The following is a 57,029-nucleotide window of genomic DNA, read 5'->3' as shown; positions in this document are numbered from 1 at the left end:
ACCCCGAGCTCGAGGTGCCGCTGCCGTCGGGGTTCCCGTCGGGCAACCGGAGGAAGGTGAGCACGATCTGCGGAGCGCTCCGCAGGGTCGCCTGGGTGAGCGTGTGCCCGGCGACGACGGTCGTGCTGGTCGACCAGCTGTTCTCGACCCCGGCCATCGACGCGTAGGCGGCCTCGATCCCGGTCTCGCGCCCGCGGGAGTAGCTCGTGCCCCGTCCCGCGTCGCCGGAGGTCACGAACACCGTCGCCACGCATGTGCCGGCGGCGATGTCGGCCTGCACGGCCGGGTTGATGAAGAACAGGTCGTCGTCGGGGTGGGCGACGACGTCGACAGTGCACCCGGACGCCGCAGCGGCCGGCGTGACCGACCCGGCGACGGCCAACCCGCCGACGAGCGCGAACGCGACCACCGCGGCGAGCCGACGGCCAGCCCGCTGGGCCGAGGCCCCGCGTGTCCTGACCCCGAGGGTCGTCATCCTCGCCAACCGACGCACGTGTTCCTCCATCACCTACTGCCCCGCTCGGGGCGTGACGGAAGGTAGCGGGCGAACGGAGCAGAGTGCATCGCTTGCCACCTGAACTGGTGATACGGAGGTGTCTCTTCTGCATGCGTTCGAGTGGCGTCACGGTGCGTGGTCGTTCGGCGTCGTGGGGGTCGGTCGGCGGCGACCGAGGTCGCGGGTGGAGACCCGGACGGCGGCCAGCAGCCCGACCGCGGCGAGGCCCTCCCCGCACTCCTCCACCCAGGTGGCCAGATCGGCGACCACGGAGCCCAGCGGAGCCAGCACCACGGTGACGGCGGCGAGGCCGACGCTGGCCAGGGCGTACAGGCCGAGCCAGGTGACGACGACCGTCCGGGTCTCCCGGCGCACCCACCGGCCGGCGACCAGCACCGTCAGCAGCCCGACCAGGCTGGTCACCACGAAGAGCAGCTGGATGTCGATGCCCGGCAGCAGACCCGCGAGCCGGCCCTCGACCAGGGAGTGCAGGGAGGTCTGCTTGGCGACGGTGAGGGCGGCGCACCCGGCGCCGAGGACCGCCCACCACACGGCAGCTCCCCCGTGGCCGGCTCGGCGGAACCCGCGCAGGCAGCCCAGCGCGGCGACGGCGAGCAGTCCGGTGATCAGTGCGCGCGGGACCGACCCCAGCGCGTCCATGTCCCACCGGAGCGCCCAGGAGCCGGCGACCTCGCTGCAGGAGCCGACCGCGCAGGCGCGACGGACGACCAGCCCGGTCGTCTCGGCCAGGAGCACCGCACCGGCCAGGACCGTGACCACCCGCGTGGGTGGCCGCACCGGCGCGACCAGCGAGGCGAGCAGCAGCTCCCGGGTCTGCGCCCAGGTTCGCCCGCCCGGATCGCCGGCCCGACGACCTGCACCGGTGATCGGCGCGGTGGGGGCGATCGGGGACGGCTCGGGGTGCACCAGGTGGGTCTCGACCTCCCCGGACCGCCGGTTGAGCACCCGCCGGCACACCTCACCCGTCCGGGCGACCGCCCGGGACGTCGGCGACACCTCCTGCCCGACCCGGCCGTAGGTTCATCGACGACCACGACAGGGGACCCCATGGACCACGATCTCCAGCCCGACGAACTGGACGATGAGCTGCCCGACGAGCAGCCGCCCCGGCGGCCACGCCGCCGGGTGCTGCGACGCGCGCTCCTGGGCCTCGGGGTGCTCACCGCGGTGCTCGCCCTGCTCGTCGCCGGGGGCGCCTGGTACGTGACCGACCGCTACGCCGGCAACGTCGCCCGCGTGTCCGACGTCTTCGACGGTCTGGACGAGTCGTCCCGGCCCGCCGAGGCCACCCCCGTCACCGCGACGACGGCGGCTCCGGTGACGTTCCTGCTCGTCGGGTCGGACACCCGGGCCGACATCGTGGCCGGCGAGCTGCCCGACGCCCGGTCCGACGCGATCATGGTCGCCCGGCTCTCCGGCGACCGCCAGCACGTGCAGGTCATCTCGATCCCCCGCGACTCGTGGGTGGACATCCCCGGCTACGGCATGAACAAGATCAACGCCGCCTACGCCTACGGCGGCCCCACCCTGCTGATCCAGACCGTCGAGGCCGTGACCGGCGTGCGCATCGACCACTACGCCGCGATCAGCTTCGACGAGCTCATCTCCATGACCGACGCGTTGGGCGGGGTCGACGTCGACGTCGCCACGACCACGTCCAACGGTCCGTACACGTTCACCGCCGGCCCCAACCACCTGGACGGCGACATGGCCCGCTGGTACGTGGGCCAGCGCTACGACCTGCCCGGCGGCGACTTCGACCGGGTCAAGCGCCAGCAGAACTACCTGCGCTCCATGTTCGGCAAGCTGTTCGCCGCCGGCACGTTCACCAGCCTGGACCAGATCGACACCGTGCTGACCGCGGTCACCGGCTCCATCGCGGTCGACGACACCCTCAGCACGACCGACCTCCTGCAGCTGGTGCTGTCCGCCCGGGGCATCACCCCGGACGGCATCGACTTCTTCACCGCGCCCGTGCTGGGCACCGGCACCGAGGGGGCGGCCAGCGTGGTCTACCTCGACGACGTGACCGGGGCCCGCATGTGGGGCTACCTGCAGACCGACTCCCTCGGCCAGAACGCCGACGAGTTCACCGACGAGGCGCTGGGTGACGTCGTCAACTGACCGCGGCACCGCTCCGGCGCCCGCCGACCTGCCGGTGGACCGGCTCTCGATCGCCTGGGTGGTCGCCGGGGGCGAGGGCTACGGCGTCGCCCGCAGCGTGGTGAACCTGATGACCGAGGTCCGCGGGCTCGGGGCCACCGTCACCTGCCTCAGCGCCCGGGCCGGCGAGACCTCCGAGGAGGTGGCCGCAGCGGGGTTGCCGCTGACGGTGCTGGACCTGCCCGACCCGCCCTACATATCCCGCCGCGGGCCCGGGGCGCTCCGGGACGCCGTCCGGTTGCTGGCGTGGATGGTCTCCTTCGTCCGGGTCGCCCGCCGGCACCCGGCCCTGGCCGGGGTGACGCACCTGCACGTGGTGTCCCCCGCCCTGGTGCCGGCCGGGGCGATCACCGCCCGGTTGCTCGGGGCGACCTGCGTGTGGGAGCTGACCCGCCCGGTCCGGGACAGCGCGCCCGCCCGGCTGGCCTACCGCCTGCTGGCCCGGGTGCTGGACGTGCACGTGCTGGCCAACAGCCGGTCGACGCTGTCCTCCCTCGGCGTGCACGGCGGCCGTCCCGCGGCCGACGTGATGCACCTGTCGGCCGCCGACGTCTTCGCCACCGTGCCCGACCTCGTCGACGCACCGCTGCGCGCGGTATGCATCGCCCGGATCGCCGAAGACAAGGCGCAGGACCTCCTGGTGGAGGCACTGGCTGACCCCCGGTTGGCCGACCTCGCGCTCGACCTGGTCGGCGGCTCCCACGACCCGGTGTTCCAGGACCGGGTCCGGGCGCTGGTCGCCACGAGCCCGGCCCGCGACCGGATCCGGCTGCTGCCGGCCAGCGACCACCCGGAGACGTTCCTCGCCACCGCCTCCCTGGCCATCTGCGTCAACCGCGGGGTGGAGTCGTTCGGGCTCAGCGTGGTCGAGGCGATGCGCGCCGGGCGGCCGGTGGTCGCGACCAGCAGCGGCGGGCCGTCGGAGACGGTCGTGGACGGCGAGACCGGCTGGCTGATGGACACCCTCGACACCGCCGCGCTGGCCGACCAGCTGGCGACGGTCCTGGACCAGCGACCCGCCTGGGCGCAGATGGGTCGCGCCGCGCGCCGACGGGCCGAGGATCGCTTCAGCCCCGCGGGGCAGGCCCGGCGCTACCTGCAGCTGCTGGCCCGGCCGTGAGGCAATGGGTGGCCAGCCGGCTGCAGAACCCGGTCGTCGCCCTGCTGGCGAAGGCCGCGGGCTGGAACGCGGTCTCCCAGCTGGTCACCAAGGTCGCCATGGTGGTGTTCACCGTCGTGGCCAGCCGCGTGCTGGGCGTCAGCGAGCTCGGGTTCCTGTTCACCCTGCAGGGCGCGATGCTCCTGGTGGCGGCCGCGGCCGACGCCGGCACCAGCACCTACATCCAGCAGCAGCTCGCCGGGCGCGAGAGCGGCTCGGCGGCCGTGGCCTCGCTGGTGACCCTGCGGCTGTGGCTGGCCGGGGGCGTGGCCGTGGGGTGGGTCGTGGTGGCCCAGCTGCTGTGGGACCTCTCGGTGGCCGAGGTCGTGCTGGTCGCGCTGGGCGGGCTGGCCTTCTCCGCCTCGCTGTTCGTCCAGGCCGTGCTGGGCTACCTGCACGAGTTCCGGGTGGTCAGCGAGGCCCTGTTCGCCGGCCGCCTGGTGCTGTGCGTGGCCGCACCGCTGGCCTTCGTGCTGGACGGCGCGGTGCTCGTGCCGTTCCTCCTGGGCGGCCTGGCCGGGGCCGAGGTCGTGACCCTGCTGTACTCGCTGTGGCGGGTCCGCACCCGGCTGGACGGCGTCCGGACCGCGTTCGCGAACCGGCCCGGTGACCGGCGGGCGCGGATGCTGCTGGCGATCCGGGCGTCGGCGCCGCACACCCTCAACAGTCTGATCAACGTGGTGGTCAACCGGGCCGACGCCCTGCTGGTCACCGTGTTCGCCGGGCTGACCGTGGCCGGTCTCTACGCCCCGGCGTCGCAGCTGCAGAACGCGCTCGGCGGGGTGCTGGTGCTGCTGGCCGCGGGGGTCATCCCGGCGGCCCGGCTCGGTGCCACCCGCGAGAAGGGCATCGACAACTCCCGCCGCGCTGCGCTGCTGTCTTCCGGCATGGGCCTGGGGCTGCTGCTCGCCGCCGCGCTGGTGCTGTCGGTCAGCGCGGGGTGGTGGGCCCCGCTGTTCTTCGGCGAGCGGATCGGGGCGGACCCGATCGCTTTCCAGATCCTGCTGTTCTCCCTGCCGATCGCGGCCGCCGGGGTGCCGCTGCAGGCCCTCGCCGTCGCGCGGGGACAGGCCTACGGGCTGACCGCCGTCCAGTTCCTGGCGCTCACCGTCTGCGTACTGGCGCACTGGCAGCTCGACGCCCGATTCGGCGCGGCAGGCGCTGCCTGGGCCTCGCTGAGCCGTGAGCCGGTGCTCCTGCTGGGCAGCCTGCTGCTGCTCCGCCGGGGTGACCGTCGCACCGCCCGGGTGGACCCCGCGGTCACGACGCCGGCCTGACCGGGCCTAGCTGTACTGACCGGAGAGGTTGTTCAGGCGGGTGATGGGCGGTCGGGATCCGGTCGCGGTGTGGGGCCGGTGATGGTTGTACTCGTGTAGCCAGGCCGGTAGTGCCTTACGGCGTGCGGTCTCGGTGGTGAACATCCGGCCGTAGGCCCAGCCGTCGGCGAGGGTGCGGTGGAAGCGTTCGATCTTGCCGTTGGTCTGCGGGCGGTAGGGCCGGGTGCGCTTGGGGGTGATGCCCAGCTCGGCGCAGGCCTCGCGCCATGCGTGCGAGCGGTAGGCCGACCCGTTGTCGCTCAAGACCCGTTGCACGGGGACCCCGCGGGCGGCGAACCAGGCGGTGGCGTTGCGCAGGACGGCGATGGCGGTGGCCGCTGTTTCGTCGTCGTGGATCTCGGCGTAGGCCACGCGGGAATGGTCGTCGATGACGGTGTGCACGAACGCGGTGCCCATCTTCGGGTTGTGGTGCGCGTTCTTCGGCTTGCCCGGGGTGGCGGCGCGGTGCTTGTCGCCTTGTGGGCGGCCGACGTAGCGGTGACCGCCGCCGTCGGGGATGTTGCCCAGCTTCTTCACATCGACGTGGATCAGTGAGCCGGGGTGGTCGTGTTCGTAGCGGCGGATCGGCTCGCCGGTGGCGCGGTCGACGTGGGAAAGCCGGTTGAGCCGGCAGCGCACCAGCACCGCGTGCACGGTGGAAGCCGCCAGCCCCAGCCGGCCGGCGATCTGAACCGGGCCCAGGCGCTTCTTCCACCGCAGGTGCACGATCTTGCGGACCACCGGCGCCGGGGTGCGGCGCGGGCAGTGGTGCGGTCGTGAGCTGCGGTCTTCCATCGCCGCGGGCCCGCCCACCAGGTAGCGGTCGGCCCACTTGCGGGCCGTGGGTGCCGACACGTTGAACACCGTGGCCGCGTAGGCCGGCGTCCAGCCCTGCTCGACCACCGCCCGAGCCAGTCGCAGTCGGTGCTTGGGGGTCAAAGCGGCGTTAGCGTGGGTCACGAGGACCTCCGGAGTCCGGGGAATGGGTGCCTTCAGCAGCTCCACTCCACGTCCGGAGGTCCTCCCTCCACAAGATCCTCAGTCAGATCGAGTGGTCACACGCCCGAGAACAACGTCTCTGGTCAGTACACCTAGCGGGAGACCGTCACCGGGATCCGGCAGAGGGAGTGGCTGTCGTCCTCGCCCTCGCTGATGGCGAGGTACAGGTAGGAATCCCGCCCGGTGACCTGGTCGTTGGGCGCCCCGGGGCTGAGCAGGGTGCCGTAGGCCACGAAGGCCGCGCCGGCGACCGAGGGCGCGTCCAGGCCGAGGAACTGCACTGCCTCGGCCCAGTCGGTGAGCGTCGTCGAGTGGGTCCACCAGAAGCCGTCAGCGGTCTGGAACACCAGCAGGTACCGCTCGAGGTGGGTGTTCCAGCTCAGCGACGGCCCGCCGGCCACGACGGTCACGTCACCGTCGCCGGGGCGGGTGACGACGGCGGTGCTGGCCCCGCCGTCGCCGGGCGTGGAGAAGGCACCGTCGTGCCACTTCTGCCAGGCCGCCGGGTCGTCGACCGCGTCGAGCGGGGCCCGCGCCAGGTGCAGCTCGTCCGGGGTAGCCAGGTTCCAGTCGATGTAGAGCACGTAGACGTACCCGCCGGCCACCAGTGCGCACAGCGATCCGGCGCCGACGACGTCGCGGGGTGCCGGCTGGTCGTCCCGGGGCACCTGTCCGGTGATGACGGCGCCCCGGCGCTGCCAGGTGAGCCCGCCGTCGGACGACCAGGCAAGGCCGATCGTGGCGTAGTAGGGGGAACCGTCGTTCGTGACTCCGGCGAAGGTGTGGTTCTCCCCGTGGTAGACCAGCCAGAGCCCGCTGCCGTCGGCCGCTGGGAAGACCGATCCGGGGCCGCAGTAGTCGCTGTCGAGGGCTTCCGTGCCGCCCACCGGCGCCAGGACGGCGACCGCGTCCCGGCCGTCGAGCTCGGCGGGCCGGAACCGGACCAGGTCGGGGCTGTCCACGGCCACGGTGCTCCCACCACCACCGGAGACCAGCCCACTGGCGAGCCACACCCGGTAGCCGTTGTCCGTCGCGACGTAGGTGGTGTGCCCGTCCGGGAAGTTCACCATGCCGTAGTCGCCCTCGGCGAGCAGCTGCTCCCGCTCGTCACCGGCGCGCAGACCGGGCCCGGACGGGGCCGGGGTGGACACCGGGCCGGCGGATGGGTCCCGGGTGCACGCGGCGAGCACGGCGGCCAGACCGGTCGCGGCGGCGGAGGCCAGCAGGGCCCGGCGGGTCAGCACCGGCCCAGTATCCCTGGTTGCAGCCGGACGCGGCGCCGACGCGGTGGTCAGCCGGCGCGGCGGCCCAACGCCCGGTAGGACCAGCCCGCGGCCTCCCACACGTCGCGGTCCAGCGCCTGCCGCCCGTCCAGCACGGCCTTGCGCGCCACGACCCGGCCGAAGGCGACCGGGTCGAGCTCGCGGAACTGCTTCCACTCGGTGAGCACCAGGACGGCGTCGGCGCGCTCGGCGGCCTCCTCGGCGGAGTCCACCACGTCCAACTGCGGCCAGGACCGGCGGATGTTGTCCCCGGCCGCCGGGTCGGTGACCCGCACGGTGGCGCCCTGCAGCTGGAGCTGGGCGGCGACGTTGAGCGCCGGGGAGTCGCGGATGTCGTCGGAGTCGGGCTTGAACGCCGCCCCCAGGACGGCGATCCGCTTGCCCAGCAGCGAACCGTCGCAGACCTCGCGGGCCAGCTCGACCATCCGGATCCGGCGGCGCATGTTGATGTTGTCGACCTCGCGCAGGAAGGTCAGCGCCTGGTCGGCGCCCAGCTCCCCGGCCCGGGCCATGAACGCGCGGATGTCCTTGGGCAGGCAGCCGCCGCCGAAGCCGAGGCCGGCGTTGAGGAACTTGCGGCCGATCCGGTCGTCGTAGCCGATCGCGTCGGCCAGCTGCTTCACGTCGGCACCGGTGGCCTCGCACAGCTCGGCCATCGCGTTGATGAAGGAGATCTTGGTGGCCAGGAACGAGTTCGCCGCGGTCTTGACCATCTCTGCGGTGGCGTAGTCGGTGACCACCTGGGGCGTGCCGTCGGCCTCGATCGAGGCGTAGACCTCGTCCAGCAGCGCCCGGGCGGTGTCGCCGTCGGCGCCGGCGGGCAGGCCGTAGACCAGCCGGTCGGGGTGCAGGGTGTCCTGGACGGCGAAGCCCTCGCGCAGGAACTCCGGGTTCCAGGCCAGCAGCGCACCGGGCGCCTTGCCGGTCACCAGCTCGGCCAGCCGCGCCGCCGTCCCGACCGGGACGGTGGACTTGCCGACGACCAGCTCGCCGGGGGCCAGCACCTCGATCAGCGACTCGGTCGCCGACTCCACGTAGCGCAGGTCGGCGGCGTACTCGCCGCGCTTCTGCGGCGTGCCGACGCAGACGAAGTGCACCTTCGAGCCGGCGGCCTGCGCCATGTCCGGGGAGAACCGCAACCGCCCCGAGGCCAGCGAGGACTGCAGCAGCTCCTCGAAGCCGGGCTCGTGGAAGGGCACCCGGCCGGCCGCGAGCAGCTCGACCTTGGCGGTGTCGGTGTCGATGCCGACGACGTCGTGGCCGAGCTGCGCCATCGAGGCGGCGTGCACGGCACCGAGGTAGCCGCAGCCGATCACCGAGAGCTTCATGGGACCCCTGTCGTCGTCGGACGCCAACGGGTCCATCCTGTCAGGCCGCGGTGCGCGTCCTCGGCGTCGGGACGGCGCGGGCCAGCAGCGCGGCCGTGGTCGGCGAGACGGTGCACCGGCCCTGCCCGGGGAACGCGGCGCAGACGCCGGCCAGCGGGGCGAGCAGGGCCGGGATGAGGGTGACGACGGTGGTGTCCATGGTCCTGGGGTTCTCGGCAGGACCGACCAGGAGGTGGAGCCGAATCACCCGTTGGCACCCCGCTGCGGAGCTCCCGACTGCGCGCCGCACGGCATGTACGCAGGTGTGCCGGCAGCGGGACATCGACCCGGTGCTGCTCGACCGCGCTCCGGCCTGCTGAGGCGCTGGGCTCAGACCTCGATCGGGGTGGGCACCTCGACCTGGTCGGCGGGCACCGTCCAGTCGCGCCGGGCGTCCGCCACCCGGACGGCGCCGCCGACGAGCAGGGCCAGGAGCAGTCCCCCCAGGACCCAGGCGGCCAACAGCGCGATGATCACGAGGAGACCATCGGTCGTGCGCGGCCGGAGCTGAAGACCCCGGATGGGCGGTCTCCATTTCACCCGGTGACGGTCAGTAGGCCCCGGAGCCCCGCAGCACGGCGCCGACGGTCTTCCACAGGATCATGAAGTCGAAGGTCAGCGACCAGTTCTCCACGTACCGCACGTCGATGCGCACCGAGTCGTCCCACGAGAGGTCCGAGCGGCCGCTGATCTGCCACAGGCCGGTGATGCCGGGCTTGACCAGGAAGCGGCGGTGCATGTCGAAGCCGTACCGCTCGACCTCGGTGGGCAACGGCGGGCGCGGGCCGACCAGCGACATGTGGCCGCGGAGCACGTTCAGCAGCTGGGGCAGCTCGTCGAGGGAGTACCGGCGCAGCACCTTGCCCACCCGGGTGACCCGGGCGTCGGTCTTCTGCTTGAACAGCACGCCGTTGCCGTCGTTGCCCCCGGCCAGGTGGTCGACCATCGCGTCGGCACCGGCGACCATCGAGCGGAACTTGAGCATGGAGAACGTCTGGCCGTCGCGGCCGACCCGCTCCTGCCGGTAGAACACGCCGCCGCGGCTGGTCAGCCCGACGGCGGCCGCGACACCCAGCAGCACCGGCAGCAGGGCGAGCAGGGCGAGCGCCGACACCGTCTTGTCGACGGTGTCCTTGGCGACCCGGCGAATGCCGCGCAGCTCGGGGCGCTCCATGTGCAGCAGCGGCAGGCCGCAGACGGGGCGGATGCGCACCCGCGGTCCGACGATCTCGGTGACCGCCGGGGCGAGCAGCAGCTCGGCGTTGGTCTTCTCCAGGTCCCAGCCGAGCCGGCGCAGCCGCGGCCCGTCGAGCTCGGGCGAGGGCAGGACGGCGACGGTGTCCACCTCGAACCGCTCGACCACGGCGACGACGTCGTCCAGGCCGCCGAGCACCGGGATGCCGTCGAACAGGCTCTGCGCCGGCAGGTGCTGGCCGCCGGGCAGGAGGCAGCCCACGACGGAGTACCCGTGGTACTTCTCGCGCTCGATCTGGCGCTTGAGGGCGCCGACGCCGTTGCGGTGCCCGACCAGCACGGCGGTCTGCAGGAACAGGCCGCGGCCCCGGGCGCGGTGCAGCCGGGCCCGGAGGACGTAGCGGGTGAGCAGCGTGGCCACGGTCGCCAGCGGCAGCGCCACGACCACGAAGCCACGGGCCAGGTCGAGCTTGAGCGCCCAGGAGACGGTGCCGACGGCGGCGAGCATGAGCATCGCGGCGAAGAAGACCCGGCGGAACTCCTCGGCGCCGATCCAGAGGAAGCGCTGCTCGTAGCTGCGGGCGACCAGCATGGCGCCGACCCAGGCCAGCGGGAGCGCGGCGACGATCCAGAAGGGCACGTGGCCGGGGTCCAGCGATGCCGGGCCGAACCGCACGGCCCAGCCGACGAGGGCCGACACCAGGGCGCAGAGCACGTCGGCGAGCACGATCTTGCGCACGTAGGTGGACTGCCACGAGCGGCGGGCCTCGGTGCCGGGGCCGCGCAGCCGGGTGGTGGCGAACAACCGGCGCCGATCGGTGGCCGGGGCGAGGGCGGGCAGGTCGTCCCGCGTGTCGAGCATGGCCACCGTGCGCACCCCCGTGCGGTACCGCTCGGGGCGGACCGCCCAGAGCTGAGAAGACTTCCGCCAGGAACCCCGTCGTCCACTCGGCTGGGTGAAAACCTAGCGGGGCACGGGTGCTACGCGGAAGGACCTCGGACACCCGAACGGGTGAATCGGCCCACGTCGATTCCGCAACTGTGACGTGCGGTGACGGACAAGCAGGATCCGATTACCCGCTGCGGTCGGGCGACGCCGGCAGCACGCCCGTGATGCCCTGCAGCACGGGGAAGAGGGCGTCGGCGATGTCGTGGCCGACGGCGGTGTGCACCTCCGACGGACGTCGGTAGGGGTCGGGGACGTCGGTGGCCCCGCTGCTCCCCCGCCACTCGTTGCGCCGCCGGGCCAGCGCGGCGACGAGCTGCACGCCGCGCTCGTGCACCGAGTCGGCGGTCGGCAGGTCCTCCGGCGGCAGCAGCTCGAGGACGGCGGCCGCCTCCCGCAGGGTGAAGGTGCGGCGCAGGGCCCGCGGGGCGCGCTCGAGCACGACCGCGCGGTGGCTGCGCTCGAGGGCGAGCACGAGATCGGCGTGGTCGGTGAGCGCCGGGCTGAAGGAGCGGGCACGGAACCCCTCGGCGGACCCACCGAGCTCGGCGAGCACCGCGGCGGCCTCGCCGTCCATCGCCCGGCCCACCAGGGCACCGATGCCCGCGCTCTCCGCGGTGAGCTCGGAGGTGCCCACCTCGGCGGCGAAGGCCGTGGTGAGCCGCTCGGCCAGCGGGGACCGGCAGATGTTCCCGGTGCACACGAACAGCAGGTGCACGGGGTCAGCCCCGCCGGGACCAGGCGACCACGCCGACGACGAGCAGCAGCACGACCAGCGGGACGGCGACGGCCAGCCAGACCGAGACAACCAGGAGCAGACCGGCCAGCACCACGGTCAGCACGGCGATCAGCACGACCATCAGCGCCACCGCGACCCAGCCGAGCCCGGTGAGCACAGGTCGCCCCTCGCGCGCCGGGTCGGCCGCGGCTCGGGCCACGGCGCCACCGGAGACCGCCCGCCGGAAGCCGCAGACCTTGCAGCGCTCGTAGACCTTCTCGTGCGCGTCCCAGAACGGGTTGACCTTGGCCAGGCCGGTGCGTGCGTCCCGCGAGCGCATCAGCCGGAGCTCGGTGCGCTCGCAGCGCGGGCAGCTGACCGCGTCGCGCGAGAGCTGCACGCGCACCCGGTCCTTCACCCCGTCGTCCATCCGGCCATCGTCGCTGGTCAGCGCGCTGTCCGCCAAGGCGGGCGACGGATCGACGCGCCGGAGCTACCCGTGAGGGTGACGTCTCCCAGCGTGACAGGCCACCATGGAGCCCGTGGCAGACAGGAAGCGAAGGCGGACCATCCTCGGCTACTCGGAGATCCCGTGCCCGCACTGCGGTGGTGGACCACTGGTGCTGACCTCGTCGCGGTACGCGAAGCGGCTGCGCGACGTGCCCAAGCCGCGCTTCGACGCGAACGTCACCTACCGCGAGGTGTGCCAGGCCTGCCGGATGCGCTTCCCGATCAACCCGGATGCGCGTCAGCCGGCCGCGCGGTCGACCGTGCTGGCTGCGGCACCGACCCCGCTGTTCGCGGGCACCGAGCCGGACCCCGCCGAGGACGACGCGCGGATCCGCCCCGCGACGCCGATCCGGTCGACCAAGCCGACTCAGGCCGCGTTCTTCACCGACGACGACGAGCTCGACGACTGAACCCGTGCGGGCGCCGTGACCGGTGCCCACAGCTCGGCGGCGAACTCGGGCTGCACGAAGGCGCGCAGCAGCCGGCCGAGGCGCTTCTCGATCACCTGGGCGACCTCGACGTGCGCCTGAGCGGGCTGGCCGATCGGGTCGGGGACGTCGTCCTGGCCGGGTTCGGTGACCCGGTTGCGACGTGCGTCGGCCAGCAGCGCGACGAGGGCGCGGGCGTGCGCCTCCCCGTCGCGGGCCAGCGGGGCGACGACCGGCGGCAGGGTGGCGAGCAGGCCGACCGCCTCGCGGAGGGTGAAAACCTTGCGCAGGCCGCGCGGGTACATCGAGAGCACGGTGGCGCGCTGCTCCTCGGTCATCGTGATGACGACGTCGGAGTCGACGAGCATCTCCTCGGTGAGCTGCTGGGCGACGTGGCCCTTGCTGGGCACCCCCCGGTTCTCCAACGCCCGTCGGGACGCGGGGTGCATGGCCGAGCCGACGACGGCGGCCGTGCCGGCGCTGGCGACCTCGATCTGGTCGGCGTCACCCGGCAGCCAGTCCTGCAGGCCACGGCGGGTCATCCGCTCGGCGACGGCGGAGCGGCAGATGTTCCCGGTACAGACGAAGGTCATGCGCACGGACGGAACGGTAGGGACCGATCAGTCACGTGGTGTGACGACACGCATTTGTTGTGTTGTGACGTGCGGACTTTCGGGGTCGAGTGCCGCCCTGTCCCGGGAGTCCCACCGACCCCACCCGTGTCGGTCACATCGCCACAGGTGCCCGGGCCCCGGCTGTGCGATGGTGCCAACATGCGCCGAGCTGCCCTGGTCTGCCTGCCCACCGCACTGCTGGTGGCTGCCTGCAGCACGACCGTGGCGGGCAGCGCCTCGCCCGCCCCGACGACCGCGGCGTCCCCGTCGTCGACCTCGTCATCGGCACCTGCGGGGCCCAGCGGTACCGACGACCCCTCCGACGACGACCTGAACCGGGCCCGCAACCTGGTCGACGAGCTGTACGCCGGCCTCAGCTCGTCCACGGAGGGCGGGCTGGCCGCGTACGCCGACTTCCTGGCCACCCACAACCACCCCGAGTTCAGCTTCGGCGGCCCGGAGTGCCTGACCTTCCTGCAGGGCCTGGGCCTCACCGACACCTACCGGGCGCTCTACACACCGGACCTCGTCGAGCTGGACGTCGACCCCGGCTGGCAGGTGCCCGACGGCCGGTACGCGGGCCTCGCGCCCGACGGCGACGTCTACTCCGTGCCGATCACCGTGGACGAGGCGGATACCGCGACCGGCTCCACCGGTTCCTACTCGGCCACCGTGCACGCCGCCGTGCTCGACGACGAGGCGTTCTTCTTCCAGCCCTGCGAACCCTGACCAGCGTCCCCGTCGGGGTCACGGGCGGGCGACCGTGCAGGTCAACCCCCTAGCCTGAGGCCTTCCGACGGGGAGGTGGACGACGCATGGCCAGGTCTCGCGAGCACGGTCCCGATGCCGACGAGCTGTTCGGCGACGAGGACGACGTCGCCACGCCCGCCGCCCGTCCCCGCCGGCGGTCGGTGTCTCCCGTCCGGCGGCTGCTCGTCGGCCTGGGTGTGCTGACCGTGGTGCTGGCGCTCGCCGTGGCCGGCGGCGCCTGGTTCCTGACCGACCGCTACGCCGGCAACGTGGACCGGGTGGCCGGGGTGTTCGACGACCTCGACGAGGCCGAGCGCCCGGCGCCGGCCACCCCCGCGCAGCCAGCCGCCACCGTGGCCGACCCGGTGACGTTCCTGCTGGTGGGGTCGGACACCCGGGCCGAGATCGTGGACGGCGAGATCCCCGACGCCCGGTCCGACGCGATCATGCTGGCTCGGTTGTCGGGCGACCGGCAGCACGTGCAGGTGGTCTCGATCCCCCGCGACTCGTGGGTGGACATCCCCGGCTACGGCATGAACAAGATCAACGCCGCCTACGCGTTCGGCGGGCCGAGCTTGCTGATCCAGACCATCGAGAACCTGACCGGGGTGCGCATCGACCACTTCGCGGCGATCAGCTTCAACGGGCTGATCTCGATGACCGACCAGCTGGGCGGGGTGGACGTCGAGGTAGCGGAGACCACGACGAACGGCCCGTACACCTTCACCCAGGGCCTCAACCACCTCGACGGCGACATGGCCCGCTGGTACGTCGGGCAGCGCTACGACCTGCCGGGCGGCGACTTCGACCGCGTGAAGCGGCAGCAGAACTACCTGCGCTCGATGTTCGGCAAGCTGTTCGCCGCCGGCACGTTCGACAGCGTGGGCCAGATCGACTCGGTGCTGCAGGCGGTGACCAGCTCGATCGCGGTCGACGACTCGCTGAGCAACGCCGGCCTGCTGGAGCTGGCGCTGTCGGCGCGCAGCCTCACCCCCGGCGGGATGGACTTCTTCACCGCGCCGGTGCTGGGCACCGGCACGGAGGGCGCGGCCAGCGTGGTCTACCTGGACCAGGCGACCGGCGACCGGATGTGGGGCTACCTGCAGACCGACTCACTGGGCCAGAACGCTGACGAGTTCAGCGACGAGGCCCTTCCCGCCACCCCGCGGTGACGGTTCAGCGCACGCAGTTCTGGTCGGCGTAGGCCTCGATGAAGCCGAAAGCGTCCCTGGCGCTGTCCTGCGCCCCCTGCGGGAGCTCGGAGGCGTCATCGCCGCCGCCCTGCAACGAGGTGATCAGTGCACCGCGGAGTGTCTCCGCGGCCTCCTCCACCCGATCCGAGGGGGCGACGTCGATCAGCGTGTCCAGCAGCGGCAGGCCGTCCTCGACGCCGTCGGCGTCGTCGAGCTGCTGGTAGACGGCGCAGAACTCCTCGACCGAACCGCCGCCGCAGCTGGTCAGCAGGAGGGGGACGCCGGCGAGCAGCACAGCGGTGCGCAGGGTGCGGGTGAGCACGGTCGACCTCGTCATGTCGGGAGCACGGATGTCCCCTCATCGGCGTCTGCGGCCTCGGTGCTGACTCGTGGACCAGCGCCCTCACCCTGGCGGGTGGCGTGGCTCAGCTGACGAGGTAGAGGTGCGGCTTCCCGTCGTCCCCGTCGGTCCCGGCGACCTCGGCCGCCGCCGGATGCAGGGCGACCAGTCGGGTCAGCAGCGGGATGAGCGACGCCGCGATCACCTCGGCGACCTCCTGGTGCACCTCGAGCGGCCGACCGATGGGGTCGGCGACGTCGTCCGCGGCGTCGGAGGGGCGCTTGGACCGTGCGGCGGCCATCTTCTTGACAAGGGACCGGCACCGCTCGGCGAGGTCGTCGCCGTCGAGCTGGACGTCGCGGCCGACCAGGGCGACGAGGTCGGCGGCCTCGCGCAGGGTGAAGGTGCGCTGGAGGGCGCGCGGGGCGGCCTTGAGCACCGACCGGCGGTGGCTGCGAGTCAGCGCGAGGGTCAGGTCGGCGTCGATGGCCATGTCGTCGAGCAGCTGCCGGGCGACGTGGCCGATGGGGTCGCCGCCGAACCCCTCGAGCACGGTGGCGCTGTCGGGGTGGACACCGGCACCCTGCACGGCGTGCGTGCCAGCGCTGACCACCTGTATGCGGTGGGCGTCGTCGCCGAGGGCCTCGTCGAGGAAGGCGCGGGCCATGCGCTCGGCCATCGCCGAGCGGCAGATGTTGCCGGTGCAGACGAACAGCACGGTGAACACCGGATTGGGAGACCAGTGCCGTGCCACCCGGTCAGTCTTCCCTACCGATGCGCCACCGCACAGTCGCAACGCGTAACGATGCGGAGCTGCCCCGGTCTGACCCGCGGTATCGACAACCAGGGCGCGGCTGGGTCGGCTGGTCTTCGGCGCTGCCGGGTCTGGGTCGTAGCCGTAGTTGTACGGCCGTACCCGTAGGCGGAGGTGACCTCGGCCTTGGGCGGCACGATGTTGAGGACGACGCCCAACGTCTTGGCCCCGACCCGCTCGAGCGTGGCATGCGCCCGGGCGAGCTGCTCCTTGGTGGTACTGCCGTCCGCAGGGACACGCCGACACCCCTGTTCCAGATGCCGGGTGAGCCTGCCGATGATCTGGAACGGGTGCGTTCTGCCACCCGTTCCACGCGACCAACGGGGTTCAGATGACACACATGCCGCCACCCGGCAGCGGACCACCAGCGGGGTCCCCCGGCTGGGCACCCCATGGGTGGGCCGAATCTGGACCGAACGGGTCGTGGTCACCGGCGCCGCCCGCGCAGAATTTCCCGCATCAGCGTCCTGTGCAGCAGGATCCCTGGCGCCAGACGCAGAGCCCCTTCCAGGCAGGAACAGTGCCTCCACGCGCTGCGGGCCAGCGGGTCACGTCGGGCACAGGCAGAGCTGTTGGCCTGGGTCTCGGACTGGGGGCCGGCGTGGTGATCCTGATGCTGATCATCCTTGCCGCTACCGGGACCTTCGCCCCCGACCCCACAGCCACTTCGGTTGCGGCCCCGCCGCCGACCGAGGCGATCGCCCCGCCCTCGAGTCACGCCGTCACCGTGTTGTTCACTCTGTCCGATTCGGATCTACGTCAGGACTGCGAAGGCGACGGGGGGTATGCCGACATCGGACCCGGAACGCCGGTTCGCCTCACCAACGAGTCAGGCGTGGTCCTGGGCGCCACCAGCTTGAGCGAGGGGGACTACTCCGGCGGCACGTGCACATGGACGTTGACCATCCCCGACGTCGGGGACGCACAGTTCTACTCGATTGAGGTCGGCGACCGGGGGCAGATCACGAACAGCTCTTCCGAGATGGAAGCGAGCGGGTGGTCGTTCTTCATCAGCCTCGGCTGACAGAGCTGCACGCCTGGTACATGCGGCGCGGTCAGCTGGTCTTGGGTGCAGCCGGGTCCGGGTCGTAGCCGTAGTTGTAGCCGTACCCGTAGGCGGAGGTGACCTCGGCCTTGGGCGGCACGATGTTGAGGACGACGCCCAGCGTCTTGGCGCCGACCCGCTCGAGCGTGGCGTGGGTTTGGGCGAGCTGCTCCTTGGTGGTGCTGCCGTACCGCAGCGACAACACGACGCCGTCGACGAGCACGGCCAGCCCGCTGGAGTCGGCGACCGGCAGCAGAGGCGGCGCGTCGAGCAGCACGAAGTCGTTCTTCTGCCGCAGGTCGTCGATGAGCGAGAACATGTGCGACGACGAGAGCAGCTCACTCGGGTTGGGCGGGGTGGGCCCGGCCGCGATGACCGAGAGACCGCCGTCGCCGTAGGGCTGGATGACGTCCTCTAGGCCGGCCGACCCGGTAAGGATGTTCGTCAGCCCAACGCCGCCGACCATGCCCAGGTAGCGGGTGACCCGGGGGCGGCGTAGGTCGGCCTCGATGACCGTGACGGTGCGGCCTGCCTCGGCCAGGGAGAGCGCCAGGTTGACCGCGAGGGTCGTCTTGCCCTCCGACGGCACGGCGCTCGACACCATGATGACCTTGGGCGGCTCGTCGACGTTGAGGAACTGCAGATTGGTGCGCAGCTGCCGGTAGCCCTCGGCGGTGCGACTCAGGCTGTTGCGCTCGATGGTGTGCTGGCTGGCCAAGTCGTCGTCGCGGAGGATGACGCCGATGACCGGCCCGCCGGCCAGCTCGGCCGCGTCCTCGGCGTCCTTGACCGTCCGGTCTAGGCGCACGCGGGCAATCGCGCCGGCAGCTCCGAGCAGCAAACCGACGAGCAGACCCAGGGCGACGTTGCGGAGCGTCTGCGGCGAGCTCGGCGCGGTCGGGAGGTCGGAGCGGTCGGTCACGGTCACCTTGACCGGCGACACGGCGTCGGCTCCGCTGGGAGTCTCGAGCTCCTCGACCATGGCGCTGAACTCAGTGCCGATTGACTCCGCGATCCGCTGCGCCTGCACCGCCGAGGGGTCTGTGACGGTGACGTTGAGCAGCACCGTGTCGGTCACCGCGGTCGCGGTGATGTGACCGGCAAGGGCGGATGGAGTCAGGTCGAGTTGCAGATCGTCGACGACGCGCGAAGCAAGCTCTTCCCCGGTCAGCAATTGGGCGTACGAGGTGACCCGCTGCTGGGAGAGCTGGCTGCCCTGGAACGCCTCGGCAGTCGTCACGGAGTCGGTGGCCGAGACGAACAGCTGGGTCTGCGAGCTGTAGAGCGGGGTCTGCAGGAGGCTCAGCCCGAGCGCGGCCAACGCCCCGACCAATGCACCGGCGACCACAAGCCACCAAGACGCCTTCAGCGCCTTCAGAACTTCCCTGAGTTCCACTACATCCCCGCTTCGTCGAACAGTCCGGCACCTCGTCGTGCTGTTCCAATGCAGCAGGACAGTAGGCGAGGACCTACACGAACACCTACGCCTCGGGCAACGGCGAACAGAGGCACAGGTCTGTCAGCCGGTGCGGACGGTGCCGGCGGCGAGCTGCTCCCGGTACCAGGCGACGGTGGCGGTGAGGCCTTCGTGCAGGCCGATCTGCGCGCGCCAGCCGAGGTCGTGGATGGTGGAGACGTCCAGCAGCTTGCGGGGGGTGCCGTCGGGCTTGGTGGTGTCGAAGACCAGTTCCCCGGTGTAGCCGACGGTGTCGGCGACGAGCTGGGCGAGCTCGGCGATGGGCAGGTCCTCCCCCACCCCGATGTTGACCGGCGCGCCGTCGTCGTAGTGCTCCAGCAGGTGCACGCACGCCCGCGCCAGGTCGCTCACGTGCAGGAACTCCCGGCGCGGGGTACCGGTGCCCCACACGGTGACGGTGGGGTCACCGTCGATGCNGTTTATTGTGACCGGCTCCGCGGACCCCGCGAGTCCACACGGGGAGTATGGTCAGCAGAGTCAGATGTGTGTAGGAGCCAGGGCCCCGCTCCCCCTACGGCGTGGCCAAGCTCTACGCCTACTGGGCCACCCGCAACTACCGCGAGGCCTACGACACCTACGCCGTCAACGGCATCCTCTTCAACCACGAGTCCCCCCGCCGCGGGGAGACCTTCGTGACCCGCAAGGTCACCCGCGCCGTGGCCCGCATCAAGGCCGGCCTCCAGGACAAGCTCTTCATGGGCAACCTGGACGCCGTCCGCGACTGGGGCTACGCCCCCGAATACGTCGAAGGCATGTGGCGGATGCTCCAAGCCTCCGAACCCACCGACTACGTCCTCGCCACCAACACCGCCTACTCGGTCAAGGACTTCGTGCGGCTGTCCTTCGAGCACGCCGGCCTCGACTGGGAGAACCACGTCGAGTACGACAAGCGCTACGAACGACCCAGCGAAGTCGACGCACTCGTCGGGGACTACACCAAGGCCAAGACCATCCTCGGCTGGGAACCCAAGGTCCACACCCCCGAACTCGTCCAGATCATGGTCGACGCCGACATCCAGGCCCTCGACGACCAGCTCTCCGGCAGATCAGTCCGCCTCGACTCATGAGCGCCAGTGACCAGCAAAAACTGCATCTCGGCGACGGTAGCGCAATTAGCCTCGCCCTATGGGGCGAGGAACGGGCTGTCAGCCAACTCGTCACGAGAGCAAGCACATCCGAACCGGCGCACGTACATTTCGTCAACGCATACACGCTAGCGCTCGCTGAGACCGATCCACGAATGCGAGCAGCACTCTCGGACTCGAACGCTATCTGCCTGCCTGACGGCAAGCCCCTATCTAAGCTTCTAGAAACACTGAGCGGCCATCGACAATTACAGACACGCGGCCCCTCAGTCTTCAAACAGGTCATCGCCCAGACCAGCGGTCGAACTTTGCGCCACTTCCTTCTCGGATCATCTCCCGCGGTGCTGGACGCCATCGAACGTCGCTTCAAGCAGGACGGATCGGCGACTAACGAGATTGTGGGCATCAGCAGCCCGCCGTTTCTACCGATATCCGCCTGGGACATCGAGTCCATCGCCGCACAGATTGAATCAGCCAATCCCGACATCATATGGCTCGGGCTAGGTACACCGAAGCAGGACCACTTAGCCCCGATTCTTGCCAAGCGATGCGACACCCTCGTCGCTTGCGTGGGCGCGGCATTCGACTTTTATGCAGAGCATAAGCGAGAAGCCCCGACGCGCATGACCCAGCTCGGCCTTGAGTGGCTATTCCGCTGGGCTCAAGAGCCGAGACGACTTACCAGGCGTTACACGACTGGCAACATTCGCTTCATTCGACTTGCAATCAGGAACATTCGGTGATCGACCGTCTAGTTCGCTCTATTTCGAGAAGGCTGTCCGTACGCGACAACGTTCACGTAGGTGCCAACTTTCATGTCGGGAGAAATTCCAGGATATGGGCGCCTAGGTCTTTGGTTATCGGCCGCGATACCTACGTCGGAAAGAACGTGACTGTAGAAGTAGACGGACATATTGGTCCAGGATGCCTGATTGCGAATAACGTTGGCATAGTTGGGCGCACCGACCACGACCACAACCAGGTCGGCACACACATACGACACTCAGACTGGGTCGGCGACAAGCCAGCTACCCTCAGCACGCCAGTTTCGATTGGACGCGACGTTTGGGTCGGCTTTGGATCAATTATTCTCTCCGGAGTCACCATCGGGGACCATTGCATCGTCGCTGCTGGCTCCGTCGTCACCCGGGACTTAGCAGAGAACTCGATAGCCGCGGGGAACCCCGCTCGAGTCGTTGGTTTCAGATTCGCTCCAGATAAACTAGTTCTGCACAAAGAGACGCTGAACCTACTGGAGAACGAACGCCGATGACACTTCGGGTTGCCATCATCCATCCCTGGTTTCCTCAGTATCGAGCGGGCTTGTTCCACAGGATGAAGCTCGACGCCAAAGCAAAGGGCATCGAACTCGATATCTTCCATGGCCCGCCACCCAAAGAGTGGCAAGACCGGAACGACTCAATCGTCAACGATGACGCCAGCCAACTTCCCACACTCTCATTTCGTGTTGGCAGGACGAGCATAACAAGTAAGGCTCTTGGGCCGCTCACTAGAAGAGGTCCTTACGATCTCATAGTGGCCGAGCAGGCAATCAGACATCTTGAACTTTACCGCCTCCTCCTGCGGCCCCACCGGACGCGGCTCGGCTTATGGGGACACGGTCGCACTTACACGGCGGATATCCCACAGCTGCAGGAACGCCTCAAGACGCGAATCACCAATGCTTGCGGATGGTTCTTCGGTTATACGCCGAACGGCGTCACATCGGTCGTTGAGGCAGGGTTCGATCCCGACCGTACGACCACGCTTTTCAACACGATAGACACAGACCGGCTTCGAATAGATCTCCGCCAAGTTACTACGGACGACAAGACCAATTACCGTCGGCGATACGGGACGCAGCCCATTCTCTTCCTCGGAGCACTGGACGAGAGCAAAAAGGTTCCGCTGCTGATCGAGTCATTCAAGACCGCCGCGAAGACCAACCCAGCCCTGTCTTTGGTCGTGGCTGGCGAAGGGCCGCTATTGTCTTACGTCCTGGACCAGAGCTCGCAGGCTACTGGAGTACATTACGCCGGGAGCCTCTCGGGGAAGGACAAGGCCATTGCGCTAGCAACATCATCGGCGCTTGCGGTGCCGGGCCGCGTAGGTCTTGTCGCAGTCGACGCGCTCGTCGCAGGCATACCGTTGGCCACCGTCCAAAGCGCCTATCACGCCCCGGAATTCGAGTACTTACGACCGGACGTCGACGTCTTCATCGGTTCAGCAACCGGGTCGGACTACGCGCAGGTGCTAACTCAGATCGCTCAGCGAGAACGGCGGGATCAAGCGGAGCCAGAATCGCCCGTGCTCCCATTGTTGACGGTGGCGGGTATGTCAGACCGATTTATCAAAGGCCTTATAGGCTGGGCTTATTCGGAAGACATCACGCAGAAATGAGCCAAGATGACGAGAAGCCGGCATACCCCATGGTCCACGCGATAATTGCCTGCCGAAACCGCAAGGAACTAACGGTGCGGACGGTGGTCGCCATCGCGGAGATCTTGGATCGACTATGCACGCACGGATCCATCACGGTTTTTGATGACGGATCCACCGATGGTACGTCTGCGGCAGTCCGAACAGCCCTGCCTTCGGTCCGTATAGTTACCGGCGACGGAGACAATTATTGGGCCGCTTCAATGGCCAAGGCGGAGCAACTCGTACTGGAGAGCTCAACCACCGGTCAACGCGACTTTATTCTTTGGCTGAATGACGACGTCGAGCTAGATCCGGTTGAAGCTCGATTAGCCATACTTTGCGCACAAAAAAACGATGGCATCCTGGTGGGGGCCACGGTCGGAGCCGATGGAAGCGTGACCTATTCCGGTTTGATTCCCCGACCGCGACGCCCACTGACGTTTTCCAGAGTTACCCCTAGTGGGGCGGAACAGCGGGTTGCAACGTTTAACGGAAACTTTGTTCTAGTTCCGGTCCACGACGCGAAAAAGCTTGGCGGAATTGACGGAGGATTCTCTCACGGCCTAGCCGATATTGACTATGGCCTGCGCGCCACGCGCGAAGGCGTGCGGATCGTTCTTTTCGGCACGCCGATAGGCGAATGCAGCCGCAATACCGTCACGCACCAACCCATTCGCTGTGCATGGCGGGACGCTCGAGGACCAAAGGGCGGCCTAAATCCCGCAAATCTCGATCGCTTCCTTGCTCGACATGCCGAGCGTTACACCCAGCGTTACTGGAAATTCGCTCTCCCCGCTAGTTGGCTCGCAAAGCGTCTTGCTCCAGCATTCACCCGGCGTTGATCGAGACCGTCCGAACTTGAATCCAGAATAGTGGACCAAATGCCTTCCAAGCCATCGTCCGTGTCGGTGCAAAAGCTCTCCGAGTTTCCCTTTCACCTTGGCTTTATGAATCCCGATACTTCGATTCGAACCGAAAGATTTGGCTCGCCGGACTCCGATATTCGAGTCTCTGTGGTCATGCCGGTCCACAATCAGGGGCCAATCATCGGCAAGGTGCTCGAACATTTACAGCTGTCCATGACTCTAGATTACGAACTGATACTCATTCTCGACGACTGCACTGATCGAACGCGGCAGGAAGTAGACGGCTGGCTCGACAAGGCATTGAGCCAAGCAATTCTCCACGAGATTGTTGTCGTGACCACCGACGTGGCCGTCTACGAGACAATCTCTGATTCAATCGGATTTCACTACGCATCTTCTTCCATCTATCTCGAAGTGCAAGCGGATATGATACTGAACGACCCAGGTTTTGATGCGCGACTGCGCGAAGCGCTCGACACCATGCCGGACCTCGTTGCCGTCAGCGGCCGTGGGGTTGACACGTTTGCTGCTTGTACGCCCATCGATAGGTTGCGGCAGAAACTGGCCCATGTGATTAGACGAGCGGCTTTTCGGCGAGGTATCGCTTACCGAGCGACACGGCTCGAGTTCTTCCTGTTCAAGGGAGTCGGACGACTAGGCCCAGCCATCGAGCTTGTTGACAGAACGGAGCCTCACACTGTCTGGGTTGGTCATACCGTCATGCGGGGACCATTAGCTCTTTCCGCTCCGAAGTTGGGCGACCTAGGCGGGTTAGACACGAGCCGCTTCTTCCTCGGCGATGACGACCACAACCTCTGCCGCCGCGCATGGGTCGAGCGCCGATGGAGGGCCGCCTACATGCCAGTTCGTTTCATCTCACCTCTAGACGCCGGGAGCACTCGCAAGAAGCGCGACCCGCGCCGCCAGATGCGTCACGTAGAACTCGACCGGGCGTATAGTGAGGCGCAGAAATCGGTTGATCTCTTGGATCTCGACATAGAGTGGCGGAAAAAACCCCCAAGACTGGAAACTCGCTCAACCTTCGGGAACGGCTAGTGGGATGCGCAGAAATTCGCTTCTCTATGCTGGCACGCTGGCATTCGGTCAACTAGCGACAGCTGCCGCGTTTGCTCTGGCTGCCAGACACACATCGCCTACTACTTTCGGAGTACTGGCGTCCGGGATCGCCATCGGGGCGGTCTTAGCTGGTCTCCTCGATTTCGGACAAAGCAACTATCTCATTCGCGAAGTTGCGAAGGGGGGGCTTCTTCGACGCGAGGCCACCGACCGCCTCATCGTGAAATTGGCCGCCGGCCTCCTCGGGTCGTGCGCTGCCGTGGCGGCCGCGCTAGTCTTTACGAACGGCGGTCACAACGTACTTACTATCGTTCTGGCTGGAACTATCACGCTGATGGGCGCCCTGACAGTGCAAGCTCTGCAGGTTGAGCTCCGAGCCCGTGGGCGGTTCTTTTCGGTGTCCGTGTGTTCGGTTCTAGGTCGCATGAGCCTTGTGAGCGTGGTTACCCTAGGGGTCCTTCTAGGGGCTCAAGGTCACAAGGCACTGCTGGCTGGGCTGCTGACCTCCGGAGCCGTTGAGGCTTTCTCACTGTTCATCGCAAGGAGGCCGGGCCCCTACACAGGTGTAACGGCGAGGATTCGGGCATTGCCTATGCGAGATGCCTGGGGTGGGTCCACTGCTTATGGTGTGTCAGGTCTTGCGAGCGCTGCACAACAACTCGACGTTGTCGTTCTCGCGGCCTTTGGTGGCACTGGGGCGGCTGGCGTCTACGCCGCTGTAGCCCGCTGGACGAGCCCGCTTATTCTTCCGTCCTCTGCTATTACTCAGGTGGCAACACCGACCTGCGCAGCGGCGGTCAATGTTAAAAGTGGTTTGGCGCAACTCCGCCCGTTCTGGATTTTGATCGTCGCGAGCGCCGCACCATGTCTAGTGCTTGCTGCCTTCTCCGATCGGTTCACCGAACTCCTCCTCGGTCCAGCGTTTGCACAATCCGCTTCAGTGCTTGCCCTGCTAGCGGTCGGCGTGATTCCGACAATATTTGCGCAACCGGTGAATATGTTGTTGCAAGTGCAGAATCGCGACGCATCTATAGCGGTTTGGAGCACCATAGCGACCCTTATTCGGCTTGCTGGTGCCGGAACCCTAGGGGCATTTCTTGGAGCTAACGGCGGAGCGATATCCGTTATCCTCCAGCAGGTAGTTCTGTGCGTCGCCATAGGATTCATTCTTCGCAGTGCTATCCGCCGGGGCGGAGAGGCGTGATTTTGCTTCTCACGGCTACTGTCCGTCCGCAAGGCGTTCCAGGTCTCACCCTTCTGGATGCCGAGTTACGGCTGCAGCAGTACCGTGATTCTTTGCGATTCTGGGCCGGTCTGCGCAGTAGCAAATTCGACCGGATCATTCTAGCCGAGAACAGCCTGTCCTATGAAGAATTATCTTCGTTGTTCTCCGACTTCAATGACGCTCGAATCTTATTGGTCTCGGTGGGGCCCCCAAGTGCGGACGCAGTGTCGCGCGGTAAAGGCGCGTGCGAGGCCGACCTTATCGCAAAGGCAATGAGGTCACCGGAACTCATCGAGTTGCAAGGTTTCGTCTGGAAATGCACCGGTCGATTGCGGGTGACCAACTTCGCAACGACCACATGCCGACTGTCGCAAGGACGGGTGATGACGTATGACATCCCCCGCGACCAGTCGAACTGGGCTGACAGTCGCCTCTTCGGGGCGCCCGTAGACGTGATGACACACTTCGCGGACTTGGCGGTCGTGTCTGTAAATGAGGAGCAGGGCACAGACCTTGAGTCCGTGCTTGCGAAATGGGCGGGCATCGCTGGCCCTGGAGGGACGGCGAATCTGCGCTGCAAGCCACGATTCAGCGGCCAGTCTGGAACCACTGGAACCCTCTACGCTGCAAGTCGACGCGACCGCTGGTTGCGGCAGCCCGCTGAGATTGCGTACCGTGCGCTAGTCCGCACCGGGATTGGGAGACGGTTATGCTAGGTCTCAGTGCAGCAGTTCTCGCTGGCGGAGTCTTTTGCTACATCTTCGGCGGGCTCGTTTCGGCGCATCCTAGAGCTGGCGTCGCACTGACTTCGGCCGTTGTCTTATCTTTATTTGATGTTCCTCGGTTGCCTGTGGTTTCAGTTAGTGGATTCTCAGTAGAGGTTCCCGATATTATTGGGGCGCTTCTCTTGTCCGCAGCGGTGTTCAACCGGAGCAAGCGCCAACCCGGGCGAGAGCATCTGGGCACGGCACTCCTAGCCATTTCAACTCTCACACTGATTGGCATATTGCGAGGCGTCGAAGAATACGGCATTGGTCCGACCATCGTCGAGGCTCGGCTGATATTGTTGCCACTCACTGCCGTCGCCTGGGCTTCGTCGGTCGGGCGCAGCTGGGAGATTGAGAACGCGGTCTTTCGGAGTTCGCTTGTCTACCTGGGATTTGGGTTAGTCGTCGTTGCCCTTTACCACTCGGTTAGATTTGGCGTAGGCACATCCTCTAGCCGGTTCATCACGATCGATGGAGTCGAGCAGTCCTCCAGGGTGTTAACCCAGATCCAGGCTCTCATGTTATTGCTAGGGGCACTTGTTGCTGTCGAGCGCTGGATCTCTGGACGAGGGAGAATCTGGTTCTGGGTTGCAGCGCTATTTTTGCTATCGATAGTAATCTCCCAACAGAGATCCGTCTGGCTTGCATCTGTTGCCGCCCTGGTTGTTGCCTACGCATGTTCAGACAGAAGCCGCAGGGGTCGTTTCAACTTGGCCTTTGCCCTAGCCGCTGTTGCGGGACTCGTTGGTCTCGCGGCCGTCCCGGCTGCATTCGCTGGGATCCTTGGTTCAGGGGAGGACACTGCGACATACGACTCACGCTCTTACGGCTGGGGTCAGCTTCTTCAGCTCTTCTGGGATTCGGGGTGGACCAGCAGGCTATTCGGTCTCCCGTTCGGTGCCGGGTTCGACCGTCTTGACACTAATGGTCTTCTCGTATCATTCTCGCCTCACAATTGGTACCTGTTAATCCTGCTCCGCCTGGGTTTGATCGGGCTCGCTGCGTTCATCTACTTGATATTCTCATCGATGAGATCCGTGTTGCGGCGGCCTGATCGTCGGATCGGTGCCCCAGTTGCTGCTGCGGTACTGGTGTTCTGCTGGACGTATGGATTGTCATGGGTCTTAGCGATCTTCCTGGCCCGGAGCGTGACGGGATTTGAGCCGGCGGATCGAGGTGCGGCGGAGATGGAGCCTCGCAAGATGGAGAAGATGTGAAGGTCTTGCACCTGCTTGGAGCATTGAGGCCCAGCGGGATGGAACGAATGCTCGTATCTGCGGCCAAGCACTTTGAATCGGCGAAAGTTGATTCTTTCGTGTTGGGACGGCACGACCCGAGCGAATTTGGGTTGACCTTAGCCGATGTAGGATACAACGTGAGTTACTTACGCACGGGCAGGTGGGGGGACCTTAAAGACATCCGTACTGCAATTCGCGAAATAGATCCCGACATCGTCCACATCCATACCGAGGGTTTTTATCTACCGACGGTCATTGCAGTGCGAATGGCGGCGGGTAGAAGGCGCACAGTGCTGCGCACCGTTCATAACATCTTCACTCCGATGGGCATTGGTCGGCTGCAACGCCGTGTACAAATTGCTGCCACCAGCCGTCTGGTCGATGCCGTCTCCGCACCCTCAATCGATGTTCAAGAGAACGAAGCCGACCAGGGAAGACATTGTCGTGTCATATCGAATTGGGTGGCTGACGATTTTGTCCGGCATTCAGCGAGGGGTCTCGTAACGCCGGGCCGTCCACCCACGATGGCTATCGTGGGGAATTGCTCATCGATCAAGAATCATGCTTTGGCCATCCGCGTGGCCGGTGAACTTGGTCACAGAATTATTCACCTCGGCGACGAGAGCGGCATTGACGAGGAAGAGACGCAACTTCTAGATGAACTAGCGAAGGCTGGCAGGGTGGATTTTCGAGGCGTCGGAGATCCTCGCCTATGGCTGGGTATGGCTGACTACTTCGCGATGCCCAGCCAAAGAGAGGGAATGCCCGTCGCTCTGGCCGAGGCCCTCCAGGTGGGGCTCCGGTGTGTTGTGGCCAATCGGCCTGGTTTCGCCTGGTCAGTAGTCGATAATCGCGTTCAGCAATCGGCATTGTGCGACAAACAATGGCGGGCTTCGGTCCTGTCCGTGCTTGGTGCGGGCAAGGCCGAATCGCAAGAGCTGGACTACTCCGCCGCAAGTAACGTTGGTGCGCTTATAAGTTGGTACAGGGAGCACTGTCCGCCCTTTTAGGGCAACTCAGGCCGCCCACGAAGGCCCGAGATGACGTGTGACAGGAGTCCTGATTCATGAAGCGGCGCTGCAACGGTAGGACTCAGGCGACGGCGGAGGCGGCGAAGGGCACCCCGGTCCACACGTCCTCATCACCTGCTCGGAATGCGGGGAGAATCAACGCGCGGAGGAGGCCGGAGACGTCACGGAACAGCGCTTCCGACAGTGGCCCGACCACCCGGAGATCCGCCAGCAGATCCGGTAGGTCGTCCGCTCCTGCTGCCACCGATCGGAATCGCCGAGCGCCGGCCAGTGCGGCGACCACGGCGCGGAAGTGCCCGTCGGCATCGGCCGACATTGGCCCCACCACCTGAGGCAACCCGCGGAGCAACACCGCCGCCTCCTGCAACGTAAACGTGCTCCGCAGGCCACGAGGATTCAGCGCCAACACCGCGTCCCGCTGTATCCCCCCCATCGTCAGGGTCAGGTCTGCGCCACCCAGGACTGCCGGGCTCATCCACCGCGCTCGGTGCTCGCTTGCGTCGATGCCACGCTCGGCCAACACCTGTTGGGCGACCGCGGGCATTGGTGCGCCAACCTCGGCACGGACACCGACGCTGAAGACTTGGACTCTCTCCCGGTCGGGGTCCCACTCGCTCAGCAGTCTCCGCGATATGAGCTCTGCCATCGCGGAGCCCCACACGTTGGTCGTGCAGACGAAGACGATGCGCATGGCCATGACGTTAGGGACCGTTCAGTCACGGAGATGAGCGACGCGCTCACTCACGGTGGACAGACCTGGCAGTGCTGACTAGGCAGCAGTCGACAGTTCGGGGCGGCGCACCGGCGTGCCGCGCAGGCCGACGACGGCCGCGACCACTCCCCCGGCGTTGCCTGCCAGCAGGCCGGCCACGGCCGTGACCACGAGGTCGGCCCCGGTCGAGCCCAGCACCAGACCGACGCTCAGGGCGACGGCGAGCCCGGTCAGCAGGCCGATCGCCAGCAGCCACCAGCCGCGCCGCAAGATCTGCTGCGCTTCTGCGCCCATCGTTGGCACCCCTCACCACACCGTGCCGGTGGGAAGTCGACCGGCGAGCAGGACCGTAGCGTGATCAGCCCGCTACGAGCGGCGATTGGTGCAGGTGTCGCCCACCCTCAGCCCCGGCCGCCCCACGGGCCCCAGGGGGCTGTCAGCTGGAGCGCGCAGTGTCCACCAGCGGGGCGATGAGGTCGCCCAGGTAGGAGTGGCCGGCGTCCAGCAGCGAGATGCCGTCGGCGGGAGACACCAGGCCGGCGGGGGCGGCGAACCAGCCTCGCGTCAGCGGGTCGACGTACGTGGCGCCCGCGGCCTGCGCCGCCGCCTGCACCGCGGTCGAGACCGCGGTCAGCTCTGCCGGGGCGGCCGCGCTGCTCCAGCAGGGGCCGATCACCAGCAACCGGGTGCTGGGGTCGGCGGCCAGGATGGCCGCGAAGGTCGCGCTGGCCGCCGCCTGCACCTCGGCGGGGTCTGCGGCCACGTCGTTCCGGCTGCCGAACACCACCGTGACCGATGCATCCGCCGGCGGCTGTGCCTGTACCAGCTGCGGGTAGGTCTGACCGGTCGATCCCGGACGCACGTACCCGGCCAACGTCGCGGCGCTCAGCTGCAGCTGCATGTCCAGCTGCTGGGCCACGAGAGCGGGCCAGCCGGCCGCACCGGTGCCGCCCTCGGAGTTGCCCGACGAGTACCCGTCCCCGTACACGGCCAGCACACCGGGGTCACCGGTCGTCTCCGGCGCCGACGAGCCCGGAGCGGACGACCTCGTACCGGTGGCCGGGGCCGTCGTCCGCGGGCTCGTCGTCCCGGTGGTCGCGGCGGCGACCGACCTCGTCGGCCCCGGCTCGGAGTTCTGCCGCTGCACCAGCAGCAGGACGAGCCCGACGTTGGCCAGCAGCAGGACCACGATCGCGATCAGACCCCACCGCGGAGGGCGCTCGAAGGCCATCACGCGACCAGGCTAGAGAGCGCAACGGGCCCCACCTACCGCCGTCGGCGGTTCGTCACCGGCAGCAACCGCAGGGCCACCGGTCCTGCCCTCACCCGGGTACCCCGCCGACCTCCCGGGAGTCCCAGCGGCGGCGAGGCACGTTGACCCGGGGCCGCACCGTCCCGACAATCGCCGGGTCGCTGGGCACCTCGGCCGGGCGGTCCCACCACTCGGGGAGCCACCATGACCTACGCCGACCACACCCCACCGCCGGGCTACGTCGCCACAGCCCCGGCCGCAGGCGCCCCCGAGACGCGGATGCCGGGCATCGGGGCTGCGGCCGCCGTCCTCGGGTTCGTCGAGGCCGGCCTGGCACTGGGCGTCGTCGCCTACGTGCTGGTCATGCTGGCCTCGTTCGGCGGTGTCGGCTCGGACATCGCCGGCGCCGTCGTCGTCCTGGTCGGCAGCATCGTGCTCAGCGGCCTCCTGCTGCTGGGCAGCCTGTTCCTGGTGCGCCGGAGCGGCCGCAGGCTGCTCGTCGGCGCCACCATCGCCGAGGGGGTCCTGGTGCTTGGCCTCGGCATCTGGGCGCTGGCCGACAGCTCGACCATGGCCGTCTCCTACGCCGACTATCCCTACGACGACTACGGGTACAGCTCGACGTCCTCCGGCCCGGGAGCTGCCGTCGTCGTGGCGCTGCTGACCGTCCTCATGGTGGCGCTCGCGCTGCCCGTTGTCCGCCTCGCGCTCGTTGCGCAGCCCGCCGTCGGCAGCTGGCTGCGGACCCGTCCGCCGGCCGCGCCGGTCTGGTCGGCCGAGACCCAGCAGTGGACCGCGCCCCGTTCCGGCAGCGGCGTCGTGCTTGCGTTGCTGGCGCCAGTTGCGCTGCTGCTGGTCGCCACCATCGTCGTGCTGTCGACCGCTGAGGACTCCGTCGACTACGGCATCGCCGACGGCGCGGCCGGGGTGTACGGCACCGACTCGGAGTGGTCCTACCTCTACGACGGCGGCGACCCGGTCGCACCGCCCACCAGCGACGACCCCGAGTTCGAGGCGCGCTACGACGACGACGCCCAGGACTGCTTCGGCGGCGACCTCGGCGCCTGCGACGACCTGTACAGCGAGACCGAGGTCGGCAGCCTGTACGAGTGGCTGGGCAGCACCTGCGGTGGCCGGGAGGAGTTCGAGACCTACGGGAGCTGCGAGTAGCCGCTCTACCCCGGCGACTCACGCGCGGGCGTAACCACAGCTCAGTCGTTGCGGATGCGCCCCGAGCTGGTCAGCGCTGGCCATAGGCGGTTTTGCTCTGCAGCCCCCCTCGGCTCAGGTAGCGGCTCGTCCCTTGCTAATCTGGCCTGACGGATCCGCGACTGTCCTCCGTCACCCCGAGCAAGCCTGCGGCGACCAGAAGTGGGCACTACCTGTCCCCGCGTGGCACATGGTCTCAGCGTCAGTTGATAGTTACCGTGGGTAAGTGCCGTGGTGGTCTGGGTGTTCGCGTGGATGGCCTTGGCGGTGAGCCTGGCCGTCATCGTCAGCGCCGCCATCCACCTCGCTGAACGTCGCCGGCACGTCGAGCAGCCGAAGCCTGACCACGACCGTGAGCCACCCGCGGCGGCGGTGCTGTAGCTGGCAGCGACTAGCGGGTCACGCAGGCTCCAGCACCAGGCTGGCGGCCAGCAGGGTGCCGGGGCCGGGCGCGATCGTGTAGGCCTGGGTGCCGGTGAGGCCGGGGTGGCGCGGACCTCGTCGGCGATGACGGAGCCGGCGACGGCGGCGTTGGCGTTGCGGCGGGTGGTCATGCCGGCCGGGAAGCCGGCGGACGTGCCGCCGGCGCTGGTGTGGATCCCGAAGGCCACCAGCAGCGGGTTGGCCGCTGCCCGTTGACGTACACCGACCAGCGGAACTGGCGCGTCAGGAGCACCGTCCCGCGCTCGACGTCGTAGGGCAGCACCGCCTCCGCCGTCCCCGCGGTCGTAGGTGTCCCGTAACCGGGGTGCTGCAGCTGCCGTCGGCCCGCCGCTGGTCGAACCCCGTCCTCCGCAGCACGTGGCAGCCCGCGCACAGCAGCTCCACGTTGCGGACCACGACGTAGGGTTTGAGGTCGAGATCACGCCCAGTCGGGTGCAGCCCGGAGCGCCCACGGGCATCGGAGACATCGGCGCCGGACTGGTCCTGGGGAGTCACGGCCGGCAGCCAAGGGCGGCTCCGGGCTGCGCTGATTCGGGGAACCTAGGCTCGACGGGTTCGTGTACACCGTCCGCGTGGCTCGTCGGGGCCATCGCCCGGAGTCCTGGCAGCCGTCCGCAGACCCACCTGGAGGACCTCGTGCCCGTAGCAGTCTTCGGCACCGCCCAGTTCGCCGACGTGCCCCGCGATGCCCCGCAGCACCTGCTCCAGGTCGCGTGGGACGCCGGCTTCCGCCGCTTCGACACCGCCCCCCTGTACGCCTTCGGGCAGGCCGAGGAGGTCCTCGGCCGGTTCCTCGCCGGCCGGGACGACGTGCAGGGCGTGACCACCAAGGTGGGCCTGGCGCCGCAGCCCGACCGCCCGCTCCGCCGCCGGGTCGTCGGGGTGGCCAAGGCCGCCCTGCCCGCACCGCTGCTGGCCCGTGCGAAGGGCGTGCTGCGGCCGGCGCCTGGCCAATCCGCTCCGCGGGAGATGGCCAGCGGGCGGTTCGGGGTCACCGAGGTCCGTTCGTCGGTGGAGACCTCGCTGCGCCGACTGGGCGGCCGGGTCGACCGGCTGCTGCTGCACGAGGTGCGCCCGCACGACGTCACCACCGAACTGCTGGACCTGCTCGCAGGCGTCGTCGAGCGCGGGGACGTCGGCAGCGTCGGTGTCGCCACCCAGAACCACGACACCCTCGGCGCCCTGGCGGCCGGGGGCGAGCTGTTCACCGCCGCCAACACCGCCGTCGGGCCGTTGCACACCCCCGTCGCCCTGCCCGACCACGTCGTGGCCCGGACCGGGCACGGACTCCTCGGCGGCGGTGGCGAGCACCTGCGCCGCCTGCAGGCGGTCCTGGCCGACGACCCGACCCGCGCGCAGCGCTGGCAGGAGGTCACCCGGGACACCGAATTCGCCGGGCCCCGGGGGCTCGGCCACGCCCTGCTCGCCCGCGGCGCCGAACTCGACGTCACCGAGGTGATCGTGGGCAGCACCACCGAGCGCAACGTGGCCCCGGCGTTCGCCTTCGCCCACAGGGACGACGTCCTGCCGGAGCCGGTGTCAGCGGCGCTGGCCGACCTCGTGCAGGTCGTGCGTGCGTTGCCGTCGACCGACTGAGCCGGTCAGGCCTCGCTGGGCAGGGCGGCCGACCAGTCAGTCGGCACGGTCAACGCGTCCTCCAGTGCTACGGAGTCCTCGGCGCGCCGACCGAACCACATCCCGGTCGCCACCGCCACCACCGGAGCCGAGGCCAACCACCCGACGACACCGCCCACCACCCACCAGGTCACGCCGTATGGATACGGCACCGGTGTCACTGTGTAAAGCACCAGCCACGGTGTGTCATCTTCGAGCGGTGGGCGATCCCAGTTGCCCCGCCGTCCCGGCTCAGTACGCGCCGGACCCCTTGGCCACGGCGCCGACGGTCTTGGCCAGGATCATGAAGTCGAAGGACAGCGACCAGTTCTCGACGTACCGGACGTCGATGCGCACCGACTCGTCCCAGGACAGGTCCGACCGACCGCTGACCTGCCACAGGCCGGTGATGCCCGGCTTGACCAGCAGTCGACGGCGCATGTCCACCCCGTACTGCTCGACCTCGCGGGTGACGTGCGGGCGCGGACCCACCAGCGACATGCTGCCGCCGAGCACGTTGAACAGCTGCGGGAGCTCGTCCAGCGAGTAGCGCCGGAGCACCGCGCCGACCCGGGTCACCCGCGGGTCCGTGCGCATCTTGAACTGGACTTCGTTGCCCTCGTTGGAGGCCTCGAAGAGATCCTGCACCTGGTGCTCGGCACCCGGACGCATGCTGCGGAACTTGAGCACCTGGAAGGGCTCGCCGTCCATGCCGATGCGCTGGTGCCGGAAGAAGACCGGACCCGGGCTGGTCACCTTGACGGCCAGCGCGATGGCCACGAGGACCGGCGCGGTCATCAGGATCAGCGCAGCGGCGACGACCTTGTCGAAGGCCGTCTTGGCCCAGCGCCGCGGGCCGGTGAACTCCGGTCGCTCCATGTGCAGCAGCGGCAGTCCGGCGACCGGCCGGATGGCCACCCGGGTGCCGACGATCTCGGTGACCGCGGGGGCCAGCAGCAGCTCGGTCTTGGTCGACTCCAACTCCCAGCCCAGCCGACGCAGGGCCGAGCCGTCCAGCTCGGGCGAGGGCAGCACGGCCACGGTGTCCACGTCGAACCGGCGGACCACCTCCGCGACCTGGGTCATGTCACCCAGCACCGGCAATCCGTCGAACGCCGTCGGGGGCTCACCGTCCGCGGCCGGCGGCACGATGCAGCCCACGACCTTGTAGCCGTGGTGGGCCTCGCGATCGATCTGGGCGTGCAGGGCCGCCACCGCCGCGCGGTGCCCGACGATCACCGTGGTCTGGCCGTGCTTGCCGGCGATGCGCTGGTGGTGCAGCACCTTGCGCTGGACCCACCGCGACAGCAACGTCAGGAACAGCGCGAGGGGGATGACCGTCATCGTGAAGCCACGAGCCAGGTCGATCTTCAACGCCCAGGACACGAATGCCGCAGAGCCCAGCAGGGCCAGCGCGGCCCGGGCCACCCGACGGTATTCCTCGGGCCCCAGCCAGAGGTAGCGCTCCTCGTAGCTGCGCGAGACGAACATGAGCGCCAGCCAGCCCAGCGGCATGGTGAACGCGAGGAAACGGGCGGCGGACTGCGGCACCCCGTCGAGGGGTGCGTTCGCGCTGAAGTGGAACCAATAGCTGACGGCCGTGGCCAGGGCCGCCGCGAGGACGTCGGTCAACACGAGCCGGCGCCGGTAGGTGCTCCGCCACTCACGGCGGGCCTCGGCACCCTGCCCCCGGACGAAGGCCTCCATCGGACGCGTCCACCAGCGGGCCCGGGCAACGGCCCGTCGCCTCGCCGCGCCGCCGGACACCGGCGTCGCGTGGTGGAGCACATGCTGCTGGTGGTCGATCACCGGATGTAGAACCTCCGTGCCGGAGCACGATGTGCCCCGCCTCGTCCTTCGTTGCCGCCCCCCGTTGGACGTCCTGACCAGGTGAAGCTACCCACTCCGGTGACTCTCGGTAAGACCAGCCGACGTCGCGGTCTCGGAATACGCCCAGCCGGGTGCCGACGATGTGCTCAGAGCGCTCCAACCTGAACACGGACGGTGACGACGCCCGCAAGCCGGGGTGGATGCCTGATGGCTCCCCGGCGACCAGCACGCCGGAGTGAGGTGCCCCACACCGCGCATCCGGCCACCCGATCGGGCAGGCGTGGCCCCGCTGGCCGGGCAGAGCTCTACCCTCGGTCGCTGACAGCCCCCTGTCGCCGGCACCGCGTCGAGCGAGTCTGTCGGTAGAGGAGGTCGCCGTGCCCGCCCGCGACCGCGCACCACGGCACGCTGCTCCCGAGGAGCCCGTCACCGCACAGCCGGTCGACGCCGTGCCCGACATCGCCTACGGCGAGGGGGCGATGACCGGTCTCGGGGACGAGGTCACCAGCAGCAAGGGCACCCTCCGGGGCGGCCTGTGGAACGCGGCCGCCACCGTGCTGCCCATGGGCAGCACCCTGGCCCTCTCGATCGTGATCAGCCGGGAGCTGGGCGCCGCCGTGCTCGGCGAGCAGAGCGTCATCGCCTACGTCGCGTCGCTGCTGGTGTCCGTGCTGATCTTCTCCTTCACCAACGCGAGCATCCAGCTGCTGGCCACCGCCGTGGGCAGTCGCGACGACGACCGCCTGGCCTGGCTGGCCCGCTGGTCGGCCTCGGCGCACCTGTCCGGCGGCATCCTCGCTGCGGCCGTGATGACCGGCATCGGCATCGTGCGCGACGACTACAAGCTGCTCTGGTTCCTGGCCGCGGCAACCGCCCTCGCCGACGCCCTCGGCTGGTCACGGACGGTGCGCGACATCGCCCACCGTGGCTGGACCCGGACCTCGCGCCGCAGGCTCATCGCCCAGGCGGCCGCGCCGCTCATGTCCATCGCCGCCATCTACGCCGGCTGGGGCATCGAGGGCGTCTTCGCCGCCCAGCTGTCGGTGGCGGTAGCCCTGCTGGTCGCGTTGGCGCTGCTGGACCGCTCGCTCCCGCGGCCGCCGCGCCGGCCCAGCGGCCGGCCGGCCTGGCGACCGGTGGCGCGCACCTGGTTGATGTTCTCGGGATCACTGTTGATCGGCCAGATCATCCAGCGCCGCATCGAGCTGGTCTTCCTCGACCGATACCACGACGGACCGACCGTCGCCATGTTCTCGGTCGCGGCCAACGTCATCACCATCCCGGTCGTCCTGACCAGCACGCTGATCGGCGCCTCGCTCCCGGCCATCGCCGCCCGCTACGTGCAGGACCCCGGCGCGGTCGCAGCCGTCATGGGCCGCACCGCCCGGGTGGTGTGCACCCTCGGCGTCCTCCTCAGCGCGGCGACCTTCGCCGTCGGCCCCGGACTGGTGCGCACCGCCTACGGCCCCGAGTTCACCGAGGCCGCCGAAGTCGTCCGGTACCTGGCTCTGATGTTGCTGGTCGTCCCCGTCGGCCAGGTCTGCACCACCCTGTGGACCGGCATCGGGCGGCTGGCACCGGTGCTGTGGTGCGGGGGCATCGCTGCGCTCACCGACATCGGGCTCTCCCTGGCCCTCATCCCGCCCTTCTCGCTCACCGGGGCGGCTGCGGCGACCTTCGCCGCGCAGACCGTCGGGGCAGTGCTCATCCTGGCCTACACGCTCCGCCAGGGCGTCGCGCTGCGGCTGTCCGCCTGGCGCCTGCTGGCCTCCGTGGCGGTCAGCGTCGCGGCCGCAGCCACCGCGGTGCTGGTGCGCGAGCAGGTCGACGGGTTGCTCGGTGACCTGTGCGCCGGCACCGCGTTCGTCGTCGTCGCCACGGTGGGCGTACGGCTGGCGCGCGTGTTCGCCGCCGACGACCTCCACTGGCTCGCCGACGCCCTGCCCGGGCCCGCCGGCCGCGCCGTCCGCCTTCTCGCGCCATGACCCGCCCGATCCGAGGAGCCGTCCTGCGCATCGCCCACGTCGTCGTCACCCCCGCCTTCGCCGGCACCGAGCGCTACGTGGTCGAGGTGGCCGCCACCCAGGCCGCCAGGGGCCACCAGGTGGTGGTCGTGGGCGGCGAGCCCGACCGCATGAGGCAGCTCCTCCCCCCCGAGGTCGACTGGCTGCCCGGAGACACCGCGCGGGCAGCTCTGACCTCGCTGCGCGGCGCCGGCCGGCAGGAGGTCGTGCACTCGCACATGACCAAGGCGGACTTCGTCGCCCTCATGGCTGCCCCGGCCACCCGGGGACGACGTTTCGCCACCCGGCACATCACTGCGCCCCGCGGCTACGGCCGGCTGGCCCGGTTGCTGGCGCCGCTGGTCCGGCGGGCCCTGCGCGCCGAGATCGCGGTGAGCGAGTTCGTCGCGGGGGAGCTCGAGAGCCGCCCCGACGCCGTGCTGCTGAACGGGGTCCGCCCGCAGCAGCCCGGTCCGGACCGACGACGGGACACCGTCCTGGTCGCCCAGCGGCTGGCGCCGGAGAAGGACACGTCCACGGCACTGGCTGCGTTCGCCGCCTCGGGCCTGGCGGCCGGCGGCTGGACCCTCACCGTCGCCGGGGACGGCCCCGAACGCGCCTTCCTGGAGCGCCGGGCGCAGGAGCTCGGCATCGCCGACGCCGTGCTGTTCACCGGGTGGGTCGACGACCCCGCCGATCTGCTGGCCGGCTCGGCGATGCTGCTGTCCACCGCGCCCGCCGAGCCGTGCGGGCTGTCGATCCTGGAGGCGATGGCCGTGGCCACCCCCGTCGTGGCTGCCGCTGCGGGCGGACCGCTGGAGACCGTGGGCCGGGCACCCGGTGCAGCACTGTTCCCCCCGGGCGACGTGGAGGCGGCCGGGCGCGCCCTGGCCCGTCTGGCCGGGGACCCTGCGGCGCGCGCGGCCTACGGCGCTGCCCTGCAGGACCTGCAGCGGTCCCGGTTCGACCTGCCGGGGCACGTCGACCGGCTGGAGCAGATCTACCGGCGCTGACCCCGCAGGCCCAGCATGGCCCGCTTGGCGCCCCGCAACGCCCGGCGGTGCACCGGTGCGGTGGAGAAGTCGATGACCCAGGCGCGCCGGGTCTGCTGGCCGACGTTGCCGCGGGCACCGTGCACGAGGTAGAAGTCGTGCATCGTCACCCCGCCCGCCGCGCAGGGCACGTCGACCGCGGCCTCGTCCGCGACCTCCAGGTGGAACACCTGCTTGCCGCCGGCCCCGGCTCGCACCAGGTGCGGCAGGCGGCCGGCGAGGTGGCTGCGTGGCACGTACCGCATGCACCCGTCGGCGACCTCGGTGTCCTGGAACGGCACCCAGATGGCCAGCCCGTGGTCGAGCACCTGGTCGAACCCGGCGTCCTGGTGCCAGGAGGTCTGCCCGCCGATGCCCGGCGGCTTGTAGATGGCGTGGTCGTAGGTGGAGTAGGTGGCCGGACCCAGCACGGCCCGCGCCACCTCGTGGGCGGCTGACCAGACCGCGGTCTTCGTCAGGCGGGGTTCCAGGGCCGCGCAGTCGAGCACCTCGGGCACCGTCGGCCGCTGCGGATCGCCACCGGCCCCGAGGTCGTGCGCCTTGTCGGCGGGGAGCTCGGCGAACCGGTCGAACAGACCGTCGAGCAGCCGCCGGGCCTCGGCCAGCTCGGCCGGGCTCACGCCCAGCTCGGGGAGGTGCGCGTAGCCCTCGGCCCGCACCTGTCCGGCGAGGTGGGCGAAGCGGCCTGCCGTGGTCGTCGTGGTCACCGGCTGAACCGTAGATCGACATCGGGCGCCCCGCAGCCCGCGCCCGGCAGAGCTCCCTCCCGTGCCCCGGCCTCAGGCCGGGTGGCCAACCCCCTGCCGGGACCGGTCCGCCAGGTGGTCGGCCAACCTCAGCGCGAGGGCGACGATGGTGAGGGTCGGGTTCGCGTACCCGGCGATGGGGAACACGCTGCTGCTGGCCACGTACAGGCCCCGCACCCCGTGCACCCGCAGGTCCGGGTCCACCACCCCGGCCCTCGGATCGGTCGACATCCGGGTGGTACCAGCAGGGTGGAACGCATCGGCCACGCTCTCCCGCCACGCTGCGTCGTCGGTCATGGCAGGCAGCTCCGTGACCTCGGCCAGACCGTTCCTGCGCAGGTCCTCGGCCACCCAGCGGGCCATGGTGCGACTCGTGCGGACCTCGACGTCCGAGACGCGCCAGTCGACCCGCGGGGAAGGCAGCCCGAAGGCGTCCCGATGGTCGGGGTCCAGCGTGACCCGGCTCTCCGGGTCGGGGACCTGCTCCAGCCACACGTCCAGCCGCACCCGTGAGGCGGGACGTCCCGAGGCCAGTCCGCGGACCCAGCGCCGCCAGCCCGTGCGCACCGTGGGGACGACGGCCCGCGCCGCCAACCGCACGTCACCCGCCAGGTCCTCGGGCAACCGGCGGCGGCGCAGGGCGTCGACGACCCGGCGGACCGCGTCCAGCTCCGGGTCGTCGACCTCGTGCACCAGCACGGCGTTGGCCGCGACCAACTGCTCGCGCTCCTGGGCCTCCGGGGCCAGCCGGACCTTGGGCCAGATCCGTGCGTCGCGGGCGAAGAGGTGCGACGTGCGGTCCTGCAGCCAGGCACGTCGGGTGGGCTCCACCTCGAGCAGAGCCGCGACCGGGTGGTCCTGCAGGTAGCGACCGGTGAGCTCCCGCCCGGTGCCCAGCCCGACGCCCTCCCGATCGGACAGCATGAGCAGCCGGGCGCTCTCGACCGCCCCTGCGGCGATCACCACGGTCCCTGCGGTGAGGAACAGCTCCCGGCCGGCCGCGTCGCGCAGCTCCACTCCGGTCACCCGGTCGTCCTCGACCCGCACCCCGACCGCGGTCGCCCGCACCAGGGTCAGCAGCGACGGTGAGGTGCGCAGGTGCTGCCGGAACCGGTCGCCCAGGTGGGGCAGGGGCGCGTACTCGGCGAAGTCGTCCAGCAACCGGTCACCCGACCACGGGAGCGGGGACAGCCGGCGGTGCTCGTCCCAGCGGGCCCGGTCGTAGCCGCGGCCGCTGAGCTCGAACCAGCGCTCGGCCGCCTCGTACCAGGGCTCCAGCTCGGCCAGGTCCAGCGGCCAGCCGCTGTGCGGCAGCCAGGGACGCGGGGCCAGGTCGCCGTCCCGCAGGCGCGTGCACTGGCCGTGCCACAGCTGGGTGGCCCCGCCCAGGCTCCGCTGCCGCCCGTCGACAAGACCGCGGTAGCTGTGCCCGACCACCTCACCCTCGTTCAACGGCGCCGCCGCGGCGATGGCCTCGCCGTCCCGCGCATCCCCCCCGGACTCGACCAGCACGACCGGCCGCCCCAGCTCCTCCAGCCGCATGGCCACGGCCAGGCCGGCGGCCCCGCTGCCGACGACGGCGATCGCCTCAGGCCGGGACAGCTCGGCGGCGCCGGGCTCCACGGCGGCCAGGTCGAGGATCATCGGGGGCAGGACTCCATCCATCGGGGGCGTGCAGCCGTCCGTGCGGCCACGACTCCAGCATGACCGCCGGACACCGGCGGTGCGCACCACCGCGCCGTGATCCCGGTGACCCCGGGACCGCTACCGTCGGTCCCCGTCCGGCCAGTGCCCCCGTGTGCCGCAGCCCGCACTACCCGAGGAGACCGTCCGTGCGCATCCTGGTGCTGATGTCCGACCTAGGTGACAGCGGTGCTCACCGCGTCGCGCTCGACCGGGCACTGGCCTGGCACCGCACCGGCGACGAGGTGGTCGTCCTCAGCCTCGTGCACCCCCGTCCGGGGGACATCCCGGTCCCGGCCGGGCTGCGGACGGTCTTCGCCACCGACGTCCCCCGCCAGCTGCGCGCAGCGCTGCCCGCGGGCCTCGCCCGGGCCCGCCGGTGGGCGGCTCGCGCGGACGTCGTCGTCTCGGCCACGGAGATCGGCCTGGGCATGCTCGTGGCCACCGCGGCTGCCCGCGCAGCGCGCCGACCCGTCAGCGTGCTGGTGCAGGCCGACCCGACGCGCGCAGCGGAGGCCTACGTGCCGCGGTGGGCCCGCGGGCTGACCCGCGCGGCACTGACCACCGCCACCCAGGTGGTGTGCGTCAGCACCGGCCTGGCCGCCGACCTCGCTGCCTCCCGGCGCGGGAGGGACACCGTGACGGTGCTGAACGCCGTACGCGGGGACGAGCTGGCGGCCGCCGCACGACGGGCCCCTGCCCGTGCGCCCGGCGCGCCCGCGCTCATCGTGGGCTGCGGCCACCTGGCCCGGGTCAAGGGCTTCGACCTGCTGCTGGAGGCCGTCGCCCTCGCTCGCGGGATGGGCGCCCCGCCCATGGAGGTCGTGGTGCTCGGCGAGGGCGACGACCGGACCGCACTGGAGGAGATGGCCGTGCGCCTGCTGGGTGCGGGGGTGGCCCGCTTCCCCGGCCACGTCGCCGATCCGCAGAGCATCATCGGCACGGCCGACGCGCTCGTGGTGTCCTCCCGGTGGGAAGGGTTCGGGCTGGTGCTGGCCGAAGCACTGGCCGGTGGCACGCCGTGCATCGCCTTCGACTGCCCGAGCGGGCCGCGCGAGGTCCTCGCCGACGGCGCCTTCGGTGCCCTGGTCGCCCCCGAGGACGTCCCCGGCCTGGCCCGGGCGCTCGTCGACCACCTGACCGATCCGGGCCCGCTGCGGGCGGCCGCCGCCCGGGCCCGCAGCGAAGCGCCGCGGCTGTTCGCCCCCGAGGTGGCCGCGGCCGACCACCGCGCGGCGCTGGCCCGGCTGGTGGCTGACCGTCGGTGACCCGACCGGGGCTGTGGCCCCGGCGTGCTCGGGCGGCTACCGGTGGTCAGGCGCAGGTCGGGGGCGCCGGCGCAGCAGCCACTCCCGCTGCACCCGGCGGGGTACCCGGGCCAGCCGGGCCGGGTCCACCGCACCGCGCAGCCGCACTGCCCAGCGCACGGGCGGAGAGCTCAACCGGACCGAGCCGTTGCGCCAGTACAGCGGCTGCCGCCAGCCCGCCGGGCCCAACCCGGCCGCGCGCAGCAGCCGCCGCGCGGTGATCGGCCGGGCGAGCGGGAACCACCGCTGGTTGGCGAAGTCCTCGCCGTAGGGCTGCGCCCCCCACGAAGCCGCCTCCTGGGGGGTGGGACGGCGCCACAGGTCGAGCAGCTGCGCCCAGACGGTGGGCCGCAGATCGACCTGGTGCCCACCGGGTCCGCTGTCGATGAACGCGTCGACAGCGAGGTCCAGGGCCCGCCGGTAGTCCTCGAACCCCCACCCGGACGCCACCGGGTTGACGGGTGCAGCCAGGACCGGCACCACCCGGTCGCCCTCCCGCGCGAACCCCGTGGTCGTCCCCTGACGGCCCATGGCCATGCTCTCCACCAGCATGACGGGGTCCTCGCCCGGCAGGCTGCGGTCCTGGAGCCCGCGGGCCGCGTCGACCAGCCAGGCCGAGCAGCGCCCGAACAGCTCGGGTCCCAACCGCCGTTCGGCCGGGCCCAGCAGGCCGATGAACAGGTAGGCAGCCGGGAGCGCTCGACCGGAGGCCTCGAGGAGGTCCTCCAACGACCGGGTGGCCCGCCCCGTCCAGCCCACGTCGACGATGCCCACCCGACCGGGGCCGGTCACACCCTCCTGGTCCAGGTAGGCGAGCAGCAGCTCGGCGCGTTCCTCCGCACGGCGGGTCGCCTCGACCCCGACCGGTCCACCGCGCAGGCGCTCGCGCAGCTCAGCCCATCCATCGGCGCCCATCGGGCGGTCGACGGCCGGGTCGATCAGCTGCGGCGCCGGCCCGGCGGTCAACGCCTCGTCCGGGGTCAGGTCGAGCAGGTGCAGCAGTTCCCGGGGCGTGAGCTCCTCGGCCCGGAAGTCGTCGGGGATCCACAGATCACCGACGACGTCGTGACCGCGGCGACCCGCGGCCGCCAGCCGCCAGCTCCGGCGCGATCCGTACAGGTAGCGCAACTCCGGCCCGGCACCCCCCCGGGCGGCAGCGAGCCGCCGGGTCACGTCGAGCAGCACCTCGCCGTCCCGCGCCACGAAGTACAGGCGGTCCAACCCGGCCAGCTCGGCCTCGCGCAGCAGCCAGCGGGCGAACCCCACGAACAACGGCATCGCCACGGTCCCCGCGACCGCGGTCACCCCGGGGTCAAGCCCCTCTTCCCGGCCCTGCAGCCGCGCCACCCGAGCAGCCCCGGCGAGCCTGGCCGACACGCCGTCCGTGGCGGCGGCCATGCGGGCCATCGACGACTCGCGACCGGTCAGGTGGGCACTGCGGTCCAGCGTGACCTGCCAGCCCCGCTCCAGCGCGTGCGCACCGTCGGCCCACCGGTCGTCGCCGGTGTGCCACAGGTCCTCGGCCGGGCAACCCAGCCGTTCGGCCACGACGTCGAACAGTCCCCCGTGCTGCTTGGAGCTGCCGACGTCTGCCGAGGCCAGCACCTCGTCCCCGGGGCGGAACAGCCCCTCGCGCTCCAGCAGTTCCTGCAGGAAGCAAGCCGGCAGCGGCGAGTCCGACACGTAGACCACACCCCGCCCGGTCCGTGCACGTGCTGCCTCCGTCCGGGCCACTGCCCCGGGGACGGCGCGGCAGCTGGCCCTCTCGACGGTCAGCTCGGCGTCGACCAGTTCGGCAGCTGCGTGCGGGATGCCCAACCGCGACGCCGTGCCGGCCGCCAGGTCGGCCAACCGCACGTGGACCGCGACGTCGGGCGTACGGTCCTGCTGGACCGACCGGCGGACGGCGGCGTAGGTCGACGGGGACACCGAGATCACGCCGCGCTCCCGCAGCAGACGACCGGTCGCCTCGTCGACGTGCTCCGGCCCTCCCACGGTGCGGACCAGCACGGTCTCGAAGACGTCGAACGTCGCGACAGCCACTGGCCCTCCTCCGGCGACCACGGCAGTCGCCCCGGCAGCCTAGGGCCCCGGCACAGCGGCGCCTCAGTCCTGGTCCGGCAGCTCCTCGCCCTCCCGGGTGATCCCGGTCAGGGAGACGTCGGCGTCCTCGTCGTTCGTGGCGTACTCCGCTTCCGGGCCGTCCCCCTCCAGGGCGAGGTCCTGGAGGGCGATCCCCGCGACCGTCCCGCCGCCGTCGAGGACGACGCCCAGCCACCGGCTCGCGTCCGTCCGGGTGTCGTCGATGGTCAGACCCGAGACGGTCACGTCCTCCACGGTCCGCCCCTCGGCCCCGCTGTAGACAAGCACTGCGCCGTGGTCGATGCCGGAGTCGGTGTTCGCGTCGGACACCGTGCCGCCCTCGACCCGCACGCCGTCCACCGACGTCGTGTCGTAGCTGCCCTCGGCCGCCACGTACACCCCGGCCGCCGCCGTCGAGCTCACGGAGATGTCGGTGTAGGTGATGTCCGTACCGCCGACGACGGAGATGCCACGGGCGTCCGTCCCGTCGACCACCGGGGACTGCACCCGGATCCTGGCGCACGGATCGCCGTCGGGGGCGTAGGAGACCACTGCGACGCCGTCGTCCCCGACGTCCCGGACGACGGGCCTGATCACCTGGCCGTCCGTGGCCCCGCCGGTGATGTGCACCCCGTCCGCCTCGGTTTCGCTGACCTGCACACCGTCGAGCACGAAGTCGGTGGTGCCGTAGACGTAGATGCCTGCCGCAGCCGACCCCCGGACGGTCACGTCGCGGACCACGATGCCGCTGTGCCCGTCGAGCCACAGCCGCTGCTGCTCGAAGGCGTCGAACCGTCGCGAGGTGTCCTCGATGGTCAGCGTCACGTCCTGCACGACGACGTCGTCCGCGGCGACGGTCAGCGACGAGCGCTCCTCGTCGGTCGCCAATAGGGTGCCGTCGCCGGCGAGCACGGAACCCCGGACGGAGAGCGTGAGCACGTCGGACACCGCGTAGGTCTTGCCCTCCGCCAGCAGGACCGCCTGACCCGGTTCGACGGCATCGAGGGCCTCCTGGACAGCCGCGGTGTCGTCGGTGCGCCCGTCACCGACAGCACCGAAGTCCTCGACCGCCAGTGCGGTCTCCGGGTCGTACGGGAGGTCGTCCCCGGAGTCCCGGGTGAGCAGGAACCACGTGAGACCCGCCACCAGGAGCACCACGACACCCGCGGCGAGGAGCAGGGGGCCGCGACGACGCCGACGCGGGACGTCGGTCTGCTCGGAGCCGGTCGGGTCGAGGAGTTCGCTGGTGGGGTGGTCGGTGGCGGCCATGGGCACAGTCCCGTCGTCGGAGTTCCCGGGTGGCGTGGTCGGGCCGCACTGCACGGACCACGCAGGACAGGAACGGCTCATGGACCGGCACGCGCAGGTCCTTCGTGGATACTCGAGTCGCCCGGCCCCCGCCACGGGGCGGTTCGGCGTGCTGGTACACCGTACCGCCGCTGCGCGACGTCGGCCGGGCCGAGAGGGTGAAGACCATCGTGACCAGCCTGCCCGCAGCCCCCGCCGAGGGCACGCCGACCGAGGACCCGACCCGTCGCACCGGCGGCTCCGGCCGTCGCCGACGGGCGCTCGTGGGTGCCCTCCTGGGTGCAGTGGTCCTGGGCGCCGGCGGTGCACTGCTCGCCGCCTCGGCCGAACCGGAGGTGAACGCGGCGGCGCTGGTGCAGACCTACCCGGATCCCGCGGGGGTGGAGAACCCCACCACCGGCACCCTGGACGGCGACCAGGCAGCCCGGAACGCCACGTACCTGGAGACCGAGCTGGTCACGCTGAACAGCGCCGACCTGGCCGCCGCGGTGGCCACCACCCTCGGCGACGCCCAGGACGACGTGCGGCTGGAGTCGGTGCGGTCGGGGGACTCCAACGTCATCACCATCACCGGCACCTCCACCGATGCCCAGGACGCGGTTGCCCAGGCGCAGACCGCGGCCGAGACCTACATCTCCGGCCGCCAGCAGCGCCTCGCCGACCGGATCACCGGCCTGCTGGCCACGGTCGAGACCCAGATCAGCACCAACCAGCAGGCCCTCGACGCGCTGCCCACCCCGCCGACCAACGGGGTCGACGTCAACCAGCAGCAGCGGGCTGCGCTGTCGCAGCAGAACATCGACCTGCTCAGTGCCCGCGACACCCTGCAGCGGGCCGCCGCCGACACCGGCCAGGTCGCCGGGGTCATCCAGCAGGCGGCGGTGCTGCCGTCGGGTTCGCTGTCCTCCGGAGTCCTCACCGTCGCGGCCGCGATCCTGGTCGGTGCGCTGCTCGGCGGGGTGCTCGCACCGGTGGTCTCCTCGCTGCGCGGCCGGGTCCGCGACTCCCACGACGTGTCCGGCCTGGGCGTGCCGGTGATCAGCCCCGACCTCCCGGCCGCCGCCAGCCGCCGGCGCGCAGGTGTGCTGCGCCGGGTGGTCCAGCTGCAGGCGCTGCAGCTGCCCGAGGGCCCGGTCAACGGCGGCAGCCTGGCCGTCGTCGCCCCCGGCCCGGGCGTCGGGACGACGTTCGTGGCACTGGCGCACGCCCGGCACGCGGCGCTGCGCCGGCCCACCCTGCTGGTCTCCTACGACCTCGACGAGATCGCCGCGTTGCTCGGCGGCCTGCACGAGCCCTCCCTGGTCGTGCTCGGCACCGGCGGCGGGTCCGGCCACAGCGCCCCGGACGCGCAGCGCTCGGAGGTCCTGGTGCGCCGCGCCGTCGGCGCACCCGGCCTCGCCGTGCTCGCCCTGCAGACCGGCACCGGCCTGGCCGACGTCGTCCCCTCCGGTCTGGCCGACGCGGCCGCCGGGGCCGGCTGGGCGGTCGTCGTCGACGCGCCGCCGCTGGACCGCTCCGACGAGGGGTTGCTGGCCGCCCGGCAGTGCCGCGAGACGATCCTGGTCGCCGCCACCGGGCCCAGCCGCATCGCCGACGTGGACCGCGCGGTGCAGATCCTGCACGGCGCCGGCGCCACCCCGGCCGGCATCGTGGTGAACAAGGCGCCCCGCCACCGTCGCCGCCGGAAGCCGACCGCGGCGACCCCCGCTGCCTCCGCGCAGGAGCCCGAGCCGACCACCGGTCCGGAGGCGGTGGCCGAGCCGACCGACGGCACCGACCGCATGCCGGCGATCACCGCCGAGCGGACCGACCTGCCCACCACCACCCGTGGCTGAGGCGGCCGCGCCCGTCCTGTCGCTGGTCGTCAGCACGGTCGGGCGCCCGGAGGAGTTCGCTCGCCTGGTGGAGTCCGTGGTGCGCACCGCACCGGCCGGTCAGGTCGAGCTCGTGGTCTGCGACCAGAGTGCCGACCGGTCCTGCGCCCGGCTGCTGGAGGACCTGGACCCGCCGCTGCCGTGGCAGGTCACGACGTCCGAACGCGGAGCCTCCGTGGGCCGCAACGCAGGCCTCGATCTGGTCCGCGGCAGCCTGCTTGGGTTCCCCGACGACAACTGCTGGTTCCCCGAGGGCGCGCTGGCCCGGGTGCTGGACACCTTCGACGCCCGGCCGGGCCTGGCCGGGATGTCGGGTCAGCAGCAGACCATCGACGGCCGACCCTCCATGTTGCGGTGGCCCGACCGCGGGACCCCGGTGACCCGTACGAACTTCATGAAGACCTCGATCATGAGCACGATGTTCTTCCGCCGGTCGCAGCTGGACCGGGTCGGCCGGTTCGACGAGGGCATGGGGGTCGGTTCGGCCGGGTGGTACGGCGCCGGCGAGGAGTCCGACCTGCTGCTACGGGTGCTCGCCGACGGCGGCGACGTGCAGTACGACCCCGACCTGGTGGTGCTGCAGGACGAACCCCGTGACGAGGTCGACGACCGCTTCGTGCTGAAGATGCTGCGCTACGGCTGCGGCAACGGGCACCTGTGGCGGCTGCACCGGCTCCCCCGCTGGTTGCTGGTCTGGTTCTCGGCCCGCAAGGCCGTCGGCGCCGTCGTGCGCACCGCACGCGGCCAGCGCGACCTCGCCCGCGCCGACGTCGCCTACCTGCGCGGCACATGGGCCGGGTGGGTCGATCGCCGGCCCCGGGACTGGCCGGCCGGGACCGGCTCGTGACTGCACCCGTCAAGCGGACCGCGCCCTGGTGGATCTCCCCGGCCGGCGCGCTCACCCTGCTCGTGCCGGTCACCCTGCTGCTCACCTGGCGGATGGACGACTCGGCGTTCCGGCTGTTCTACCGGAGCTCCAAGTCCGTCACCGGAAGCACGCTGCTGCTGGTCGGGGTTGCCGCCCTGGTGCTCGCCGGGGTCGCCACCGCCACCGCTGTCCTGGCCCCGTCGGGCCGGCGCCGGCTGATACCCGTGCCCGGCGTCGTGCCCGAGCGGCTGGCCGCCTCGGCGCAGGGTTTGTTCTGGGTCACCATCGGTGGATACGTGCTGTACACCGGAGCCGGGATCGCCAACGGCCTGGACCCCGCCGCCGTCGTCACCGCACTGATCACCCAGGAGAACTACGGCGGGAACTCGAAGGAGGCCCTGCAGGGGATCGCCGGGGTCACCACGCTGACCCAGGTCGGCATCGCCTTCACCGTCGTCGCCACCTACGTGCTGGTCACCCGGTGGGAGCGCCGCCTGGCCATCCAACTGGGCATCGTGCTGCTGCTGAGCCTGGTCCGCTCCTTCGTGGCCAGTGAGCGGCTGGCGCTGGTGGAGGTGGCCGTCCCGGCCGTCGTGATCGCCGTGCTGGCCGCGGGCCGGTCGCACGTCCGGGCGAAGCGACGGGTGGCCTCGTGGGCGCCGGTCGTGCTGGCCCCGCTGGTCTTCCTGCTCTTCGCCGCCTTCGAGTACTCGCGGAGCTGGCAGTTCTTCAAGACCCGGACCGATGAGTCGTTCCCGGTGTTCGCCCTGATCCGCATGGCCGGCTACTACGCCACCTCCTACAACAACGGCGAGCTGCACCTGGACAACGACGGCTACCCCGGGCGCCTGCCGCTGGACTCGATCGCCGCGTTCTGGACGGCGCCGGGCATCGGCCAGCTCGACCTGTACGACAAGCTGTCGGCACCTGCACCGGCCATCTCGCAGGACGTGCTCGAGCGCTTCGGCAACCCCGAGTTCAACAACCCGGGCGGGTTCACGACCCCGTTCGTCGACTTCGGCCTGGTCGGCGGGTTCGTCTTCTTCGTCGTCGTCGCGCTGGTCATCGGCGCGCTGTTCCGCGGGTTCCTGGAGGGGTCGCCGGTGGGCGCGTTGCTGTACCCGATGGTGGTCACCGGTCTGTTCGACCTGCCGCGGTACCTCTACTGGACCCAGGGCCGGGTCGTCCCCGCCGTCCTCGCGTTGCTGGTGGTCGCCCTGTACGTCGGTCGGCCGGACACCCGGCGGCGCGCACCCCACCTGCGGTCGTCCCGGCCGAGGCCCCCGTTGCCGGCGCACCGGCACCCGGCCGGAGCCGGGCGGTGAGCCGCCCGGTGCGCTGGTTGCTGATGGCCGGGCACGTCCCCAGCTCCACCCGCGGCGGCGGCATCGTGCGCTACACCGTCGAGCTGGCCCGGGCTCTGCACCGGCGCCCGGACGTCGAGCTGCACCTGCTCGTCGAGCCGGCCGCCGCCGACGGGCTCGCGGACCTGGTCGGCGACCGGGACCGGCTGGTCCTGCTCCCGGGCCTGCCCGGGCCGGCGGTGCCGGCCTACGAGCGCACCCTCCTCGGGCCCCGGCTGCGCGGGCGCTTCGACGTCGTCCAGGGAGCCAAGCACCTGCTCCCCCGTGGCCTGGGACGCACGCACGGCGTGCTGACCGTGCACGACATGCTGCTCGTCGACCGACCGCAGGACTTCGGCCCGGCCAAGCGCACGCTGCTGCGACTGCCCTACGCGGGCTCCATCCGCGGCGCCGACACGCTGATCTGCGTCAGCCGGGCTACCCGAGACCGGCTGACAGCCTTCGACGGCCGGACGACGGCACGCAGCACCGCTGTCCCGCTGGCCACCAGCCCCACCTTGCTCACGGCGTCACCCCAGGCCGTCGAGGGGCTCAAGGACCGGCCGTTCGCGCTGGTCGTCGGGGACACCCAGCCCCGCAAGAACCTGCCCACGGTGATCTCGGCCTGGCGCGAGGTGGTCGCCCGGCAGCCCGACGCCGTCCTCGTGCAGGTCGGCCCGCCGCCGTGGGGGGAGGAGTCCTACGGCCCGGACTTCGCACCGTTGCAGGCCGCGGGGCACCTGCGTCAGCTGCAGGGGATCGACGACGGCACGCTGCGCTGGGCCTACGAGAACGCCGCCGTGGTGCTGGCGCCCAGCCTGGCCGAGGGCTTCGGCCTGCCGGCGGCCGAGGCCCTGGACCTGGGCACACCGCTGGTGACCTCGACCGACGCTGCCCTGGTGGAGGTGAGCGGCGACCGGGCGGAGCACCTGGACGCCGCGGACGTGCACGGGTGGGCCGCGGCCGCGCTGGCGCACCTGGGCCGGCCACGGGCACCGCACGTCGACCCGCCCGACCGGCGGACCTGGGACGACGTCGCGGACGGCACGGTTGCGGCCGTGCGGCGGGATCAGGCCGGGCGGACGCCCTCGACGTAGACGCTCTCGGGTTGCCGCTGCGGCGAATCCGGTGACGGCCCGACCCGGCCGGCGCCGAACCCCGACGGCGCCACGTCGGTGAACCCTGCGGCCTCCAGCAGGACCACCAGGGTCTCGTCGTCCCAGATCGAGACGTGCCCGTGGTCGTAGACCACCTCCGCCAGCGCCAGCAGGTCGGTGGGGCGGCCCGGGCGAACGGCGTCGATGACCCCGGGCGCCGTGGGCGCGGTCTTCCGCGCGGCGTACTCCCGGGCGTAGCGCCCGAAGTCCGGGACCGAGATCCGCAGCACGCCGCCGGGGCGCAGCAGGCGGAAGGCCTGGTCGACCGCGGCCAGGCCGACCGGTGCGGGCAGGTGTTCGAGGACGTGCTCGAGGAAGACCGCGTCGACAGAGCCGTCGGGCAGCGGCAGCGGACGGCGCAGGTCCCAGATCACGTCGGGCTGCACCCCCCACGCTGCGTGCAGGCCCCACAGGTCGATGTTGACCCACCCCGGCGCGTTGTAGGTGCCGCTGCCCAGGTTCAGCAGCAGCGGGCCCCCACCGAGCAGCTCCTGGAACCGCCGCCGCGAGCGGGGCGCCATCAGCCGGGTGCCGATGGTCTTGGCCGCGGTCCGTTGGCGCGGCCCCACCAAGCTGCGCAACCGGACGGCCGGCGTCCGGGACGCCACGATCGGGCCGGCAGGGAGCTTGGGGGCCAGGTACGTCCGCAGACCGGCTCCGCGCTGCACGGGCTGCGCGTGACCTGTGGGCACCTCGGCCTCGGTCTCGGTGCGGACCGCCCAGGCGGTCGGGACGCTCTCCACGGGTCCTCCTCGACCCGCATCAGCACGCGGGTGGCTGAGAACGTAGACGGGAGCGGTCCGCCGGGCCAGCCCTCGCTCACCCGGTCGGGTGGATCAGGCCAGCACGCCGGCCACGACGCCGCGCATGCGCTCCCGGAAGGTGGACCGGGAGAAACCCTCGGCGTGCTTGCGGGTGATGGCCGGGTCGTAGCGAGAAGGGTCGAAGGTGCGCAGGGCGGCGGCCCACAGCTCCACCTCGTCGACGTCGTCGTCCACCTGCGGCACCAGTTCTCCCGTCACGCCGGGCACCACCGTGTCCTGGGTCCCGCCGGCGTCGATCGCGATGACCGGGGTGCCGCAGGCCTGCGCCTCGACCGGGACGATGCCGAAGTCCTCGACCCCGGGCATCAGCAGTGCGGTACAGCTGCGGAACAGCCGCAGCAGCTCGTCGTCGTCGACCCGGCCGAGGAAACGGGTGTTCGGACCGGCCAGGGCCTCGAGCTCGGCCCGAGCCCGTCCGTCGCCCGCCACCACCAACGGGACGCCGGCCCGTTCGGCGGCCCGGACGGCGAGGTCGGGCCGCTTGTAGGCGACCAGCCGGCCGGCCAGCAGGAAGAACCCCTCGCGCGGCACCTCGGGGTCGGGCACGTAGCGCTCGGTGTCCACCGGGGGGTGCACGACGGTGGCCGGGCGCTGCCACCAGTCCTCGATCCGGCGGACGACCGCGGTGGAGTTGCCCAGCAGCGTGTGCACCCGGGCCGCCGCGGCGACGTCCACGGGGCGGTAGACCTTCGCGAACGCGCCCAGCCCCAGCTGCCCGAGCCGGCCCCCCACCTCACCTGCGCGCAGGTTCGGGTCCCACACCCAGCGCGCCGGTGAGTGGACGTAGGACACAACCGGGGCGTCGGTGGCGTAGACCACCTGGTTGGCGAAGGCGTGGTGCGAGGCGATGACCACGTCCGTCGGCGGCACGTGCAGGCGACGGACCGCCAGCGGCAGGAGCGGCAGCAGGTGGGCATAGGTGGTGCCGCGGAGCAGCCGGCTCAACGCCGTCGCCCGTACGCGGGGCTCGATGTCGGCCGGCATCACCCCCGGCCGACCGATGGGGGCGAGGACGGGGGCCTGCGGCCATTCCCGGGCCAGTTGCTCGACGACGGCCTCGGAGCCCGCGAACTCGGTGAAGCGTTCGTGCACGAGCGTCACCCGCGGGGCCGATCCGTGCTGGTCCGGACTGTGGGTGGTCATCCCTACAGCCTGACACGGTGGCTCAGCGGAAGTAGCCGCCGGTCCTCACCAGCGCCCCGCCGTTGCGGAGCACGCCGGCGGCGGTGAACGTCGTCGCGCCCTGGTTGCTGACCAGCGCCGCCGGGCGAGAGTCCCCGGTGATCGTGATCGCCGACAGCGTGACGCTGCGGATGCCGGGCGAGGCAGCCGAGTCGGCGATCAGGCCCAGCACGCGGCTCACGGTGGCCCGGTAGCCGCTCACGGTCAGCCCGGTGACGGTGATGTCCTGGACCGTCTGGTCGGTGGTGCCGTTGTAGACCAGCACCGAGCCGTGGTCGATCCCGGTCGCGGAGTTCGCGTTCACGATCGTCCCGCCGCTCACCCGGACCCGGGCGACCCCGGTGGTGCCCCAGTTCCCCTCGGCGGCGAGGTAGACGGCCGCACCGTAGGTGTTCCGGACGTCGAGCCCGGTCACGTCGACGTCGGTGCCGCCGACCACGGAGACCCCCCGGCCGCCGGTCGAGCCGTTCACCGACGGGGAGACGACGCGGATGCGGGCGCACGGGTCGCCGTCCTGCCGGTAGGAGACCACGGCCACACCGTCGTCGCCCACGTTGCGGACCACGGGGGAGAGCACCTGGCCGTCGTGCGAGCCCTGGGTGATGTGGATGCCGTCAGCCCGGGTGTTCTGCACGGTGACCCGGTCGAGCAGGAAGTCCGACGTGCCACCGCCGACGTAGACGCCGGCCGCGGCCGAACCGTCGACGACGACGTCGCGGACGACGACCCGGGACGCTCCGTCCAGCCGCAGCCGCTGCTGCTCGTAGGCATCCCACCGGCGGGAAGTCGAGGAGATGTCCAAGGTGATGCCGGAGATCGTCACGTCCGCAGCGGTCACGGTCAACGACGAGTCCGACTCCTGGGTGGCCAGCAGGGTCCCCCCACCGGTGACGGTCACGCCGGCGTTGGCGACGGTCAGCACCCGGGTCTGGACGAACGTCCGACCCGCGGGCAGGAGGACGGTGTCACCGCGGCCGGCCGAGTCGAGGGCAGCCTGCACGGCGGCGGTGTCATCGGTGACACCGTCGCCGACCGCACCCATGTCCGTCACCGAGATCATCCGGACAGCGGCCTGGGGAGGCGCCGCGGGCCCGGAAACCGACGGGGCCACCGGGGTCCGCGCCGGTGCGGAGGGGGCGGCGGACGCGCTCGTGGACGGGCCGCCCACCGCGGCGACGCCCGAGGAGGTGGAGGAGCCCGCAGCCGTCCCCGTCGACGCGCCGGCTACCGCCGGGCCGGTGGTCGTGCGGCTACCCGTCGCCGGGGACGTGCCGGACGGGGTGCTGCCAGCTGCGCTGCTCGTCGGCGAAGCGCTGCCGCGCGGGGTGGTGCCCGACGCGGAGGCACCGGGTGCAGTGGTCGTGGGTGCACCGCCGGACCCGGTCGTCGCCTGGGCCGACCCGGTGGTGTCCGCAGCGACTGCGGCGACCTCACCAGCCTGAGGGGCTGCGCTGACAGCGATCGGGACGACCACGCCGGTGACGACGGCGAACGCCGCACCTGCCACGGCGATCCGCGGTCCCCGGACGATCCTGTTCCACTGCACTGCGTGCCCCCATCATCGACGTACCTGCACACCGACCATCGACCTCGGTGCGTCAGTGCTTGAGTGTCATGTGCTGACCACGCAGAGCGAGGATGCCTGGGGACGGGTGGGAACTCTGTGACGGAACGGTCCACAGTTGTTCGGAGGGCGCTGGTCATTCAGCGCTGACCTGCAGTTTGTCCAAGCCGTGCTCTTCGTCACGACACGCCGGACGATCGGGGTGGGCGGGCTCGTGGCGGTTGGTAGTGCTCCGGAACGGACCCCGAGGGCGGCCACTGCAGGAGCAGCACGGTCTCGGCGTCGTCGATTCGGCCCTCGCGCACCTGGGCCAGCGCCTCGGGGTACGGCAGCTCGCGGACCTCGATGGCCTCCCCTCCTCCACCAACCCACCGCCGGCCCCGGACCGGTCGGCCGCCGAGCAGGACGCGGCGAACAGGAACAGCCGCTCGGCCACCGACCCAGGGCTCATCCAGGGCGACATCACCAGCTCGACGTCGTCGGGCAGCACCGCCGCGCCGTCTCCGCGGTCGTAAGTCTGACGCTGCTGCGTGGCCCACGTGCCGTCGGCCGGCCGCTGGTCGAACGCCGTCCGCCGCATCCGGTGTCACTCTGCGCACAGCAACTCCACGTCACGGGCCACCACGTCGGGCTCGCGGTCGAGGTCCCCGCTTCGTCGGTCGCCGTGATCCTGGCGCCGCCGGAGATGCGAGATCGACACCACCGGGTCCGGGGTGCGGTCAAGCGGTCGGGTGCGGGTCGGCGGGCACTGCACGCCCGTTCCCGCGGAACAGGTCCTCCCAGGTGTCCGAGTCCTCGGCACGGGTGATGACGCTGAACCCGTTGTACGGCTGGGTGTACCGCGGCGGCCAGGCGTGGTGCTCGGCGCTCTGGCCATCGATCCACTCGACTCCGTCCTCGGTGACCACGGCGGTGAACCAGTGCCCACCCGTGGTCCGACCGTGCTCGTTGGCCCAGTTGACCAGCACTATCGCCACGGTGCCCTCGGGTGCGGTCGACAGCGCCTGACCGATGCGGGTGTCGGCTTCGGCGGTGAACCGGGCCGGGGACACGGAGCTCGGGCGGCCGTGCCAGCCAGGCACGGTGCCCGCCCAACGCCACATCTCGGGCAGCTCTCCTGGCGAGGTGCCCCAGTGCTGCCAGCTGTCGAGCACCCGGGCCCCGTTGTCACCGAACGCCGTCCGGACGTCCCTGCCCTGGACCAGGTCGGCGACCGCCCGGGAGCAGTCACCGCAGTTGTTGCCGTACGGCATCCGGCTGGTGACCGGGTAGGCCGAGTACAGCGGGTTGACGGAGGGAAGCCAGCGCGAGGCGTTGGCGACGGCATCGGTGACCGAGGTCGGCGTCCAGCCAGCGACCGCTCGACCCATGGCCTCCCGGGTGCTCAGCCCGGGGTCGATGTGCCGGTGGGGCTCGACGCGGGCCCGCGGGGCCCCGACCTCGTCGGGAGCGGGTCGGAGGACCTCGAACTCGGTCACCCGGGTGCCGACGAACTCGCCGTCGGTGACCACGCCCTGCACCCGGAAGTGCCGGACGGTGCCGTGCTGCAGGTCATGGGTCAGGGCGTGGACGACGGCGCGCTGCTGCTCCGTGGTGGTGAGGTCGGCCAGCTCGTTGCGCAGCCGGCCGATGTGGGTGGTGGTGCCGGCCTGCTGCAGCCCGGGGCGGCTGCCTGGCAACGCATCGTTCTCCGCCACCGCGACGGCGACGACCGCGAGCCCGCCGCCGTCCAGCTCGACGAGCAGGCGGTCCCCGGCGACGGCGACGGCGTGCACCGGGGAGTCCAGGAACAGGGCGAGTGCCGGGGTGACCGTCGACGCGGCCCAGTCCGCCGCCGCCCGGCGCAGCGTGTTCCGCTGCTCGGCGCGAGCGACGGAGGTCGCGTCGTGGGGTGCGCCGGGGTGCAGCTCCGCCAAACGGCTCCGGTGCAGTTCCGTGGTGACCCGGGCGGCTCGATGCAGGACCTCGCCGGCCAGCGGCTCCACCGACCAGCTGGCGTAGTCACTGGCAGGCACCAGCCCCTCGTCGAGCACCCGGGCCAGCCCACCGGCCCGCCGCGCATCGACCCACCCCTGCGCGGCGTCCCACACCCAGACGTCGTCCCCGCCGTCATGCGGACGGGCGACACCGCGTTCGGTGATCCGGTGGGTGCGCGGGTCGAGGGTGGCCCGCTGGGACAGCCACTCGGACGACGGACCGGGGTGGCCCACCTCGTCGTCGAGGGCTGCGGACAGGTCGACCAGGAACGCCGACGCCGCCGGGGTGAGCGGGCCGTCGTCGAGGTGAACGGCACCCACGGTCCACATCTGCAGCGGGCGGTCGGGCTCAGGTGTCGCCCAGGGGTTGTCACCGGTGCTGACCCGGATGGACGAGCCGTCGGCCAGCAGCAACGCCCGTCCGGACAGCGACCCGTCGGCGCCCTGCCAGAGCAC

The 57,029-nt window shown here is 70.7% G+C and carries 55 protein-coding genes and 1 pseudogene (2 of these 56 only partly in view); 28 read left to right on the top strand and 28 right to left on the bottom strand.

What is annotated here, in order from left to right; all coding sequences use genetic code 11:
- On the bottom strand, positions 1–409 hold the beginning of the coding sequence (locus LFA75_RS13910; protein ID WP_225234221.1) for a DUF7402 domain-containing protein. 2,423 nt of this gene lie to the left of the window's left edge; 409 of the gene's 2,832 nt are visible here — the first part of the coding sequence; its start codon is at positions 407–409; its stop codon lies off the left edge, out of view.
- A gap of 213 nt (positions 410–622) precedes the next feature.
- Positions 623–1,462: a hypothetical protein gene (locus LFA75_RS13905; RefSeq protein ID WP_225234220.1), complete on the bottom strand. Its 840-nt coding sequence runs from the start codon at positions 1,460–1,462 to the stop codon at positions 623–625.
- Between the two features lie 102 nt (positions 1,463–1,564).
- Here LFA75_RS13905 and LFA75_RS13900 point away from each other — a divergent pair, with 102 nt between their 5' ends.
- From LFA75_RS13900 to LFA75_RS13890, 3 genes are read left to right on the top strand one after another with little or no spacing between them, the layout of a single operon-like run.
- Entirely contained in the window at positions 1,565–2,641 is a 1,077-nt protein-coding gene (locus LFA75_RS13900; RefSeq protein WP_225234219.1) for an LCP family protein, read from the top strand.
- On the top strand, positions 2,625–3,800 hold the full coding sequence (locus tag LFA75_RS23865; protein ID WP_263639379.1) for a glycosyltransferase family 4 protein: 1,176 nt from the start codon (positions 2,625–2,627) through the stop codon (positions 3,798–3,800). The genes LFA75_RS13900 and LFA75_RS23865 overlap by 17 nt, the downstream gene beginning before the upstream one ends.
- Positions 3,797–5,116: an oligosaccharide flippase family protein gene (locus LFA75_RS13890; RefSeq protein WP_225234218.1), complete on the top strand. Its 1,320-nt coding sequence runs from the start codon at positions 3,797–3,799 to the stop codon at positions 5,114–5,116. Before LFA75_RS23865 ends, LFA75_RS13890 begins: the two co-directional genes overlap by 4 nt.
- Positions 5,117–5,122: 6 nt before the next feature.
- On the opposite strand, the gene LFA75_RS13885 is transcribed toward LFA75_RS13890, so the two are convergent.
- From LFA75_RS13885 to LFA75_RS13850, 8 genes are all read right to left on the bottom strand, one after another.
- Positions 5,123–6,115: an IS481 family transposase gene (locus LFA75_RS13885; RefSeq protein ID WP_225236063.1), complete on the bottom strand. Its 993-nt coding sequence runs from the start codon at positions 6,113–6,115 to the stop codon at positions 5,123–5,125.
- Between the two features lie 131 nt (positions 6,116–6,246).
- Positions 6,247–7,398 carry a hypothetical protein gene (locus LFA75_RS13880; RefSeq protein WP_225234217.1) on the bottom strand — a complete coding sequence of 384 codons (1,152 nt, stop codon included), beginning with the start codon at positions 7,396–7,398 and terminating at the stop codon, positions 6,247–6,249.
- Between the two features lie 47 nt (positions 7,399–7,445).
- On the bottom strand, positions 7,446–8,765 hold the full coding sequence (locus LFA75_RS13875; RefSeq protein ID WP_225234216.1) for a UDP-glucose dehydrogenase family protein: 1,320 nt from the start codon (positions 8,763–8,765) through the stop codon (positions 7,446–7,448).
- Between the two features lie 40 nt (positions 8,766–8,805).
- On the bottom strand, positions 8,806–8,964 hold the full coding sequence (locus tag LFA75_RS13870; RefSeq protein WP_225234215.1) for a hypothetical protein: 159 nt from the start codon (positions 8,962–8,964) through the stop codon (positions 8,806–8,808).
- Between the two features lie 170 nt (positions 8,965–9,134).
- Positions 9,135–9,281 (bottom strand): hypothetical protein, encoded by a 147-nt coding sequence (locus LFA75_RS13865; RefSeq protein WP_225234214.1) that lies wholly within the window; start codon positions 9,279–9,281, stop codon positions 9,135–9,137.
- Between the two features lie 73 nt (positions 9,282–9,354).
- A complete protein-coding gene (locus LFA75_RS13860; protein WP_225234213.1) occupies positions 9,355–10,860 on the bottom strand; it encodes a sugar transferase in 1,506 nt (501 codons plus the stop codon).
- 211 nt (positions 10,861–11,071) lie between these two features.
- Entirely contained in the window at positions 11,072–11,662 is a 591-nt protein-coding gene (locus tag LFA75_RS13855; RefSeq protein WP_225234212.1) for an arsenate reductase/protein-tyrosine-phosphatase family protein, read from the bottom strand.
- 4 nt (positions 11,663–11,666) lie between these two features.
- Positions 11,667–12,092, bottom strand: a complete 426-nt coding sequence (locus tag LFA75_RS13850; RefSeq protein WP_225234211.1) for a hypothetical protein — start codon at positions 12,090–12,092, stop codon at positions 11,667–11,669.
- 190 nt (positions 12,093–12,282) lie between these two features.
- On the opposite strand from LFA75_RS13850, the gene LFA75_RS13845 reads away from it, so the two are divergent.
- The gene (locus LFA75_RS13845) at positions 12,283–12,582 is read left to right on the top strand and encodes a hypothetical protein (RefSeq protein WP_225234210.1); all 300 of its coding nucleotides are present in this window, start codon (positions 12,283–12,285) and stop codon (positions 12,580–12,582) included.
- Here the strand turns inward: LFA75_RS13845 and LFA75_RS13840 are convergent.
- Positions 12,540–13,193 carry an arsenate reductase/protein-tyrosine-phosphatase family protein gene (locus LFA75_RS13840; RefSeq protein ID WP_225234209.1) on the bottom strand — a complete coding sequence of 218 codons (654 nt, stop codon included), beginning with the start codon at positions 13,191–13,193 and terminating at the stop codon, positions 12,540–12,542. The two genes, LFA75_RS13845 and LFA75_RS13840, sit on opposite strands and share 43 nt — an antisense overlap.
- A 180-nt stretch (positions 13,194–13,373) precedes the next feature.
- Between LFA75_RS13840 and LFA75_RS13835 the strand changes: the two genes are divergently transcribed.
- Both LFA75_RS13835 and LFA75_RS13830 read left to right on the top strand, forming a co-directional pair.
- A complete protein-coding gene (locus tag LFA75_RS13835) occupies positions 13,374–13,943 on the top strand; it encodes a hypothetical protein (RefSeq protein ID WP_225234208.1) in 570 nt (189 codons plus the stop codon).
- 86 nt (positions 13,944–14,029) lie between these two features.
- Positions 14,030–15,136, top strand: coding sequence for an LCP family protein (locus tag LFA75_RS13830; protein WP_225234207.1), 1,107 nt, complete (start codon positions 14,030–14,032; stop codon positions 15,134–15,136).
- A gap of 4 nt (positions 15,137–15,140) precedes the next feature.
- Here LFA75_RS13830 and LFA75_RS13825 read toward each other — a convergent pair whose 3' ends face one another.
- Together LFA75_RS13825 and LFA75_RS13820 are read right to left on the bottom strand one after the other, a co-directional pair.
- Positions 15,141–15,494 carry a hypothetical protein gene (locus tag LFA75_RS13825; protein ID WP_225234206.1) on the bottom strand — a complete coding sequence of 118 codons (354 nt, stop codon included), beginning with the start codon at positions 15,492–15,494 and terminating at the stop codon, positions 15,141–15,143.
- Between the two features lie 88 nt (positions 15,495–15,582).
- Positions 15,583–16,224, bottom strand: a complete 642-nt coding sequence (locus LFA75_RS13820) for an arsenate reductase/protein-tyrosine-phosphatase family protein (protein WP_225234205.1) — start codon at positions 16,222–16,224, stop codon at positions 15,583–15,585.
- A 688-nt stretch (positions 16,225–16,912) separates the two neighbouring features.
- On the opposite strand from LFA75_RS13820, the gene LFA75_RS13815 reads away from it, so the two are divergent.
- Positions 16,913–17,335, top strand: coding sequence for a hypothetical protein (locus LFA75_RS13815; RefSeq protein WP_225234204.1), 423 nt, complete (start codon positions 16,913–16,915; stop codon positions 17,333–17,335).
- Positions 17,336–17,366: 31 nt separating this feature from the next.
- Here LFA75_RS13815 and LFA75_RS13810 read toward each other — a convergent pair whose 3' ends face one another.
- Together LFA75_RS13810 and LFA75_RS13805 are read right to left on the bottom strand one after the other, a co-directional pair.
- Complete coding sequence (locus tag LFA75_RS13810; RefSeq protein WP_225234203.1) at positions 17,367–18,752, bottom strand: polysaccharide biosynthesis tyrosine autokinase; 1,386 nt, start codon at positions 18,750–18,752, stop codon at positions 17,367–17,369.
- A gap of 123 nt (positions 18,753–18,875) precedes the next feature.
- Positions 18,876–19,247, bottom strand: a complete 372-nt coding sequence (locus LFA75_RS13805) for an NAD-dependent epimerase/dehydratase family protein (protein ID WP_225236062.1) — start codon at positions 19,245–19,247, stop codon at positions 18,876–18,878.
- Positions 19,248–19,342: 95 nt separating this feature from the next.
- Here LFA75_RS13805 and LFA75_RS13800 point away from each other — a divergent pair.
- The 9 genes and pseudogenes from LFA75_RS13800 to LFA75_RS13760 form a co-directional block, all read left to right on the top strand.
- Positions 19,343–19,900, top strand: a pseudogene (locus LFA75_RS13800) (GDP-mannose 4,6-dehydratase); the annotation flags it as partial.
- Positions 19,897–20,661 (top strand): WecB/TagA/CpsF family glycosyltransferase, encoded by a 765-nt coding sequence (locus tag LFA75_RS13795; protein WP_225234201.1) that lies wholly within the window; start codon positions 19,897–19,899, stop codon positions 20,659–20,661. The pseudogene LFA75_RS13800 and the gene LFA75_RS13795, both read left to right, overlap by 4 nt.
- Positions 20,562–21,191, top strand: a complete 630-nt coding sequence (locus LFA75_RS24015) for an acyltransferase (protein WP_318250000.1) — start codon at positions 20,562–20,564, stop codon at positions 21,189–21,191. The genes LFA75_RS13795 and LFA75_RS24015 overlap by 100 nt, the downstream gene beginning before the upstream one ends.
- A gap of 62 nt (positions 21,192–21,253) precedes the next feature.
- Positions 21,254–22,318 (top strand): glycosyltransferase, encoded by a 1,065-nt coding sequence (locus tag LFA75_RS13785; protein ID WP_225234200.1) that lies wholly within the window; start codon positions 21,254–21,256, stop codon positions 22,316–22,318.
- Positions 22,315–23,181: a glycosyltransferase family 2 protein gene (locus LFA75_RS13780; protein WP_318249999.1), complete on the top strand. Its 867-nt coding sequence runs from the start codon at positions 22,315–22,317 to the stop codon at positions 23,179–23,181. Before LFA75_RS13785 ends, LFA75_RS13780 begins: the two co-directional genes overlap by 4 nt.
- A 66-nt stretch (positions 23,182–23,247) precedes the next feature.
- Entirely contained in the window at positions 23,248–24,261 is a 1,014-nt protein-coding gene (locus LFA75_RS13775; protein WP_225234199.1) for a glycosyltransferase family A protein, read from the top strand.
- Between the two features lie 4 nt (positions 24,262–24,265).
- Positions 24,266–25,486, top strand: a complete 1,221-nt coding sequence (locus LFA75_RS13770; RefSeq protein WP_225234198.1) for a lipopolysaccharide biosynthesis protein — start codon at positions 24,266–24,268, stop codon at positions 25,484–25,486.
- Between the two features lie 928 nt (positions 25,487–26,414).
- Positions 26,415–27,491 carry an O-antigen ligase family protein gene (locus LFA75_RS13765; protein ID WP_225234197.1) on the top strand — a complete coding sequence of 359 codons (1,077 nt, stop codon included), beginning with the start codon at positions 26,415–26,417 and terminating at the stop codon, positions 27,489–27,491.
- Complete coding sequence (locus tag LFA75_RS13760; protein ID WP_225234196.1) at positions 27,488–28,522, top strand: glycosyltransferase; 1,035 nt, start codon at positions 27,488–27,490, stop codon at positions 28,520–28,522. Before LFA75_RS13765 ends, LFA75_RS13760 begins: the two co-directional genes overlap by 4 nt.
- An 82-nt stretch (positions 28,523–28,604) precedes the next feature.
- Here the strand turns inward: LFA75_RS13760 and LFA75_RS13755 are convergent, their stop codons facing one another.
- The 3 genes from LFA75_RS13755 to LFA75_RS13745 all read right to left on the bottom strand — a co-directional run bounded on the left by LFA75_RS13755 (position 28,605) and on the right by LFA75_RS13745 (position 30,486).
- Positions 28,605–29,234, bottom strand: coding sequence for an arsenate reductase/protein-tyrosine-phosphatase family protein (locus LFA75_RS13755; RefSeq protein ID WP_225234195.1), 630 nt, complete (start codon positions 29,232–29,234; stop codon positions 28,605–28,607).
- A gap of 78 nt (positions 29,235–29,312) precedes the next feature.
- Positions 29,313–29,549: a hypothetical protein gene (locus LFA75_RS13750; RefSeq protein ID WP_225234194.1), complete on the bottom strand. Its 237-nt coding sequence runs from the start codon at positions 29,547–29,549 to the stop codon at positions 29,313–29,315.
- Positions 29,550–29,691: 142 nt separating this feature from the next.
- Positions 29,692–30,486 (bottom strand): GDSL-type esterase/lipase family protein, encoded by a 795-nt coding sequence (locus tag LFA75_RS13745; RefSeq protein ID WP_225236060.1) that lies wholly within the window; start codon positions 30,484–30,486, stop codon positions 29,692–29,694.
- Between the two features lie 225 nt (positions 30,487–30,711).
- On the opposite strand from LFA75_RS13745, the gene LFA75_RS13740 reads away from it, so the two are divergent.
- The 4 genes from LFA75_RS13740 to LFA75_RS13730 all read left to right on the top strand — a co-directional run bounded on the left by LFA75_RS13740 (position 30,712) and on the right by LFA75_RS13730 (position 33,756).
- On the top strand, positions 30,712–31,677 hold the full coding sequence (locus LFA75_RS13740) for a hypothetical protein (RefSeq protein WP_225234193.1): 966 nt from the start codon (positions 30,712–30,714) through the stop codon (positions 31,675–31,677).
- Positions 31,678–31,950: 273 nt separating this feature from the next.
- The gene (locus LFA75_RS13735; RefSeq protein WP_225234192.1) at positions 31,951–32,097 is read left to right on the top strand and encodes a hypothetical protein; all 147 of its coding nucleotides are present in this window, start codon (positions 31,951–31,953) and stop codon (positions 32,095–32,097) included.
- Between the two features lie 126 nt (positions 32,098–32,223).
- The gene (locus tag LFA75_RS23860; RefSeq protein ID WP_263639378.1) at positions 32,224–32,355 is read left to right on the top strand and encodes a hypothetical protein; all 132 of its coding nucleotides are present in this window, start codon (positions 32,224–32,226) and stop codon (positions 32,353–32,355) included.
- A 441-nt stretch (positions 32,356–32,796) separates the two neighbouring features.
- A complete protein-coding gene (locus tag LFA75_RS13730) occupies positions 32,797–33,756 on the top strand; it encodes an aldo/keto reductase (RefSeq protein ID WP_225234191.1) in 960 nt (319 codons plus the stop codon).
- 5 nt (positions 33,757–33,761) lie between these two features.
- On the opposite strand, the gene LFA75_RS13725 is transcribed toward LFA75_RS13730, so the two are convergent.
- Positions 33,762–33,947 carry a hypothetical protein gene (locus LFA75_RS13725; protein ID WP_225234190.1) on the bottom strand — a complete coding sequence of 62 codons (186 nt, stop codon included), beginning with the start codon at positions 33,945–33,947 and terminating at the stop codon, positions 33,762–33,764.
- Between the two features lie 79 nt (positions 33,948–34,026).
- Positions 34,027–35,481: a sugar transferase gene (locus LFA75_RS13720; protein WP_225234189.1), complete on the bottom strand. Its 1,455-nt coding sequence runs from the start codon at positions 35,479–35,481 to the stop codon at positions 34,027–34,029.
- A 500-nt stretch (positions 35,482–35,981) separates the two neighbouring features.
- Here LFA75_RS13720 and LFA75_RS13715 point away from each other — a divergent pair, with 500 nt between their 5' ends.
- Positions 35,982–37,589: a lipopolysaccharide biosynthesis protein gene (locus LFA75_RS13715; RefSeq protein WP_225234188.1), complete on the top strand. Its 1,608-nt coding sequence runs from the start codon at positions 35,982–35,984 to the stop codon at positions 37,587–37,589.
- On the top strand, positions 37,586–38,620 hold the full coding sequence (locus LFA75_RS13710; RefSeq protein WP_225234187.1) for a glycosyltransferase: 1,035 nt from the start codon (positions 37,586–37,588) through the stop codon (positions 38,618–38,620). Before LFA75_RS13715 ends, LFA75_RS13710 begins: the two co-directional genes overlap by 4 nt.
- Here LFA75_RS13710 and LFA75_RS13705 read toward each other — a convergent pair.
- Positions 38,608–39,366: a phytanoyl-CoA dioxygenase family protein gene (locus LFA75_RS13705; protein WP_225234186.1), complete on the bottom strand. Its 759-nt coding sequence runs from the start codon at positions 39,364–39,366 to the stop codon at positions 38,608–38,610. The genes LFA75_RS13710 and LFA75_RS13705 overlap by 13 nt on opposite strands.
- 72 nt (positions 39,367–39,438) lie before the next feature.
- The gene (locus LFA75_RS13700) at positions 39,439–41,049 is read right to left on the bottom strand and encodes a GMC oxidoreductase (RefSeq protein WP_225234185.1); all 1,611 of its coding nucleotides are present in this window, start codon (positions 41,047–41,049) and stop codon (positions 39,439–39,441) included.
- 188 nt (positions 41,050–41,237) lie between these two features.
- On the opposite strand from LFA75_RS13700, the gene LFA75_RS13695 reads away from it, so the two are divergent.
- Complete coding sequence (locus LFA75_RS13695; RefSeq protein ID WP_225234184.1) at positions 41,238–42,356, top strand: glycosyltransferase; 1,119 nt, start codon at positions 41,238–41,240, stop codon at positions 42,354–42,356.
- A 36-nt stretch (positions 42,357–42,392) separates the two neighbouring features.
- Here the strand turns inward: LFA75_RS13695 and LFA75_RS13690 are convergent, their stop codons facing one another.
- Both LFA75_RS13690 and LFA75_RS13685 read right to left on the bottom strand, forming a co-directional pair.
- A complete protein-coding gene (locus LFA75_RS13690) occupies positions 42,393–44,438 on the bottom strand; it encodes a hypothetical protein (protein WP_225234183.1) in 2,046 nt (681 codons plus the stop codon).
- 63 nt (positions 44,439–44,501) lie between these two features.
- Positions 44,502–45,746 (bottom strand): glycosyl hydrolase family 28-related protein, encoded by a 1,245-nt coding sequence (locus LFA75_RS13685; RefSeq protein WP_225234182.1) that lies wholly within the window; start codon positions 45,744–45,746, stop codon positions 44,502–44,504.
- A gap of 209 nt (positions 45,747–45,955) precedes the next feature.
- Between LFA75_RS13685 and LFA75_RS13680 the strand changes: the two genes are divergently transcribed.
- The 4 genes from LFA75_RS13680 to LFA75_RS13665 are packed head-to-tail and all read left to right on the top strand — an operon-like array spanning position 45,956 to position 50,967.
- Positions 45,956–47,620 carry a GumC domain-containing protein gene (locus LFA75_RS13680; protein ID WP_225234181.1) on the top strand — a complete coding sequence of 555 codons (1,665 nt, stop codon included), beginning with the start codon at positions 45,956–45,958 and terminating at the stop codon, positions 47,618–47,620.
- The gene (locus LFA75_RS13675) at positions 47,613–48,506 is read left to right on the top strand and encodes a glycosyltransferase (RefSeq protein WP_225234180.1); all 894 of its coding nucleotides are present in this window, start codon (positions 47,613–47,615) and stop codon (positions 48,504–48,506) included. Before LFA75_RS13680 ends, LFA75_RS13675 begins: the two co-directional genes overlap by 8 nt.
- Positions 48,503–49,852, top strand: a complete 1,350-nt coding sequence (locus tag LFA75_RS13670) for an oligosaccharide repeat unit polymerase (RefSeq protein ID WP_225234179.1) — start codon at positions 48,503–48,505, stop codon at positions 49,850–49,852. Before LFA75_RS13675 ends, LFA75_RS13670 begins: the two co-directional genes overlap by 4 nt.
- The gene (locus LFA75_RS13665; RefSeq protein WP_225234178.1) at positions 49,849–50,967 is read left to right on the top strand and encodes a glycosyltransferase family 4 protein; all 1,119 of its coding nucleotides are present in this window, start codon (positions 49,849–49,851) and stop codon (positions 50,965–50,967) included. The genes LFA75_RS13670 and LFA75_RS13665 overlap by 4 nt, the downstream gene beginning before the upstream one ends.
- Here the strand turns inward: LFA75_RS13665 and LFA75_RS13660 are convergent.
- The 3 genes from LFA75_RS13660 to LFA75_RS13650 all read right to left on the bottom strand — a co-directional run bounded on the left by LFA75_RS13660 (position 50,940) and on the right by LFA75_RS13650 (position 54,093).
- Complete coding sequence (locus tag LFA75_RS13660) at positions 50,940–51,770, bottom strand: class I SAM-dependent methyltransferase (RefSeq protein WP_225234177.1); 831 nt, start codon at positions 51,768–51,770, stop codon at positions 50,940–50,942. The two genes, LFA75_RS13665 and LFA75_RS13660, sit on opposite strands and share 28 nt — an antisense overlap.
- A 93-nt stretch (positions 51,771–51,863) precedes the next feature.
- Complete coding sequence (locus tag LFA75_RS13655) at positions 51,864–52,994, bottom strand: glycosyltransferase (RefSeq protein WP_225234176.1); 1,131 nt, start codon at positions 52,992–52,994, stop codon at positions 51,864–51,866.
- Between the two features lie 22 nt (positions 52,995–53,016).
- Entirely contained in the window at positions 53,017–54,093 is a 1,077-nt protein-coding gene (locus tag LFA75_RS13650; protein ID WP_225234175.1) for a glycoside hydrolase family 55 protein, read from the bottom strand.
- Between the two features lie 91 nt (positions 54,094–54,184).
- Here LFA75_RS13650 and LFA75_RS13645 point away from each other — a divergent pair, with 91 nt between their 5' ends.
- Complete coding sequence (locus LFA75_RS13645) at positions 54,185–54,475, top strand: hypothetical protein (protein ID WP_225234174.1); 291 nt, start codon at positions 54,185–54,187, stop codon at positions 54,473–54,475.
- Positions 54,476–55,316: 841 nt separating this feature from the next.
- Here LFA75_RS13645 and LFA75_RS13640 read toward each other — a convergent pair.
- Positions 55,317–57,029, bottom strand: partial view of a toxin glutamine deamidase domain-containing protein gene (locus LFA75_RS13640; RefSeq protein WP_225234173.1) — the 3' portion only. The gene runs 24 nt beyond the window's last position; the window shows 1,713 of its 1,737 coding nt (coding positions 25–1,737); the start codon falls outside the window, past its right edge; the stop codon is at positions 55,317–55,319.

Origin of the sequence: Klenkia terrae, from assembly GCF_900491935.1 — a bacterium.
GTDB lineage: Bacteria > Actinomycetota > Actinomycetes > Mycobacteriales > Geodermatophilaceae > Klenkia > Klenkia terrae.
This window is presented reverse-complemented; position numbering and strand designations above follow the sequence as displayed.

Bases quoted from the DNA above. Each gene is read 5' to 3' on its own strand.
- LFA75_RS13720 (WP_225234189.1), bottom strand. From the start codon at position 35,481: ATGGAGGCCTTCGTCCGGGGGCAGGGTGCCGAGGCCCGCCGTGAGTGG.
- LFA75_RS13710 (WP_225234187.1), top strand. From the start codon at position 37,586: ATGACCCGCCCGATCCGAGGAGCCGTCCTGCGCATCGCCCACGTCGTC.
- LFA75_RS13780 (WP_318249999.1), top strand. From the start codon at position 22,315: ATGAGCCAAGATGACGAGAAGCCGGCATACCCCATGGTCCACGCGATA.
- LFA75_RS13900 (WP_225234219.1), top strand. From the start codon at position 1,565: ATGGACCACGATCTCCAGCCCGACGAACTGGACGATGAGCTGCCCGAC.
- LFA75_RS13830 (WP_225234207.1), top strand. From the start codon at position 14,030: ATGGCCAGGTCTCGCGAGCACGGTCCCGATGCCGACGAGCTGTTCGGC.
- LFA75_RS13840 (WP_225234209.1), bottom strand. From the start codon at position 13,193: ATGACCTTCGTCTGTACCGGGAACATCTGCCGCTCCGCCGTCGCCGAG.
- LFA75_RS13875 (WP_225234216.1), bottom strand. From the start codon at position 8,765: ATGAAGCTCTCGGTGATCGGCTGCGGCTACCTCGGTGCCGTGCACGCC.
- LFA75_RS13825 (WP_225234206.1), bottom strand. From the start codon at position 15,494: ATGACGAGGTCGACCGTGCTCACCCGCACCCTGCGCACCGCTGTGCTG.
- LFA75_RS13860 (WP_225234213.1), bottom strand. From the start codon at position 10,860: ATGCTCGACACGCGGGACGACCTGCCCGCCCTCGCCCCGGCCACCGAT.
- LFA75_RS13755 (WP_225234195.1), bottom strand. From the start codon at position 29,234: ATGCGCATCGTCTTCGTCTGCACGACCAACGTGTGGGGCTCCGCGATG.
- LFA75_RS13655 (WP_225234176.1), bottom strand. From the start codon at position 52,994: ATGACCACCCACAGTCCGGACCAGCACGGATCGGCCCCGCGGGTGACG.
- LFA75_RS13750 (WP_225234194.1), bottom strand. From the start codon at position 29,549: ATGGGCGCAGAAGCGCAGCAGATCTTGCGGCGCGGCTGGTGGCTGCTG.
- LFA75_RS13740 (WP_225234193.1), top strand. From the start codon at position 30,712: ATGACCTACGCCGACCACACCCCACCGCCGGGCTACGTCGCCACAGCC.
- LFA75_RS13700 (WP_225234185.1), bottom strand. From the start codon at position 41,049: ATGATCCTCGACCTGGCCGCCGTGGAGCCCGGCGCCGCCGAGCTGTCC.
- LFA75_RS13685 (WP_225234182.1), bottom strand. From the start codon at position 45,746: ATGGCCGCCACCGACCACCCCACCAGCGAACTCCTCGACCCGACCGGC.
- LFA75_RS13770 (WP_225234198.1), top strand. From the start codon at position 24,266: ATGCGCAGAAATTCGCTTCTCTATGCTGGCACGCTGGCATTCGGTCAA.
- LFA75_RS13745 (WP_225236060.1), bottom strand. From the start codon at position 30,486: ATGGCCTTCGAGCGCCCTCCGCGGTGGGGTCTGATCGCGATCGTGGTC.
- LFA75_RS13835 (WP_225234208.1), top strand. From the start codon at position 13,374: ATGCGCCGAGCTGCCCTGGTCTGCCTGCCCACCGCACTGCTGGTGGCT.
- LFA75_RS13850 (WP_225234211.1), bottom strand. From the start codon at position 12,092: ATGGACGACGGGGTGAAGGACCGGGTGCGCGTGCAGCTCTCGCGCGAC.
- LFA75_RS13795 (WP_225234201.1), top strand. From the start codon at position 19,897: ATGAGCGCCAGTGACCAGCAAAAACTGCATCTCGGCGACGGTAGCGCA.
- LFA75_RS13870 (WP_225234215.1), bottom strand. From the start codon at position 8,964: ATGGACACCACCGTCGTCACCCTCATCCCGGCCCTGCTCGCCCCGCTG.
- LFA75_RS13785 (WP_225234200.1), top strand. From the start codon at position 21,254: ATGAAGCTCGACGCCAAAGCAAAGGGCATCGAACTCGATATCTTCCAT.
- LFA75_RS23860 (WP_263639378.1), top strand. From the start codon at position 32,224: ATGACGGAGCCGGCGACGGCGGCGTTGGCGTTGCGGCGGGTGGTCATG.
- LFA75_RS13650 (WP_225234175.1), bottom strand. From the start codon at position 54,093: ATGATCTCGGTGACGGACATGGGTGCGGTCGGCGACGGTGTCACCGAT.